The sequence below is a fragment of the Tranquillimonas rosea genome (assembly GCF_900111315.1).
Taxonomy (GTDB): domain Bacteria; phylum Pseudomonadota; class Alphaproteobacteria; order Rhodobacterales; family Rhodobacteraceae; genus Tranquillimonas; species Tranquillimonas rosea.
Genome location: NZ_FOGU01000019.1, coordinates 1 through 44,160, shown reverse-complemented (window position 1 = coordinate 44,160; position 44,160 = coordinate 1). Strand labels below are relative to the sequence as shown.

Sequence of the window (44,160 nt, the reverse complement as noted above, 5' to 3'; positions counted from 1 at the left end):
AACCTCTGCACATCTCGTCAGGCCATCAAGACCCGACGAAGTCATCTGTCTGACACGTGCTTCGGATACCAAAGGTACCGAAACCGCGCTCAAACAGTGAAGCTGACACTCCCATCATCGCCCGAAGGCTAGAGAGCCGACATGCAAAGCGTCGATCCATCGTATGGACCAAACCGCCCGCATATCTCTTCAGTCACCAGCGATGTCAAAAAGCCCGGAGACAATACCAACAGGATGCGCCCTAACTTACTCGGCGCGCCCCGCCTGCATGACCCCGATGTTATCTCCCGCCTCGTCTGCCGCACGAACCGAAAAACGTCAACCGCTTCCCTGTCCGCCGCCCCGTCTGGCGCCCCGCCAGCGCCTCAGCGCCGCCGGTGAAGGGCTATCTACGGATGTCGCCAAACATCCGCAACCCCTTTTCTAAAAGCACCCCAAATTTTTCGCCAAGACAACCACCATCCCACTGATTTTTAAAGGTTTTCTGGCGAAAAATCAGGCAGTCCACGACCCCGAACACCAACACCCCCTGCCCCGCCAAACACGCCGCCACGACATGACCCAACGGCAGTACGCGCGAGTCACCGAACGCAGCACCGAGCCAGAAGGGCAGCAAGGGACGTCCAATGCGACGAGCGCCTACGACTCGCGCGATCACGTAGACGGATGAACCGCCAGGCCGGAGCCTCGGTGCTGCAGTCCGCGCGGCGACTCGACCTTTAAGCAGGCAAGCGAAGCCGGCGCATCCGACTCGGCGCCGGCGACTCGACACCCAAGACAAACGAACGCGCCGCTGCGCGCACGCGCGCGAGGGCCAGATGTTTCGCGCGCGAAACATCATCATCGTCTAATGATTAAGAAAGAGGAAAGTGGCGCGCTGGGGAGGACTCGAACCCCCGACCCCTTGATTCGTAGTCAAGTGCTCTATCCAACTGAGCTACCAGCGCGGGGTGGGCGCGTCCTATAGTGGGGCGCAGGTGAGCGCAAGGGATTCCGGACGGATTTTTTGAATCCGTCCGTTCAGGCCGCGGACTCCTCGAGCATGCCGACCGATTTCGGCAGCTCGATCTGGAACACCGTCCCCTCGGGCCCCGTGCGGTCGAGCTTCAGCGCCCCGCCATGGCCGCGCACCAGTTCCGCCGCGATGGTCAGGCCAAGGCCGGTTCCCCGGCGCGACCCGCTCTGGAACGGGCGGAAAAGGTGCTCCTGCGCCTTGGCGGGCAGCCCCGGCCCGGTGTCGGACACGCGGATATGCCAGGCCTGCTCGTCCTCGGTGGCGACGATCGAGATCTCGCCCGTCCCGGCCGACGCCTCGATCGCCTGCCGGGCATTGCGCACGAGATTCGACAGCACGCGGAACAGCTGCTCGCCGTCGGCGCGGACGGTCATGCCCGCGGGGATATCGTCGGTGAAGGTGATCTCGGCCTCGTCGACCGACAGCCGCTCGCCCTCGAGCACGTCGTCCACCAGCCGCGACAGCGTCACCCGCTCCAGCGCCGGGGGCGGCTCTTCGGCCTTGCCGAAGGCGAGGGTGGATTCGCACAGGCTCATCGCGCGACTCATCGAGTTGATCAGCTTCGGCGCCATGCGCCGCACCGCCGGGTCCTCGCTGCCGTCGATCCGGTCGGCGAAGAGCTGGGCGGTCGTCAGGATGTTGCGCAGGTCGTGGCTGATCTTGGCGACGGCGCCGCCCAGCTGGGCCAGCCTCTCCTTCTGGCGCAGGGCGCCGGTCAGCTGGGTCTGGAGGCTCTGGAGTGCGGTCTCGGCCTCGCGCAGTTCGCGGACGCTGGCGGAGGGTTCGATGATGCGCCGGTTGTCCTCGGGCGCCTCGGCATAGCGGGCCATCGCGCCCACCACGCCCTTGATCGGCTTCACCATCAGCCGCCGCACGGCGAGGAACAGCAGCAGCGCCGTCACCGCCGAGATCACCGCCGACAGCGCGAGGATTCGCAGGCCGTAGTCGATCATCGCCGCGCGCAGCGGTCCGGTGGCCATCGTCACCTCGATCAGCAGGCCGCCCTCGCGGACCGGGTCGCCGATCACGCGGATCATCCGGTTCTCGGCATGCCACAGATCCGTCACCGCGCCCCGTATCAGTTCCACCGGGCCGGCGCTCCGCAGGTCGTAGGTGGCGTAGATCGGCTTGGGCACGGGCGAGGACAGCACCAGCTGGCGCACCTGGTCGCGCACCAGGACAACGTTGTAGACCTCGGCGTTGTCCAGAAGCTCCTGCGCCAGTTCATCCGAGATCATGTCGGTCGCCAGCAGCGTGAGCGAGGCGATCTGCGCGCGTTCGAGGCGCGAGGCCAGGTAATCCTCGCGGAAGCGTGCGACCGAGGGGACGAAGATCAACACCTCGGCCAGCATGACGAAAACGACCGTCAGGATCAGGAAACGGCCCGACAGGGAGTTCAGAAACATGCGCGCCCTCGTACCCGGCCCGATCAGGGGACGAAGCGCTGCACCGCCCCCACGATCCGCTTGACCCAAGCATTATCAAACAGACGCGGCGAGAAATAGGCCCCCGCCGCTCTCTTGTTGAGCTCCATGAGCGTCGGATACGGAAGCACCGCCGTCGAGATCGCCGACATCTTCAGCCCGGCCGAGATCGCCAACGCCCACATTCCGATCAGTTCGCCCGCCTGCGCGCCGACGATGGTGGCACCCACCGGCTTGCCCTTGACCACCATGACCTTGACGAAGCCCTCGGGGCGGCCCTCGGCGATGGCGCGGTCGCTCTCGTCGTAATTCGCGCGTACGACCTCGACGGCGTCGCCCCATCTCTCGCGGGCCTGCGCCTCGGTCGGGCCGACCTGGGCCAGCTCGGGGTCGGTGTAGGTCGTCCAGGGAATGTGGCTCTGCTTGGCGCGGGCGGGCAGGCCGAACAGGAGGGAACGGATCACGACGCCGCCGTGGTATCCCGCGACATGGGTGAACTGCATCCGGCCTGCCGCGTCGCCCACGGCATAGATCCGGCGGTTCGAGGTGCGCAGGCGGTCGTCCACCTCGACGGCGCGGCCATGGGAGACGCCCGCCTTGTCGAGATCCAGCTGCGCAACGTTCACGCTGCGGCCGACGGCGACCAGAAGGTGCGACCCGGTATGGCGCCCCTGCCCGGTCTCCACCGTGATCTCGCCGGGCTGCCCGGAGATGCGCTCGGCCTGCTGGCCCTCGACGATCTCGACACCTTCCGCGCGCACGCGTGCGAGGACGATTTCCCGCGCGTCGGCATCGTCGCGCGACAGGACCTCGGCACCTTCGATCACCGTGACCCTGCTGCCGAGGCGCGCGTGCGCCTGCGCCATCTCGATCCCGATATTCCCGCCGCCGATGATGATCAGGTGTTCGGGCTTTTCCCGCAGGTCGAAGATCGTCTCGTTCGTGTAATAGGGCACGCCGTCGAGCCCCTCGATCGGCGGGACCAGCGGCGACGAGCCCGTCGCGATGACGAAGCGGCGGGCGCGGATGACATGGTCGCCGGCCTGCAACTCGGTCTCGCTGATGAAATGGCCCCATTCGCGCAGGACGCCGACGCCCAGCCCCTCGAACCGCTCCTGGCTGTCGACGGGGGCGATTGTGTCGATGGCGTGGCGGACGTGATCCTTGACCGCGGCATAGTCGATCTCGGGCTCGGCGGGGGCGATGCCAAAGCGCGCCCCGCTGCGCAGCGCGTGGGCCTGTTTCGCGGCGGCGATCAGGGCCTTGGACGGGACGCAGCCGTAGTTCAGGCAATCGCCGCCCATGCGGCCGCCTTCGACCAGCACGACCCGCGCGCCCATCTGCACGGCCCCAGCGGCCACGGACAGCCCGCCCGACCCCGCGCCGATGACGCAGACATCCGTTTCGATCCGCTCCATCTACAATCCTTTCCTGCCGCGCACGGCCTTCAGCACGATCGGCAGCGCCGCCAGGGCGCAGAGCCCCAGGATCGGCAGCAGGATCTGCGGTTCGAAGATGATCCCCAGGTCGGGCGTCTCGCCCTGCGCGAACACCTCGCCCAGCCCCGCGCCGACCGATGTATAGACGACCGCTCCGGGTATGATCCCGAGAAAGGTGGTCACCACGAATCGCCACAGGCTGACCCCGACGAAGGCGGGGACCAGATTCGCCACGAAGAACGGCACCGCAGGCACCAACCGGATCAGGAACAGCATCTCCCACTGGGTCTCGTCGATGCCCGCCTTGATCCGCTTCACCATGCCTTCGCTCGCGTCCATCCGCTGCGACAGCCGCTCGCCCCAGCCCCAGCGCGCCGCCAGGAAGATCGCCGCGGCGCCGATCGTGGCCGCGGTCACGTTGAACAGAGCGCCGGGAAAGGTCGAGAACAGAAAGCCGCCGGTCAGGGTCGCCAGCGTCGCGCCCGGCAGCGAAAACGCGACCACGGCGGCATAGAGCGCGATGAACCCGGCGACCGTCGCCGCGTAGTTGGCATCGCGAAAGTCCAGCAGACGCTCGCGATTCTCGGCCAGCGTCTCGAAGCTGAGCCAGTCACGCAGGGTAAAGGCCCCCACGATCGCCACGAGCGCGATCGCGACAAGCGGCAGGCGGCGCAACCGGCCCGAATTGCCGGATGTCTGCTGAGTGTCGGTCATCGCGCGCCTCACCTCTTCGGTCTGGGCCGCAACATGCGCTGCCCGGCACGGTTCCGATACCGGTCTCACGTCGCGTTGATATACAGTGAGACTTCCGGCACGTCAGGGATGAGTTCTGTAACAATTCCCGCGCGCGTGGCGTGCGGGGGCGCGACGTGTTGCAATCGCCGCCGCATGGTTGACTTGGCGGAGCGATGTCCGTATCTGCCGGGTTTCGAATACCGGGTCGCCCTCGATTCTCCGCATGCGGCGGATGTCGGGTGGCCCCCAGACGGAGAGACGGCGATGAAACGCACCTTTCAACCTTCGAACCTGGTTCGCAAGCGCCGCCACGGCTTCCGTGCCCGCATGGCGACCAAGGCGGGCCGCAAGATCGTGAACGCACGCCGCGCGCGTGGCCGGAAGACCGTCAGCGCGTAAGCGCACGACGGAGGTATCCTGCGATGACACCGCCGGAGGCGTCTCAGGCTGACCGACAGGTCGCGGCCGGGGCCCCTCCGGCGGTGTCATTTCGCATGTCCGTCCTCAAGAAACGCGCGGATTTCCTCCGCGCTTCGCGGGCCCGGCGTCAGGCGATGCCGGGCTTCGTGCTGCAGGCCCGCCGCCGCGCCGACGACGAACCGGCCCAGGGCGTGCGGGTCGGCTTCACCTGCTCCAAGAAGGTCGGCAACGCCGTCGCCCGCAACCGCGCGAAACGCCGGCTGCGGGCCATCGCGCGTGAGCTGTTGCCGCGCGAGGGCCGCGACGGCTGGGACTATGTCCTGATCGGCCGGCGCGAGGTCACGGCCAGCCGGCCCTATGCCACCCTGCGCGCCGACCTGTCGCGCGCCCTGGACAAGGTGCATCGGTGAGCCCCCTCGCCCACGTGCTTGCCCTTCCCGTCCGCGCCTATCGCCTGCTGTTCAGCCCCTGGGTCGGCCATGGTTGCCGGTTCCATCCCACATGCTCGGCCTATGCGCTCGAGGCGCTGCGCCGCCACGGTGCGCTGCGCGGCGGCTGGCTGACGTTGCGGCGGCTGGCGCGCTGCCAGCCCTGGGGCGGAAGCGGCATCGACAACGTGCCCGACTGACACGCCTCGGGCGGGATGCGGCCGAATGTCGCAAAAAAGCTTGGCGGACGGCTCGGCTGCTGTATAAGAGGGCGCACTGGAACACGTCCGACAGAGGGAGGCGCTTCATGACCGACATGACCGTAGCAACGCGCCGACTTCGCGACGTGTCCGGCCTTGCGGCGTGGTGCGCGCGATATTGATCCTCCCTCCCGCCTGAGGCGGGACCGACGATCTTTCCGCGGCGCCGCCTGCGACCTTTTCAGACCCAACCCTTAACGCAACCGCGACCCGACACGCGTGACCCGTGCGCGCCTGCCGTGGTCGTTCCATGTCCCATCACAAGGGGATCCGGCGGATTATCGGCCGGCTGAACAACATGACGAACGTGATTCATTTCCACCGGGGGCGTGCCTCCGACACCCATCTGCGCGACATCATCGCGACGAACGGCCCGTTCCGGGTGCTGCGTCTCGCGGCGATGGCGCTGATCCGGCCGGCGCCGCGCCCGCCGGACGCGCGGCGCCGGCGGACCACGCTGCTGGCCAGCACCGGGATGAGCGACCATCTGCGCCGCGACCTCGGCCTGCCACCTGCAGGGCAACGGCCCGGCCCGCTCGACCGGATGCCGTGGGAGCGTGACCCCTATCACTTCCTCTGACACCGCCTCCTGCGGCCGCCGCGTCGCGGCCGCAGGGACGCGCGTTTCCCTTGCCCGGTCCCGCCAACTTCACTAGTCCATTCGCATGCTCGACGATGCCGACGATATCCATCCGCTGTTCCACGGCGCCCCCGCGACGACGGAATTCCGCAAGTTGCGCAAGCGGATCATCCGCGACGTGCGCGAGGCCGTCGAACACTACGGCATGGTCGAACGCGGCGCGCGGTGGCTGGTCTGCCTGTCGGGCGGCAAGGACAGCTATACCATGCTGGCCGCCCTGACCGAGATGCAGTGGCGCGGCCTGCTGCCGGTGGACATCCTGGCCTGCAACCTGGACCAGGGGCAGCCGGGCTTTCCGCAGACGGTGCTTCCCGAGTTCCTGGAACGGATGGGCGTGCCGCACCGGATCGAGTACCGCGACACCTATTCCATCGTGACCGACAAGGTGCCCGAGGGGCGCACGTTCTGCGCCCTGTGCTCGCGCCTGCGCCGCGGGCACCTCTACCGCATCGCGCGCGAGGAGGGATGCAGTGCCGTGGTGCTGGGTCACCACCGCGACGACATCCTCGAGACGTTCTTCATGAACCTGTTCCACGGCGGACGGCTGGCGACGATGCCGCCGAAGCTTCTGAACGAAGAGGGCGACCTGTTCGTCTATCGTCCGCTGGCCCATGTGGCCGAGGCCGATTGCGAGAAGTTCGCCCGCGCGATGAACTACCCGATCATCCCCTGCGACCTCTGCGGCAGCCAGGACGGCCTGCAGCGCCAGCAGGTGAAGCAGATCCTCGACGGCTGGGAGAAGAACGCGCCCGGACGGCGGCAGGTGATGTTCCGCTCGCTGATGAACGCGCGGCCCTCGCACCTGCTCGACCCCAAGCTGTTCGACTTCGCGGGGCTCACCCGCGAGGGCGCGGAGCCCGAGGCCGGGCCCGGCTCCGAGCCTCCGGCATAGGGCCGCGGCCCCCGTCACGGACGGGGGAAACGGCTTGACCTTTAGGACCGCGACCTATTGAACGCGCCTTGACCCCCCAATGGCAAGGTGACGGTCCGACCATGGACGATCAGAACAAGAACCTCATTCTTGCAACTGCGCTGAGCTTTCTGGTGATCCTGGTCTGGTTTCTTCTCTTCCCGCCGGAAGAGAACACCCAGACCCAGGAACAGACCAGCACGAGCCAGCCCGCCGACACGGCCGTCGCCCCGCCAGCAACCTCGGACGAGGACGCGACGCCGCCGGCCGCGGGCGACGAGACCCCAGCCGGACGCGAGACCGTGGCAGCCGACATGCCGCGCATCGGCATCGACACGCCCAAGCTGGCCGGCTCGATCTCGTTGCTGGGCGGCCGGATCGACGAGTTGTCGCTGAGCGAATACGACGTGACGATCGATCCGGAATCGCCCGATGTCGAGCTTCTGAGCCCCGTCGGCAGCGCGAACCCGTATTACACGCTCTTCGGATGGGCGCCCGGTGGCGCGCTGGACTATGCCCAGGTGCCCGGCGCGAACACCGAGTGGAGCCAGGTCGGCGACGGCAGCCTGGCGCCCGACAGCCCGGTCACGATGGAATGGGACAACGGCAGCGGGCTGGTGTTCCGCCGCGAGATCGCGATCGACGAGAACTACATGTTCACCGTCACCCAGTCGGTCGAGAACACCACCGGCGACCAGGTGCGGCTTGCCCCCTACGGCATCGTCGCCCGTCACGGCGAGCCCGACACCGTCAACTTTTTCATCCTGCACGAGGGCGTCGTGCAGATGGCCGACGGCGAGCTGACCGAGATCGGCTATTCCGACATGCCCGACCTCGACTACGTCAACCGCGAGGGCGCGCAGGCCGAGGTCACCGACGTCGCCGAGGGCGGCTGGATCGGCTTTACCGACAAGTACTGGATGACGACGCTGATCCCCGAGCAGGGCAGCGGCTTCACCGAGGTGGCGAAGTACGTTCCCTCGGCCGACATCTACCAGACCGAGGCGCGGCAGCCGGCGGTCGACGTGGCCCCCGGCGAGACCGTGACGCGGCAGACCCGCGTCTTCGCGGGCGCCAAGGAATGGGCCACCATCCGCAACTATGAGGCCGGTCGCACGCTCGACAATTTCGGCGCCTCGCTGGCCTACGGGCTGGGACTCGCGCCGCAGACCGGGATCGACGGCTTCCTTGATTCGATCGACTGGGGCTGGTTCTTCTTCCTGACCAAGCCGATCTTCTTCGTCCTGCACAACATCGAGGACCTGATCGGCAACATGGGCTGGTCGATCATCATCCTGACGCTGATGATCAAGGCACTGCTCTTCCCGCTGGCCTACAAGTCCTACGTCTCGATGGCGAAGATGAAGGAACTCCAGCCCGAGATGGAGAAGATCAAGGAGAAGGCCGGGGACGACCGCCAGAAGCTCCAACAGGAGATGATGGCGCTCTACAAGGAGAAGAAGGTGAACCCCGCTTCGGGCTGCCTGCCGATCCTGCTGCAGATCCCGATCTTCTTCTCGCTCTACAAGGTGATCTTCGTCACGCTCGAGCTGCGCCACGCGCCCTGGTTCGGCTGGATCCGCGACCTCTCGGCGCCCGATCCGTCGTCGATCCTGAACCTGTTCGGCCTGCTGCCCTTTGCCGTGCCGGACCTCGGGCCGCTCGACCTCATCTCGCTCGGCATCCTGCCGATCCTGCTGGGTGTCTCGATGTGGCTGCAGCAGAAGCTGAACCCGGCGCCGACGGATCAGACCCAGGCGATGATCTTTGCCTGGATGCCGTGGGTGTTCATGTTCATGCTGGGGCAGTTCGCCAGCGGGCTGGTGCTGTACTGGATCGCGAACAACACGATCACGTTCTCGCAGCAGTACCTCATCATGCGCAGCCAGGGCTACAAGCCGAACGTGTTCGGCAACATCCGCCAGAGCTTCTCCCGCAAGAAGGGCGAAGAGGGCGGCGACAAGAAGGCGCGGGACAAGACATGACCGCGACCGTCGCCGCGCTGTGGCGGCACCCGATCAAGGCGGTCGGGGCCGAGCCCCTGACCGAGACACGGATGATCGCCGGGCAGACCCTGCCCGGCGATCGCGTCTGGGCAGTGGCCCACGAGGCGGCGAAGCTGAGCGATGGCTGGTCGCCCTGCGCGAACTTCAACCGCGGCGCCAAGGCACCGGCTCTGATGGCGGTCACGGCGCGGCTCGAGGGCGACGCCGTCCGCCTGAGCCATCCCGACCGCGACGACCTCACCGTCTCACCCGAGACCGAGCCCGAGGCGCTGCTGGACTGGGTGCGCCCGCTGGTTCCCGAGGGGCGCGCCGCGCCCGCAAGGATCGTCCGCGCCGAGGCGCGCGGCATGACCGACAGCGCCTTCCCTTCGATCTCGATCCTGAACCGCGCCTCCCTGTCCGAGCTGAGCCGCGCGGCGGGTCACGCGATGGACGAGCGGCGCTTTCGCGGCAATGTCTGGGTCGAGGGGCTGGAGCCCTGGCAGGAATTCGACCTCGTCGACCGCGAGATCCGGCTGGGCGACGCCACGCTTGCCGTGCGCGAGCGAATCGGCCGTTGCAGGGCGACCCATGCCGATCCGGCGACCGGCAGCGTGGATACCGACACGCTTGGCCTGCTTCGCGAGAACTTCGGCCACACCCAGTTCGGCATCTACGCCGAGGTGATCGAGGGCGGCCCCGTCGCGCTCGGCGATGCGCTGACGGTGCTCTGATGGTCCAGCTTCCCTTTCCCGTCACACAGCCCGACGCGGCCGAGATCGAGACCGGGCGCAAGATGTTCGCCGGCGAGACGCAGTTCCTCAAGGGCGTCGTCGCGATGTCGGGCCTGCCCGACGCGGACCGGCCCGAGGTGTGCTTTGCAGGCCGCTCGAACGTGGGCAAGTCGACGCTGATCAACGCTCTCACCGGTCGCAAGGCAATCGCGCGCGCCTCGAACACGCCGGGGCGGACGCAGGAGATCAACTATTTCACCCTCGCCGACCGCTACCTGGTCGACCTTCCGGGCTACGGCTATGCCAAGGCCCCGGTCGATGTGGTCGCGCGGTGGCAGGCCCTGCTCAAGGCCTACCTGCAAGGTCGCCCCACCCTGCGCCGCGCCTTCGTGCTGATCGACGCGCGCCACGGGGTGAAGGACGTCGACGAAGAGATACTTTCGCTGCTGGATTCGGCGGCCGTGACCTTTCAGGCGGTGCTGACCAAGGCCGACAAGGTCAAGACGGCTGACCGCGAGAAGGCGCTGGACCGCACCCGCGCGGCGCTGTCCAAGCACCCCGCCGCTTTCCCGGAACTCATTGTAACGTCGTCGGAAACCGGCCACGGCATCGACGTGCTGCGCGCGGTGATCGCCTCTCTCTGAGCCGCCGGCGCCCCGCCCTGCGACAAAAAAACCGAACTTGACGTCGGGACCGATCCCGGACCCGTCGCGTTAGGGACGAAGTGCAGCCGGGAGCTTCGTCATGAAATCATACCTTCCCACGCCACGCGTCGCGCTTACTGCCGTTGGTATTCTGGCCGGCCTCGGCATCGTCGGCGGGATCGCAGGCGGCATCGTCATCTCGCTCGGCGGGATGAACGTCTCTGCCCGTCCACAGCATAACGCGCTCGTGACGGAGATGTTGCACTATACTTTCAAACGAAGCGTCGCCGCCCGATCCGGCGACATCGCGGTGCCCGAGGACCTGCACACCGAGGGACGGGTCAAGCTGGGCGCCCAGCACTATGCCAATGTCTGCTCGAAGTGCCACGGTGGACCGGGGCTGGGCCAGAACCCGGTGGCGCTCTCGATGCGGCCGCGGCCGCAGCACCTGCCCTCGGTCGTGGACCAGTTCGACGACGACGAACTCTACTACATCCTCTGGAACGGCGTGAAGTTCAGCGCGATGCCCTCGTGGCCGACGGACGAGCGCGACGACGCCGGCATCTGGGCGACGGTCGCCTTCCTCCGCGCGATGCCCGAGATGAGCGCCGAGCAGTATTCCGAAATGGTCGCCCCCACCCGGCAGCAGATCGAGGACACGCCCGTCCTGCCCTATGGCGAGATCGGCGAATTGGCCGAGGTCTCGATGGAGCCGAAGGCGCCGCCGCTGGACGAGTATCTCTACGCCTCTCCGGCGACCGGTTGGCCCGACCTCGGCATGGACGGCCTGCCCGTCACCCGCTGCGCCGCGTGCCACGGCACCGACGGCGCGGGCGACGCGACGAATGGCGAGGCACCGAACCTGACCACGCTCGAGCCGGACTACATCGCCCACACCCTGCAGGAATACGCCACCGGCAAGAAGCCGAGCGCGATCATGCAGACCGTCGCCGCGAACCTGTCGAACAGCCAGATCGACCGGCTCGCCACCTATTACGATTTGCTTCCCGACGTCGGCTCGGGCGCCACCCTGTCGCAGGACGCCTCGGTCGAGGCCGGGCGCGTGATCGCGCTGAACGGCAAGGAAGGCGCGGTGCCGTCGTGCCTGACCTGCCATGACGGCGGCGAGACCGAGGGCAGCATCTTCGTGCCGCATCTCGCCGGGCAGTCGCCCGTCTACATCAAGCGCAAGCTCGACGCCTACGCGGTGGCCGAGTCCGACGGCCAGATCGGCTATCACCCGATGCCGTTCGTCGCGAGCAACCTCGACGCCGTCGACCGTACCAACCTTGCCGCCTATTTCGGCTCGCTCGAACCCGGCGAAGAACCCGCGCGCCCCGAGCGCGAGGTGGATCTGGCCAATGCCGAGAACCTCGTCGAGACCGTCTGCGTCGAATGTCACGAGGAAGGCGGGCTGGGCACCAACTCGGGCGAGTTCCCGAACCTGACGGTGCACACACCCGCCTATATCGAGCAGCAGCTCTGGGCCTTCCGCGCCCAGGAGCGCATGAATGACCGCATGTTCCAGACGGCCACCCGGCTGGAGGCGCAGGACATCGCGGACCTGGCCGCCTATTTCGGCAACCGTCCCGCGCAGGATTCGCGCATGCCGGAGGGCTACGACCCGCAATCCGAGGGCGTGAGCCGCGGCGCCGAGATCGCGCAGAACGGCGTGCCCGACGCGGGCGTCCCGGCCTGCCTATCCTGCCACGGAGAGGCGACGACGGCCGACATGCCGATCTTCGCGCGGCTGCACGGCCAGAATCCGGTCTACCTCGAACACCGGCTCGAGACCTTCGCCCAGACCGAGAACGACGAGCTCTACGCGCTGAACCCGATGGGCGAGATCTCGAAGGCGCTGAGCCAAGAGCAGCGCGCCGACGTGGCCGCGTGGTTCGCCGCGCAGGATGCGCTGTCCAAGACCGCCGCCGACTGACCCTGCGGAAGCGGGCTCTGGCGTCGGCCCCTTGAGGCCCTCCCCCGGAGGGACTAACAGGGGCCGATGCCCGAGGAAGAGCCCATGAAGAAGCAGACCGTCACCGCCGAAGACTGGATCGCCGCCGCCCGGACCCTGAACGCCGCGCTGCCGAACCTGCAGCGATATGACGGCGCGACCGTCGTCATCAAGCTGGGCGGGCACGCCATGGGCAGCGACGAGGCCATGGAAAGCTTTGCGCGTGACGTCGTGCTGATGCAGCAGGTCGGCGTGAACCCGGTGATCGTCCACGGCGGCGGGCCGCAGATCAACCAGATGCTCGAACGGCTGACGATCAAGAGCGATTTCGTCGGCGGCAAGCGCGTGACCGATCTCGCGACGGTCGAGGTCGTCGAGATGGTGCTGTCGGGGCTGGTGAACAAGCGGATCGTCCAGGCGATCAACGCCGCCGGCGGCAAGGGCGTGGGCCTGTCGGGCAAGGATGCCAACCTGATGGTCTGCGAACAGGCCGACCCCGCGCTCGGCTTCGTGGGCAAGCCGGTCGGCTTCAACCCCGACTTCCTGCGCTCGCTCCACGCGGCCGAGATCATCCCCGTCATCGCCCCGATCGGCGGCGGGTCCGACGGCGCGACCTACAACGTCAACGGCGACACGGCGGCGGGCGCCATCGCCGCGTCGCTCAAGGCCGACCGCCTGCTTCTGCTGACGGACGTGTCTGGCGTGAAGGACAACACCGGCGAGATCGTCAGCGAGATCACCCCCGAGCAGATCCGCCAGATGACGGATGACGGCGTGATCGCGGGAGGCATGATCCCCAAGACCGAGACCGCGCTGGCCGCCATCGACGACGGCGTGCGCGCGGTGGTCATCCTCGACGGGCGGGCGCCCAACGCCTGCCTCCTCGAACTCTATACCGAGCACGGGGCCGGCAGCCTGATCCGGCCGCCGCGGTGACGGTGCCCGACCGGCTCGAGCCGCTGCTCGCGCCCGACGGTCTGACCGTGCTGGGTGGCTTTCACCCGCTGCCGACGGACGATCTGGGGGCCATCCGCACGCTTCTGATGGTCGGGCCCGGCGCGACTTTCTGGCAGGTCTTTGCCGCCTCGGACGAGTACGCCGACGGGCAGCCCGATCCGCTGGACCGCTGGACCCGGCGGGTGCTGGGCCGGATCGCGCACGGGCTGGACGCAATCAGCCTGTTCCCCTTCGGCGGGCCGCCCTTTCACCCCTTTCTCAGCTGGGCGCGGCGCACGGGGCGCGCGTGGCCGTCGCCGGTGGGGCTGACGGTGCATGCCGAGCAGGGGTTGTGGCTATCCTATCGCGGGGCGCTGGGGCTGTACGACGAGGTGCCGGTACCCGAGGCGATGCCCTGCCCCTGCGACACATGCGCCGACCGCCCATGCCTGACCGCCTGCCCGGTCGATGCGCTGAGCGCCGAGAGCTACGATGTCGACCGCTGCCAGGCTCATGTCACGGCACCCGAGGGCGTCGCCTGCCGCACCGCAGGCTGCCGGGTGCGCGCGGCCTGCCCGGTCGGAGACGACATCCCGAACGCGCGCGCCGCGTTCCACATGGAGGCGTTCCTGCGATGACGCGCACCCTGATCCTCACCCGTCACGCCAAGTCGGACTGGGGCACCCCGGCGCTGCCCGACCATGACCGCCCGCTGAACGCACGCGGCCAGGCCGCCGCGCCCGAGATCGGCGCCCAGATCGCCGCGCGGTACATGCCCGACGCGGCGCTCGTGTCCTCGGCGCGCCGGGCGCAGGAGACATGGGCGGGCCTGGGGCTGACCGGCGTCGAGATGACGACAGACCCGTCGCTCTACCTCGCGGCGCCGGACAGGCTGTTGGAGCGGCTGCAGCGGGCCGAGGGAGCCTGCGTGCTGATGATCGGGCACAATCCCGGCTTCGCGTCCTTCGCGCGGCAGGTGCTCGTCACGCCGCCGGTTCATCCGTCCTTCGCCAAGTTCCCCACCTGCGCCACGCTGGTCGCCGCGTTCGACGTGGACGCCTGGAACGAAATACGGCCCGGCACGGGCCGGGCCGTCGACTTCGTGGTCCCCAAGGACCTCTGACCCGCGGCTCAGTGACCGAGGATCTGGCTGAGGAACAGCTTGGTCCGGTCGGATTGCGGGTTGTTGAAGAACTCCTTGGGCTCGTTCTGCTCGACGATCTGGCCCTGGTCCATGAAGATCACCCGGTTCGCCACGGCCTGCGCAAAGCCCATCTCGTGCGTGACGCAGAGCATCGTCATGCCCTCTTCGGCAAGCTCGATCATCGTGTCGAGCACTTCCTTGATCATCTCCGGGTCCAGCGCCGATGTCGGCTCGTCGAACAGCATGATCCGCGGCTTCATGCAGAGCGACCGGGCGATGGCCACGCGCTGCTGCTGACCGCCCGAAAGCTGGCCGGGATACTTGTCGGCCTGCTCGGGGATCTTCACCTTCTCGAGGAAGTGCATCGCCGTTTCCTCGGCCTCCTTCTTGGGCGTCTTGCGCACCCAGAGCGGGGCAAGCGTGCAATTCTCGAGGATGGTGAGGTGCGGGAACAGGTTGAAGTGCTGGAACACCATCCCGACCTCGGAGCGGATCGTGTCGATGTTCTTGAGGTCCGAGCTCAACTCGGTCCCGTCCACGACGATGCGGCCGGCCTGATGCTCTTCGAGCGCGTTCAGGCAGCGGATCAGGGTGGATTTGCCCGACCCGGACGGCCCGCAGATCACGATCCGCTCGCCCCGGTAGACGGTCAGGTTGATGTCGCGCAGCACGTGGAAGCTGCCGAACCACTTGTTCATCTCGGTGATCTGGATCGCGACCTCGTCGGAGACCGTCATCTGGCTCCGGTCGATCTCGCGGCGCTGCTCAACCTCGAGGGCGGCGTCGGTCATGGTCGGTCTCCTTAGCGGTTTTCACGCTGGAGCTTGCGCTCCAGGTAGATCGAATAGCGGGACATGCTGAAGCAGCAGATGAAGAAGAGCACGCCGATGAACACGAAGAGCTCCCAGTAGATGCCGTTCCACTCGGTCGTGGCGCGGATCGAGTTGGACAGCCCGATCGGGTCCAGAAGGCCGATGAAGACCACCAGCGTCGTGTCCTTGAACAGGCCGATGAACGTGTTGACGATGCCGGGGATCGAGATCTTCAGCGCCTGCGGCAGGATGATCAGCCGCATCGACTGCCAGTAATCGAGCCCGAGGCTGTCGGCGCCCTCGTACTGGCCCGACGGCAGCGCCGCGAGCCCGCCGCGCACGACCTCGGCGATGTAGGCCGAGGAGAACAGCGTCGCCATGATGATGACGCGCAGCATCAGGTCGAAGTTCGTGCCCGGCGGCAGGAAGTAGTTCAGCAGCAGCGACGCGGTGAAGAGCCACACGATCAGTGGCACGCCCCGGATGATCTCGATGAAACCGATCGAGACCTTGTTGATGATGAACAGGTGCGACTGCCGCCCCAGCGCCAGGAGGATGCCCAGCGGCAGCGACAGCAGGATCGCCGAAAGGCCGATGATCGTCGACAGCATGAAGCCGCCGAAATCGTCCGAGGGGATGAACGGCAGCCCGATCGGCGCGATCCCGGTCAGCGCCCGCGCGAGCGGCCCGGCCAGGAACAGCCAGTAGAGAATCGGCACCACGATGGCGGCGATGCTGGCGGCCAGCTTGCCCCCCGCGCGGAAGCCCAGGGAATAGGCCCCCGCCCCGATGGCAAAGCCGAGAGCGGTGGCGACCGGCCCCCAGATGCTGCCGCCCCAGAACAGGGCGTAGCAGACGAACGGCGTCGCCGCAGAGGCCCAGAGCAGCTTGCGCGGCAGACTGGTAAACAGCACTGGCGACATGCCGGCCAGGAACACGACGAAGCCCAGGACAGCGCGCCAATAGGCCTCGACCGGGTAGAAGCCGAACAGCAGCTGGTGCCAGCGTTCGCGGATGACCGCGAAGCAGGCCGACGCGGCGTCCGGGCCGTAGCGCTCGTTCCGGATCTCGCGACATTCGCTGAGCGAGCCGGCGTTCCAGACCATCTGCAGGAACCACGGCAGCAGGTGGGACAGGGCGAAATAGATCACCGCCAGGGACACCACCGTCAGAAGGATGTTCAGCCAGCCCGAGAACAGGTTCTCGCGCACCCAGCGGATCACGCCGGTTTCCGAGATCGGCGGCTCCTGCGGTTCGATCATCGAGTCGCGGACGAAGCGGACGGTCTGTGCGTGGGTATCGCTCATCTCACCGCTCCTTCAGCTTGATCGAGGCGTTGTAGATGTTCAGCAGCCCCGAGATCAGCAGGCTGAGCAGAAGATAGAACAGCGCCATCAGCAGCATGCCCTCCAGCTCGCGGCCGGTCTGGTTGATGCTGATGCCGCCCAGGGTCGAGCGGACGTCCATGTAACCCACCGCGATCGCCAGCGACGAGTTCTTGGTGAGGTTCAGGTACTGCGAGATCAGCGGCGGCACGATGACGCGCAGCGCCTGCGGCAGGATCACCAGGTTCATCACCCGGTTCGGGCGCAGGCCCAGGGCGAAGGCGGCCTCGCTCTGGCCCTTGTTGACCGACAGGATGCCGCTGCGGACGATCTCGGCGATGAAGGCGCCGGTATAGAGCGACAGCGCGAGCCACAGGGCGATGAGCGAGTTCCGCAGGTGGATGCCGCCCTCGAAGTTGAAGCCGCCCAGGACGGGGCGCTCGAACTCGACCGGGTTGCCGCGAAGGATCGTGTCGGACAGCACGGCGGGCTGCCCCTCGAAGCCGCCATTGGCGATGTAGGGCCCGGCATCTGCCGACGGCAGGCTGACCACGTTGCAGTCGCCCGACTGGAAGCCGGCAAGCGCGCCCTGCTCGTCGGTGAACGGCACTGCGTTGTAGTTCAGGTCGTCTGCCATCAGCCGCCGCTCGAGGTTGAGCGAGGCAGCCGAGCCGGGGATCAGGCACACGTTCAGCCCGCTCTGGGACTGGGCGAAATCGGCGAGGCTCGACTGCTCGGTCGCGCCCGCCGCGACGATCGCCTGCTCGCGCCCGCCGGTGATGGCGGCGAAGGCGAAATAGACGATCAGCGTGGGAATGAAGAACAGCGCGAGCGAGACCCGCATGACGGGCAGAAGCTGCCCCCGCGATTCAAGCCGTTGCCGTGCGAACCGCCGCCATGCCCAGATCCCCACCAGCGAGGCGACGAACACCGCGATCATCACGCCGGCCCCGTCGCCCCAGTTCGGCGCGGGCACGTAGACGCCCCGGTTCGTGATTGCCACCCAATCGAACAGCAGCGACGCGCCGCCGCCCTCGCGGAAATCTCGCGGCTGGGGCGTCGACTCGGTCATCAGCGCGAAGATGGCGATAATCCACAGCAGCAGGGGCACATTGCGGAAGCCCTCGACGTAGATCGTCATCAGCCGCGCCACGAGCCAGTTCTTTGACAGCCGCAGCACGCCGGCGATCACGCCGATGACCGTGGCGAGGATGCAGCCCATGAAAGCCACGAGGAGCGTGTTCAGGATCCCGACCAGCGCGGCGCGCGCATGGGTGGCGCCGCTGGTGTACGGGATGAGCGTCTGGTTGATGTCGTAGCCGGCGCGCTGGCCCAGGAAACCGAAGTCGAAATCCTTGCCGAGCGCCTCGAGGTTGGCGACCGTGTTCGCGATCAGCCACCAGAAGAACGCCATCAAGAGGATGAAGGCGACCACCTGGATCGTCAGCGAGCGATACCGCGTGTCGTAGAGCAGCTGGCTCAGCCGGAACGACTCCTGCGGCGGCTGGGTGAGCGTCGTCATGTATGGGGGCTCCCTGCTTCGTCATTCCCGGCCGTTCTTTTGCGGCCTTGGTGCGAAGTCGTATTATGGAAAGGCGTGTTTCGGGCCTTCTGCTCCGGGGGCGCCGGCGCCGGCGCCCCCGGAAATGCCGTTACCGGAACGGCGGCGCGTAGAGCAGACCGCCGTTGGTCCATTGCGCGTTCAGGCCACGCGACAGGCCGACCGGGGTGCTCTCGCCGATGTAGCGCTCGAACAGCTCGCCGTAATTGCCGCCCGCTTTGATCGCGTTCACGGCCCAGTCCGATTCAAGACCGATCATCTCGCCCAGGTTGCCCTCGGTGCCGAGGATGCGGTTGATCTCGGGGTTGTTGGTGCCCTGCGCCAGCTCGTCGATGTTGGCCGAGGTGATGCCATACTCTTCGGCGGCAACCAGCGCGTTCAGCGTCCAACGGACGATGTCGCCCCACTCGTTGTCGCCGTGGCGGACCAGCGGGCCGAGCGGCTCTTTCGAGATGATCTCGGGCAGGATGACGTGCTCTTGCGGGTTCTCGAATGTCGCGCGCGTGGCGGCCAGGCCCGAGGCGTCCGTCGTGTAGACGTCGCAGGCGCCGGCAAGGTACTGCTGCTGCGCTTCGGCGTTGGTCTCGATCGGGACGGGTTCGTAGCTGATGTTGTTGACGCGGAAGAAGTCCGCGAGGTTCAGCTCGGTCGTCGTACCGGTCTGGATGCAGACGGTGGCGCCGTCGAGATCCTTCGCCGAGGTCACGCCCAGCTCTTTCGGGATCATGAAGCCCTGACCGTCATAATAGTTCACGCCGGTGAACTCGAACTTGAGGTCGTTGTCGCGGGTGAAGGTCCAGGTCGTGTTCCGCGCCAGCATGTCGACTTCGCCCGAGGCGAGCGCCGTGAAACGAGTCTGACCCGTGGTGGTGACGAATTCCACCGCCATCGGATCGCCCAGCACCGCGGCGGCAACCGCGCGGCAGACGCCGACGTCGAAGCCTTCCCAGGTACCATTGCTGTCCGGCGCGGCGAAACCGACGAGACCGGTGTTCACACCGCAGTTCAGGTGCCCACGCGCCTGAACGTCGTCGAGTGTCGCGGCGCCAGCGGCACCGGCCGTCAGGCCAACCGCCGTGAGAGCGCCGAGAAATAGGGATTTCGTCATGTGTACCTCTTCCTGAGTTCCCGCCTGTCAAAGCGGTTTGAGTCGGCCCTCCCTGGACCGTTGCCTGCGCATTAGGCAGATGCCTTCGCGCGGTCGCAAGTGTGGTCGCAATCTCAAACACAGGTCAAGAGCGGGTTCCGCCGTGGGACCCTAGGTCACGGAGCAGCACACCGGGCATTTGCCCATTTATTGGGCGGCGTGAAATGTTTCCCGCACAAGCGCGAAATGCCGCGCCGCCGCCACGAAGGCGTGCTGTTTTTTCGCCGCAGCCTCCTCGGCTTCGGCGTCGACGCCCCATTGCTCGGCCTGCCACAGCTCGTCGAGCCGCGACAGCGTCCAGAGCCGGTCCGGCTCGGCCGCGCCGTCGGCCGCGGCGAGGCCGAGAACCAGCGACCCGGTCAGACTGACGAGGTCGTGAAATGCCGCGAGCTCGAACGCGGTCATGTCGCGGACGGGCGCGCCCAGCGTGTCCACGGCGCCGGGCTTCTGCGCCTGGGGCATGACGCCCTCGGCCGCGATCAGCCGGGCACCGAACCGCTCTCCCGCCCAGTCGAGCCAGGGGTCCCAGGCCTCGGCCTGGCGGGCCACCAGTTCCTTCGGCTGCGCCGCGCGGTAACACAACAGGTCGGTCTCGCCGTAGGAGACCAGCATCTCGGCCACCTCGTCCTGCTGGTGGGCGACCTTGTCGATGGCCGCGTTCGCCCACCGCGTCGCGGGCATGTTCGCGGGGCTCAGGACCTCTTCCTGCGCGTCCCACTCGTCGGCGACGGCCTGCGCCGCCGCGTGGTTGGGCAGGGTCAGCGGAACCTTCGCCGGCGTGCGTACAGGGCGTCCATCGAGATGCACCGCGTAGCCGTCATCGGTCGGGGCGGGCTCGGCCTTTGTCCAGAACCGTTTGACCGTCCATTCGCTCATGCCGGGGCCTTTCCTGCCGTCTCGAGCGCGAGGCGCAGCGCCTCGGCGTCGTCGGCGACCGACAGGGCCCCTGCCTGCGTCAGCGCCGCGCCCGGGTGATACCCCCAGCCGACGCCAAGCGCGGCGACCCCGGCCGATCGCGCCATTTCCATGTCGAAGCTCGTGTCGCCGATCATCACCGTCGCCGTCGCGTCGATCCCCGTCTCGGCCATCGCCGTGCGCACCATCGAGGGGTGCGGCTTCGACGGGTGGTCGTCGGCCACCTGGACCGTCAGGAACAGCGGCGCCAGAGCGTGCGCCTCGAACAGGTGATCGAGGCCACGCCGCGACTTGCCGGTCGCGACGCCCAGCACCGCCTCGGGCATGGCGGCCAGCGTGTCGAGCAGGTCCATCATGCCGGGAAAGAGCGGCGGCGCGCCCTCCAGCCCGGCCGCGCGACGCGACGACGAGAACGAGTCCTTGTACGCCTCCACCAGCCGCGCAAGGTCGTCGGGGCCGGCCTGCGGCGCGAGCCGCGCCATCGCCTGCGGCAGCGACAGGCCGACGATCGACAGGATCTCCGCGCGCGCGGGCGGAGGCATCTCGCAGGCAGCGAAGGCCGTGCTCATGGCGGCGACGATATGCGCCTGGCTGTCCACCAGCGTGCCGTCGACGTCGAACAGGATGAGGCGCGGTGTCATGTATCCTCGAGAAACGGGTCGTCGGGTACGTCGGCGGCACGCCATTCCAGCGCGTCCCAGGTGCGGACCATGTGCTCGGGCAGCGGCGCGGTCAGGGCAAGGCGGGCCTGCGTGAACGGATGCGTGATCGTCAGGAAGCGCGCGTGGAGGTGCAGCTTGCGGCTCATCTCGCCGCCCAGCTGCGCCCCCCAGCCGTCGCCCAGGTTCTCCTGCCCCGAGCCGCCGTACTTGCCGTCACCGACCACGGGATGGCCCAGCTCGGCCATGTGCGCACGCAGCTGGTGCGTGCGCCCCGTCACCGGCACCAGCGCCACCCAGGCCGCCCGCGTCGCCAGAGCGGACAGGACGGCATAGTCGGTGGTCGCGTGCTTGGCGTCCGGCGTGCCGTCGACCTCGTCGGGATGGAGGCAGAGCATCTTCTCGCCCTCGCCCTTCTTGCCGTGGCCCGGCGCCTTGACGAGGCCGAACTTGATCGTCCCCATGCGCGGCGTCGGTACCCCCGCGACGGCGGCCCAGTAGATCTTGCGCGTGTGCCGGGCGCGGAACGCCGCGGTCAGGCTGCTTGCCGCCGCCTGGTGCCGCGCCAGAAGAAGGATGCCCGACGTGTCCTTGTCGAGCCGGTGCACCAGCCGGGGCTTGTCGGACAGCCCGAACTTCAGCGCCTCGGCCAGCCCGTCGACATGGCGGGTCTGCTTGCTGCCGCCCTGGCTGGGCAGGCCCGGCGGCTTGTTGATCGCGATGAGATGGTCGTCGCGGTAGATCACCGTGCTGCGGATCATCTCGGCATCGGCGTCCGAGATGCGCGAGCGGACCTGCGCCGGCGCCTTGGCCCCGGCATCGGGCAGCGGCGGCACGCGGACTTCCTGCCCCGGCCCGATCCTGGTGTTCGCCTTGACCCGGCCCCCGTCGACGCGGATGTCGCCCTTGCGGCACATCTTCTCGATCTGGCCCTGCGTCACCTGCGGAAAGTGACGGCGGAACCAGCGGTCGAGCCGCTGCTCGGCCTCTTCGGCGGCGACGACGCGCAGTTGCACCCCGCTCATGCGATCACCGCCCGCGTCGCCCAGAGCCCGACGGACAGCGCGGCCACGGACCCACCCACCGACAGCGCGACGTAGAGCGCGGCCTGCGCCGGCTGCCCGCGCTCGAACAGCATCACCGTTTCGAGCGAGAAGGAGGAGAAGGTCGTGAAACCGCCCAGCACGCCGGTCATCACCAGAGGCGAGAGATGGGTCAGCCCGCGTTCCGCCGCGACGACGACGAAGACGCCCATCAGGAACGAGCCGATGATGTTCACAGCGAGGATCGGCACGGGAAATCCGCCCGGCGTGACCAGGCGCGAGATCGCCAGCCCCGCGCCCCACCGGGCGGAGGCGCCGAGCGCCCCGCCGAGAGCCACCTGAAGAAGCGTCGAAATCATGCGCGCGTCAATCGGCCCGGGGCCGCCCCTTGTCAACCGTCCTGCCGCCTTGCCCTGAGCTTGGCGAACCAGTCGAGCCGCTTTTTCAGCTCGCGTTCATAACCCCGTTCGACCGGGTGGTAGTAGATCCCGCGCTTGATCCCGTCGGGAAAGTAGTTCTGCCCCGAGAACGCGTCCTCGGCATCGTGATCGTATTCGTAGCCGGCGCCATAGCCCTCGTCCTTCATCAGCTGGGTCGGGGCGTTGCGGATGATCTTGGGCGGCGGCTCGGACCCGGTCTGCTTCGCGGCGGCGCGGGCGGCCTTGTAAGCGGCGTAACCCGCGTTCGACTTGGGGGCGAGGGAGAGGTAGATCACCGCCTGCCCCAACGCCAGCTCACCCTCGGGCGAGCCCAGCCGCTCGTAGGTCTCCCACGCGTGCAGGCAGTGGGTCTGCGCCTGCGGATCGGCGAGGCCGATGTCCTCGATCGCCATGCGCGTGATCCGCCGGGCAAGATAGCGGGGGTCCTCGCCCCCCTCGAGCATCCGCGACAGCCAGTAGAGCGCGGCGTCGGGGTCGGAGCCGCGCACCGACTTGTGCAGCGCCGAGATCAGGTTGTAATGTGCGTCGCCCGACTTGTCGTACTGCGCCGCACGCCGGGTCAGCCGCCCCGTCAGCCCCGCGATGTCGAGCGGCAGGTCGAGCCGCCACGCCGCCAACTGCTCGATCAGGTTCAGCGCGGCGCGACCGTCGCCGTCGGCCATCTCGAGCAGGGCATCGCGCGCCTCGCCGGTGAGCGGCAGCTTGTGGCCCAGCTCGGACTCGGCCCGCTGTGCCAAGAGCTCGAGGTCGGACAGCTCCAGCCGGTTCAGCACCAGCACCTGCGCGCGGCTCATCAACGCGGCGTTGAGTTCGAAGGAAGGGTTCTCGGTCGTCGCACCCACCAGCAGGATGGTGCCGTCTTCCATGTGCGGCAGGAAGCTGTCCTGCTGCGCCTTGTTGAACCGGTGGATCTCGTCGACGAACAGCAGCGTCCCCTGCCCGTTCCCGCGCCGCACCTTTGCCGCGTCGAACACCTTCCGCAGTTCGGGGACGCCGGTGAAGATGGCGCTGATCTGGACGAAGTGCAGATCGGTTTCGTCCGCGAGCAGCCGCGCGATCGTCGTCTTGCCAACGCCCGGCGGCCCCCAGAAGACCAGCGACGACAACGTGCCCGCGGCCAGCATCGCACCCAGCGGCGCCTCGGGGCCGAGGACGTGCTGCTGGCCGATCACGTCGGTCAGGGCACGCGGGCGCAGCCGGTCGGCCAGCGGCCGCGGGGCGCCGGTCGTCTCGGCCGGGGGCGATTCCGGCTCGGATGAAGAGAACAGGTCAGCCACGCCCGTTATCTAGGAGCGGCCGAGGCGCTTGGGAAGCCGCGTTCAGAGCAGGTTTCGCTGCCGCGCGCGCTGGATCGCCTCGGCAGTGGTGCGAGCCTGCAGCGCCTCTCGCGCCTTGCGCAGCCGCGCCTTGAAGCCCGACAGCGAAATGTCGAGCAATTGCGCTGCCTCGGCATGACGACACCCATTCGCGACGAGCCGCAAGGCGTGCCGCTGCCGATCATTCAGCGTATCCGGCGGCGTCGCGGCACGATGCAGATTCTCGACGATATCCGTTATTTCGGCGATTTCGACCGCGGTGAATTCCCGGTCGCTACGGGCGAACCCGCCGATCGAACGCGACGAGACGGGCCCGAAGGAAATCGCGACGCCGTAGCGCAGACCGTATTCCGCGGCCTGTTCCAGAATGTCGTGCGGATCGGGAATCGGAAGCTCGCTCCACCGGCACGCGCCCTCGGAGCTGAACGCCCACGAAATAAGGGGATCGCACAGCATGTACCCGCGCGTGGAATAGAGATGTATCCACGCGCTCGGATATGTCTTGAAAGATGCGTGGGCCAATCCGAACCGGAAATGCAGACCCAGGGCATAGCCGGCGGGCGCCAGAACCCCGAGCCGTGCCAGACCAGGCCTGAGCCCGTCCGAGGTGGAAAGATCCGTCGTCATTTGAGACGCTCCGAACTTGCGTCGGTCCAAGGCCGCGCCTTACATTACACTGCTGCCGGCGCGTCAAGCTACACGATGCACTCGTCCGTGGAAGGTGTGTCCATGAAAAAGCATGAATGTAAATCGATCGTCGATATCGACGACATCGCCGAGGGCGACCTGGAGCACGTCCTGGCCGTCTTCGATGTGCGCACCCGCAGTGAGGACGATCAGAACCGACGGTACCAGGACCTACTGAACTCGCTCGAGCTCAAACGGAGCATGGCCACCAGGTCCGGGCGCGCGAACTGACCCGAGAGGGCCGGAGCAGAACCGGCCCTCCCAGCGGCAACGATTGTTCAGTGCATGGTCGAGGTGAAGTTCATGCCCACCACCTGATTGTTTATTCCGTCGATTTCCATGACAGGGCCCATTTCGGACATGTCGATCCCGACCCGCTTGGCCCACAGCGGCCAGTTCGCGTTCAGCAGCGTGAGACATTGGGTCGCGCCGAGTTTCCGGACCGCGCTGCCAAGCTCGAACACCAGCTTGGCGTAGATCGGGCGCCGCAGGTGCACCGGGACTTCCTGGCTCACGAACAGGCGCGAGCTTTCCCAGATCGTCTCACCGACCGGGGCCTCGTCGTGGAGCAGGTTCGACGGAATCGTCTCGAGCAGCCCCCGCTGTGCGTCGCGAATCATGTAGGAATAGATTCCGCATTTCGCGGTTGTCGGAGTCAGGCGATTTCCGGCCAGAACCTGCCCGAGTTCGTCATGCACGACGACCCAACGGCTCGCAGGCGTGTCGTATTGGTCAAATTCCATGCCCAATGCTTCCGGCAGGTCCCATTTGTTCTGTTCAATGAACAATTGACGCCGGGCGCGCATCATGTTGGCAAAAAGCTCACCGTGAGCGTGGATATTCGCGAACGACAGAGTGGTGGTCTGCATCTTTTTTCTCCTGAGATAGCAACCGGGGATGTTCCCCCTGGTGACTATCTAAGGGCGAAATTGTGGCAGAGCACATGACTATTACAGCAGTTTCAGATCCTTGGCCCTTTGAACGGCCTCCGCAGTGGTCCGCGCGAGCAGGCGTTCACGGGCGGCCGAAAGCCGCAATTTAAGAGCGCTTTCGGAAATATTGAGCTTTGCGGCAGCCGCGGCGTGGCGGTGTCCGTCTGCGATGCATTTCAGCGCATCCCGTTGAGCTGCCGTGAGTCTTCGGCCCGGTTCGCTCATCTCGTGGAGCCGATGCAGTATTTCCGTGCAATCCTCGATTTCGGCATCCGTGAGTTCGCGATCGCTACGGGCGACGCTTGCCACACTCCGCGACGAAATCGGCCCATGCGAAATGGTCGCGCCATATTTTAGCCCGAATCTCGCCGCCTGGTCGAAAATGCGAAAAGGGTCCGGAATGCGCTTGTTGCTCCACCGCGTCGAGCCGGTCGTGCTGAACGACCACGCCGTCATCGGGTCCCGCAGAACATAGCCATTGTCGTTGTAATGCTTGGCCCAGGCCTCGTTATAGGTCTGGAACGCCAGAAGCGGCGATGTGAACCGGATGTGCAGGCCCACGAAATAGCCGGCTTCGGCATGAGCGTCGAGCTTACGCAACTCGTGGTCGAATTCAGAGCGTTCGAACATGCACTCTAATTGCGCGGCACAGGAGAACTAATCAACAAAAAACCAAGTCACGAGGCAACTTCGCGACGGGTGGCCGCACGCGTGGGACACGCGTGCGGCGGGAATGTCAGTCTTCGGCCTCTTCGGCTTCGAGCCGCTCGCGGTCGGCCTTGCCCTTGGCTTCGGGATCGCGGTCGACGAACTCGATGATAGCCATGGGCGCCATGTCGCCATAGCGGAAGCCGGCCTTCAGGACGCGGATGTAACCGCCCTGACGCTCGGCGTAGCGGGGGCCGATCACCTCGAACAGCTTAGCGACGTGCGCGTCCTGCTTGAGCTGCGCGGCGGCCTGGCGGCGGGCGTGAAGATCGCCGCGTTTTGCGAGGGTTACGAGCTTTTCGACCACCCGGCGAAGTTCCTTCGCCTTGGGCAGGGTGGTCTTGATCTGCTCGTGCTCGATCAGCGAGCCGGCCATGTTCGCCCACAGCGCCTTGCGGTGCTCGTGGGTGCGGTTGAGACGGCGGTAGCCTTGTCCGTGACGCATTTTCTATCTCCTATCGCGTTTTGCTTTGTCCGGCCGGCGATGCGTGTCACCGGCTCTCCTTGGGGCCTTGTTGCCCGTCACAGACTGTGCACCGGGCGTGCACAACACGTGCACAACCCGGCATACAGAATGTTCTCAGAACTGGTCCTCGAACTTCTTGGCCAGATCCTCGATGTTCTCCGGCGGCCATTCCTCGACATCCATGCCGAGATGCAGGCCCATGCCCGAGAGCACTTCCTTGATCTCGTTCAGCGACTTGCGGCCGAAGTTCGGGGTGCGGAGCATCTCGGCTTCGGTCTTCTGGATCAGGTCGCCGATATAGACGATGTTGTCGTTCTTCAGGCAGTTCGCCGAACGGACCGAGAGTTCCAGCTCGTCCACCTTCTTGAGGAGGAGCGGGTTGAACTCGAGCCCGTCGTCGTCGCTGTCGCGCGAGGCCGATTCCGGCTCGTCGAAGTTGACGAAGATCGACAGCTGGTCCTGGATGATGCGCGCGGCATAGGCCACGGCATCGTCGGGGCTGACGGAGCCGTCGGTCTCGAGCTTGAGGGTCAACTTGTCATAGTCGAGCACCTGGCCCTCACGGGTCGGCGTGACGTCGTAGCTGACCTTCTTGACCGGCGAATAGATCGCGTCGATCGGAATCAGGCCGATCGGCGCGTCCTCGGGCCGGTTCTTGTCGGACGCGACATAGCCCTTGCCGGTGTTCACGGTGAGCTCCATGAACAGGTCGGCGCCGTCGTCGAGGTGGCAGATGACGTGGTCCTTGTTCAGGACCTCGATGCCGTTCGATTCCGAGATGTCGCCCGCGGTGACGACCTGCGGACCCTTGGCCGAGATCGAGACGCGCTTCGGCCCCTCGACCTCCATCTTGATCGAGACGCCCTTGAGGTTCAGGACGATATCCGTCACATCTTCGCGCACACCGGCGACCGACGAGAACTCGTGCAGGACGTTGTCGATCTGGACGCTGGTGATTGCGGCGCCCTGGAGGGAGCTCATGAGGACGCGGCGCAGGGCGTTGCCGAGGGTCAGGCCGAAGCCGCGCTCGAGCGGCTCTGCAACGACGGTCGCCTGGCGATAGCGGTCGTTGCCCGGCTTGACGTCAAGCTGTGTCGGCTTGATCAGTTCCTGCCAGTTCTTGTGGATCATGCGTGTCTCCTCAATCCAAGGCCAGCGCCCATGTCCGAAGCGTTGGCCACCCGAGGTTCAAATGACAGCGCACGGGCCATGGCGCGTGGCCACGGCCCGTGCGTAGGATCGGATCCGGATCAGACGCGGCGGCGCTTGGGCGGGCGGCAGCCGTTGTGGGCGATCGGCGTCACGTCGCGGATGGACGTGATGTTGAAGCCGACGGCGGCCAGAGCGCGCAGCGCGCTCTCACGGCCCGAGCCGGGGCCCTGCACCTCGACCTCGAGGGTGCGCATGCCATGCTCCTGGGCCTTGCGGCCGGCATCCTCTGCCGCCATCTGCGCGGCATAGGGGGTGGACTTGCGCGAGCCCTTGAAGCCCATCGTGCCGGCGGACGACCAAGAGATCGCGTTGCCCTGCACGTCGGAGATCAGGATTTTCGTATTGTTGAAGGACGAGTTCACGTGAGCAACGCCAGCGGCGATGTTCTTGGAGACCTTCTTCTTCGGTGCGCGACGGTCGCGTGCCATATCTGATGCCCTCCCTTACTTCTTCTTGCCGGCGATCGGCTTCGCGGGGCCCTTGCGAGTCCGCGCGTTGGTGTGCGTGCGCTGACCGCGCACGGGGAGGTTGCGGCGATGGCGCAGGCCGCGGTAGCAGCCGAGGTCCATCAGGCGCTTGATGTTCATCTGGGTCTCGCGGCGCAGGTCGCCCTCGACCGTGTAGTTCGCATCGACATGCTCGCGGATCGCCAGCACTTCGCTGTCCGACAGCTCGTTGATGCGGCGGGCCTGGTCGATTCCGACCGCATCGCAGATGTCCTTGGCCGCGCTCGGGCCGATGCCGGTGATGTAGGTGAGTGCGATGGGCACCCGTTTTGCAGTGGGGATGTTGACCCCGGCGATACGTGCCAAGTCGTCTGTCCTTTCGTTGCGGTTCCGTAGTCCCGGAACCTTTTTTCACAACGCCAAGCCCGAGGCTGGTCAGGCCACGGGCTGATGCTGAATTCAGGTGGTCGGGTCCGGACGGACGCCCGGACCGCTTACGATTCTCATGCGAGAAGCCGCCAATTACGAAGGAATGAGCGCCACGTCAAGGGGCGCTCATCAAATCTTAGCGTTTGTCAAGTATGGCGTCGATCTCGGCGGCGACAGCGTCGATATCGGCCATCCCATCGACGCCCACCAGATCGCCCTTGGCGTGGTAGTAGCCGGTCAGTGGCGAGGTCTTCTTGTAGTATTCAAGAAGCCGCTGCTTGAGGCTTTCCTCGTTGTCGTCGGCGCGACGCTTGAACTCGGTGCCGCCGCAATTGCTGCACTTGCCGTCCTCGGGGATCGGCTTGGTCACGTCGTGGTAGACCTCGCCGCACTCGGCACAGGTGGAGCGGCCGGCGATCCGGGTGACAAGCGCCTCGTCATCGACGCGCATCTCGATCACGGCGTCGAGCTTTTGCCCGTGCCGCTCGAGCAGGTTCCCCAGCGCGTCGGCCTGGGCCAGCGTGCGCGGGAAGCCGTCGAAGATGGCGCCGCCGCCGGTGCCGGATTCCAGCTTTTCCTCGATCAGGCCGATGACGATCTCGTCGGTCACGAGGTCGCCGCGGTCCATCACCTCGGCGACGATCTTGCCCATTTCGGTGCCGCTGGTGCGCGCCTCGCGCAGCATGTCCCCGGTCGAGAGCTGGGTCATGCCGCGGGTTTCCTCGAGGCGGCGGGCTTGGGTTCCCTTGCCCGCGCCGGGCGGTCCCAGAAGAATGATATTCATCGTCTCGCTGTCCCCTTCTTGCCGCGCTTCTTGCCGCGCAGCTGAGATTTTTCAATGAGCCCTTCGTACTGGTGCGCCAAGAGGTGCGACTGCACCTGCTGGATCGTGTCCATGGTCACGCTGACCACGATGAGCACCGAGGTGCCGCCGAAGTAGAACGGGATCGCCAGCTGGGCCCGCAGGATTTCCGGCAGAAGGCAGACCGCCGCGAGATAAGCCGAGCCGAGGACCAGCACGCGCGCGACGACGTAGTCGAGATACTGCGCGGTGCGCTGGCCGGGACGGATTCCGGGAATGAAGCCGTTCTGGTTCTTCAGGTTCTCGGCCACGTCCTCGGATTTGAAGGCCACGTTGGCGGTGTAGAAGTAGGTGAAGAAGACGATCATGCCGCCGAAGAACAGCAGGTAGAGCGGCTGACCGGGGCCGAAATATGCCAGGATCGTCGACATCACGGGCCCCGTCTGACCGCCCGAGAAGGTGGCCAGCGTGGTCGGCAGAAGCAGCAGCGACGAGGCGAAGATCGCCGGGATGACGCCCGCCGGGTTGACCTTGATCGGCAGGTGCGACGAGCCGCCGTCATACATCTTCATGCCGACCTGGCGGCGGGGGTACTGGATGTGGATCTTGCGCAGCGAGCGCTCCATGAACACCACGAAGGCGATCACCGCGATGATCATCACCAGCACGCCCAGGATCACCGCGGGGCTGATGGCGCCCGACCGGCCCTGGCTGAAGAACTGCGCCAGTGCTGCCGGAACCTCGGCGATGATGCCGACGAAGATGATCAGCGAGATGCCGTTGCCGATGCCGCGCTGGGTGATCTGCTCGCCCAGCCACATCAGGAACATGGTGCCGCCGACCAGGGTGATGACGCAGGACGCCTCGAAGAAGAGACCGGGATTGGTCACCAGATCGCCGGCCTCGAGGCTCTTGGCGAGACCGAAGGCCTGGAACGTCGCCAGCAGCACCGTGCCGTAGCGGGTGTACTGGTTGATCTTCTTGCGCCCCTGCTCGCCCTCTTTCTTGAGCTGCTCGAGCTGCGGGACCATCGCGGTCAGCAGCTGAACGATGATCGAGGCCGAGATGTAGGGCATGATCCCGAGCGCGAAGATCCCCATCCGGGAGATCGCGCCACCGGTGAACATGTTGAGAATGCCGCCGAGCCCCGCCGAGGCCTGGTCCATGAAGTCCTGGAGCGCGCCGCCGTCGATGCCGGGCACCGGGATGTAGGTGCCGACGCGGTAGACGCACAGGAGGCCGAGGGTGAACAGGATCCGCGACCTGAGCTCGGTCGCCTTGCCCAAGGCGCCCCAGCTCATGTTCGCGGCCATTTGCTCTGCTGCAGATGCCATTGGCGGGTCTCTTTCATGAAAACGCCGCGTTGTCCGTTTTCCGGATCACGCGGCGTTCAGGGAAAACTCGGGGTCAGGTGTAAGCGGCGGGGAGGCCGCTCACAACCTGATATTAGGACGCCGCGCCGTTGGTCGGGTTGGTCAGGGTGACGCTGCCACCCTTGGCCTCGATCGCCTCGACGGCGGATTTCGAGGCGCCCGAGACGGTGATCGCGACCTTCGACGTGAGATCGCCCTTGGCGAGCACGCGAACGCCGTCCTTCTTGCGGCGCACGAGGCCGGAATCGACCAGCTCGGTCTCGGTGATCTCTTCGCCCAGCTTGCCGGCGTCGATGAACTTCTGGATCAGGCCCAGGTTCACGATCGCGTAGGACTTGCGGTTGATGTTGTTGAAGCCGCGCTTCGGCAGGCGCTGGTAGAGCGGCATCTGGCCGCCTTCATACCCCTTGATCGCCACGCCCGAACGGGACTTCTGGCCCTTGATGCCGCGACCGGCGGTCTTGCCCTTGCCCGAGCCGGGGCCGCGGCCGACGCGCATCTTCTTGGTGACAGCGCCGGGATTGTCGCGCAGTTCGTTGAGCTTCATGTCGCTTCTCCTTTGGCCGGACACAGGCCCCCAGCGACGGGAGCGGCCTGGACACGGCATGCAAATTACAGAGTCGGGCCCGGAGTCCGGGCCACCGGCGGCCTATAGACCCCGATCGGGCGCGGATCAAGGGGCCGATCGCCGCGGGGTGCACTGGACGCGCTGCGCGGCGCGGATACATGGCGCTCCGGAACAGTTCGCGCGGCGGGGCAGGACCTGGGCCGCGCGGCGAGAAATACCATGAAAGGGCACGCAGATGAAGGCGATCAGGCTGGAAAAACCCGGTGGGCTGGACAAGTTGGGCGCGGTGGACATGGACGCGCCGGCCGCGCCTGGCCCCGGTGAGATCACCGTGCGGCTGAAGGCGAGTTCACTGAACTTTCACGATTACGGCGTCGTCTCGGGCGCGATGCCCAGCGAGGACGGCCGCATCCCCATGTCCGACGGCGCCGGCGTGGTCGAGGCGGTGGGCCGTGACGTGACCGAGTTCCGCGAGGGCGATTCGGTGGTCTCGACCTTCTTTCCGAAATGGCTCGACGGGCCGGCCCCGGTGGCCGACTTCAAGGGCACGCCGGGCGACGGCATCGACGGCTATGCCAGAGAGGCCGTGACGCGGCCCGCCACGGCCTTTACCCGCGCGCCCGAGGGGTGGGCCCACGAAGAGGCCGCGACCATCACGACAGCCGGGCTGACGGCGTGGCGGGCGCTTGTCGTCGATGGCGGCCTGAAGGCCGGCGACGACGTGCTGGTGCTGGGCACGGGCGGCGTGTCGATCTACGCGCTCCAGATCGCGCGGGCGATGGGCGCGCGGGTCTTCGCGACCTCGTCCTCGGACGACAAGCTGAAGCGCCTGACCGAGATGGGCGCGGCGGGCACCGTCAACTACAAGAGCGATGCAGCGTGGGGTGAGACGATCGCCGGGATGACCGGCGGCCGCGGCGTGGATCACGTGGTCGAGGTCGGCGGGCCGGCGACGCTGGACCAGTCGATCTCGGCCTGCCGGATCGGCGGCCACATGGCGCTGATCGGCGTTCTGACGGGCCGCGCCGGCGAGGTGCCGACGGCCAAGATGATGGCCAAGCAGCAGAAGCTGCAGGGCCTGATCGTGGGCAGCCGCGCGCACCAGATCGACATGGTCCGCGCGATGGAGACGACGGGCATCCGCCCCGTGCTCGACCGCAGCTTCCCGCTGGACCAGATCGCCGACGCGTTCCGCCACGAGGAATCCGGCGCCCATTTCGGCAAGATCACCCTGTCGATCTGAGCGCCCTGCCCCGAACGAAAAAAGCCCCGGCCGAGGCCGGGGCTTTTCTGTCTTCGGGACGAGAGCGTCGGCTCAGCCGCGCTCTTCCACGATCTCGACCAGATGCGGGATCTTCGAGATCATGCCGCGGACCGAGGGGGTGTCCTCGAGCTCGCGGGTCTTGTGCATCTTGTTCAGCCCGAGGCCGATCAGCGTGCGGCGCTGACGCTCGGGGCGGCGGATCGGCGAGCCGATCTGCTTGACGACAATGGTCTTGGCCATGGCTTATGCCTCCTCGGAGACTTGCGACGACGAGTTGGGCGCATCGTCCCGCTTGGGCAGGATGTCGGCGACCTTCTTGCCGCGGCGCTGCGCAACCGAGCGCGGCGAGTTCTCGTTCTGCAGGCCGTTCAGGGTGGCGCGGATCATGTTGTAGGGGTTCTGCGACCCCAGCGACTTGGCGACCACGTCCTGCACGCCCAGCATCTCGAACACGGCACGCATCGGGCCGCCGGCGATGATGCCGGTACCCTGCGTCGCGGTCCGCATCGTCACCTTGCCGGCGCCGTGGCGGCCGTAGATGTCGTGATGCAGGGTCCGGCCGTCCTTGAGCGGGACGCGGATCATGCCGCGCTTGGCGCTTTCAGTGGCCTTGCGGATGGCCTCGGGGACCTCTTTGGCCTTGCCCTTGCCGAAGCCGACACGGCCCTTCTGGTCGCCCACGACCACGAGCGCGGCAAAGCCGAAGCGCTTACCACCCTTGACGGTCTTGGACACGCGGTTGATCGCCACGAGGCGATCGGCGAATTCGGGTGTCTCGTCGCGGTCGCGACGGTTGCCCCTGGGTTCTCTGGCCATGCGGCCTCCTTCGTGCTGACGCGCCCGGCGCGCCGTTTGTCCAATCGCGGTGGGCGCGCGGCCCCCGGATCATCGAGGCGGTCTGCCCCGCCTACACTGGCGAACGGGGCCCGAGGGCCCCGACGCGTCATTCAGAACTTCAGGCCGCCTTCGCGTGCGGCATCGGCCAACGCTTTGATGGTGCCGTGATAGAGGAAACCGCCACGGTCGAAGTAGCAGGTCTCGATCCCGGCCTTCTTGGCGCGCTCGGCGATGGTGCTGCCAACCTTGGCGGCGGCGTCGGTGTTGTTCTTGCCGACGAAGCCCAGTTCGCTTTCCATCGTCGATGCCTGGGCCAGCGTGTGACCCTGCACGTCGTCGATCAGCTGGACGTGAATGTTCTTGTTCGAGCGGTGCACCGACAGGCGCGCGCGCCCGCTGGATTCCTTGCGAAGCTTGTTCCGAACGCGCAGGCGGCGTTTCAGGAACATATCCCTTTTGCTGTATGCCATTGTCGCGTTCCTTACTTCTTCTTGCCTTCCTTCTGGAAGATATACTCGCCTTTGTACTTGATACCCTTGCCCTTGTAGGGTTCGGGCAGGCGCCATTCGCGGATATTGGCCGCGACTTGGCCGACGAGCTGCTGATCGATGCCTTCGACGATGACATCCGTGGGCTTCGGGACGGACACGGTCACGCCCTCCGGCACCTCGAAGTCGACGTCGTGGCTGAGGCCGAGGTTCAGCTTCAGGACGTTGCCCTGCATCTGGGCGCGGTAACCGACACCCGAGATTTCAAGCTCTTTCTTGAAGCCGTCGCTCACGCCCTGCACCAGGTTCGCGACCATGGTGCGGGTCATGCCCCACTGCTGCCGCGCGCGCTTGGAATTGCCGCGCGGCGTCACGGTGAGGGCGTTCTCCTCGAGCGCGACGGTGACATCGTCGTTGGCGTGGAAGCTGCGGGTCCCCTTGGGGCCTTTCACTTCCACGAAATTTCCCTGCACCTTGGCTTCGACACCGGAGGGCAGCTCGATGGGACGTTTTCCGATACGAGACATCCGTGGACCTCCTTAGAATACCGTGCAGAGAACCTCACCGCCGACATTGGCGGTGCGGGCTGCGGCGTCAGACATCACGCCGCGCGAGGTCGACACGATCGAGACGCCCAGGCCCTGACGGACCTGCGGGATCTCTTGCGAGCCGGAATATACGCGACGGCCAGGCGTCGAGACGCGCTGGATGTTCTGGATGACCGGGCTGCCCTCGAAGTACTTGAGCGAGATCTCAAGCTCGGGGTGGCCGTTGCGGCCGGTGACGCGCTCGTAGCTGCGGATGTAGCCTTCGTCGACCAGCACATCCAGAACCCAGGCGCGCAGCTTGGAGGCCGGGGTGCGGACGGTCGACTTGTGGCGCATCTGAGCGTTGCGGATGCGGGTGAGCATATCGCCGAGAGGATCGTTCATCTCTTGTCCTCCTTACCAGCTCGACTTGACGAGACCGGGGATGTGGCCCTGGTAGCCAAGCTCCCGAAGGGCGATCCGGCTCATCTTCAGCTTACGGTGATAGGCGTGGGGACGCCCGGTGAGCTGGCAGCGGTTGTGCAGGCGGGTCGCCGAGCTGTTGCGCGGCAGGTCCGCCAGCTTGAGCTGCGCCTTGAACCGCTCTTCCCGCGGCCGGTTCTCGTCTTCCGCGATTTCCTTGAGAGCGGCGCGCTTGGCAGCATACTGCTTGACCATGCGCTGGCGCTTCTTCTCGCGTTCGATCATTGCTTTCTTGGCCATAAATCTTTCTCCTCCCGCGATCAGCTCGTGAAGGGCATGTTGAATTGCTTCAACATCGCCTTGGCTTCCGCGTCTGTCTTCGCGGTGGTGCAGATGATGATGTCCATACCCCAGACCTCGTCGACCTGGTCGAAGTTGATCTCGGGGAAGACGATATGTTCCTTGATGCCCATGGCATAGTTGCCGCCGCCATCGAACGCCTTGCCGGACACGCCGCGGAAGTCGCGGATGCGCGGCATCGCGATGGTGATCATGCGGTCGAGGAATTCGTACATCCGGTCGCCGCGCAGCGTCACCTTGGCGCCGAGGGGCATGCCCTCGCGGACGCGGAAGCCGGCGATCGACTTCTTCGCCTTGGTCACCACGGCCTTCTGGCCGGCGATCTTGGTCAGGTCATCCGCAGCCGATTTGGCCTTCTTGGAGTCTTTCACGGCTTCGGTGCCGGCCCCGATGTTCAGCACGATCTTGTCGAGCCGCGGGATCTGCATGGCATTCTTGTAGCCGAATTCCTGGTGCAGCGCCTCGCGAACGGTGTCGCGGTAGAAGCTGCGCAGGCGCGGGGTGTAGTCGGTGGTATCGAGCATCAGAGCGCGTCCCCCGTGGTCTTGGCGAAGCGGACCTTCTTGCCGTCTTCCGTGCGGAAGCCGACCCGGCTGGGCTTGCCGTTTGCATCGACGATCGCGAGGTTCGACAGGTCAACCGGCATCGGCTTGGGGATGCGGCCGCCCTGGCTGGTCTGCGACTGGCGGGTGTGGCGGGTGGCGATGTTGATGCCATCGACCACGGCCTTGCCGTCCTTCGGCATCACCGCGGTGATCTCGCCCTGCTTGCCCTTGTCCTTGCCGGCGAGCACGACGACCTTGTCGCCCTTCTTCAGCTTCGCAGCCATCAGAGCACCTCCGGAGCGAGCGAAATGATCTTCATGAAGTTCTTCGAGCGCAGTTCGCGCACCACGGGTCCGAAGATACGGGTGCCGACGGGCTCGTTGTTGTTGTTGAGGATGACGGCGGCGTTCCGGTCGAAACGGATCGCGGTGCCGTCCTCGCGGCGGACTTCCTTGGCGGTGCGCACGACGACAGCCTTGCGGACGTCGCCCTTCTTCACGCGGCCGCGCGGAATGGCTTCCTTTACCGAGACGACGATGATGTCGCCCACGGACGCATACTTGCGCTTGGAGCCGCCGAGGACCTTGATGCACTGAACCCGGCGTGCGCCGGAGTTGTCAGCGACATCCAGATTGGTCTGCATCTGGATCATGGGGTTACTCCCGACCTTTGGGGGGCTCTTTCAGGCCTTCTCCCCAGGGTTTCGATCAAACCGGAATGTGGTTCGCGTCAGTCGCGCGCGACCACCTCCCAGCGCTTCGTCTTCGAGCGGGGCGGGCATTCCTGAATGCGGATCGACTCGCCCTTCTTGAACTCGTTCTTGGGATCGTGAGCCCGGTACTTCTTGGACTTACGGATCGTCTTCTTCAGAACGGGATGCGTGAAACGACGCTCCACCGAAACGGTGACGGTCTGGTCGTTGGAATCGCTGGTCACGGTGCCTTGGAGGATTCTCTTGGGCATGGTCAGGCCTCCGACGCGGCCGTCGCCGCTTTCTCGTTCAGAACGGTCTTGATGCGGGCGACGTCACGACGAACGCTGCGCATGCGCGCGGTGTTCTCGATCTGGTTGGTCGCCTGCTGGAAGCGCAGGTTGAACGCTTCCTTCTTGAGCTGTTCCAGCTGATCGCGCAGCTGGTCCGGCGTCTTGTCTCTCAGTTCCGTGGCATCGAGTGCCATAACTCTGTTCCTTTCAACATCACTGGAGGGCCCCGTCCGACTGTGCGTCTGGGTCACCCTGATTCCCGGTGGAGCTGGATGAGCGCGCCGTATACGTCCGTTACGGCGCTCAGACAACCCCCTGAATCGTCCCGCGGGGCGTTCAGGCCCAGGCGTAGTTGAAGCTGACGCTGATCCGGTCCTCTTCGGACATGTTCATCGGCACCTCGTGGCGCAGCCAGCTTTCCCACAGCATGACATCCCCCACCTGCGGCGCGACGTAGACGAAGTTGCGCTGATCCTCGCGCGCGTCCTTCCGGCGCGGCGGGGCGGCCATCATCATGGCAAAGCGCGGATCCTCGAACTTGATGGCCGACGTGCCCTCGGGCATCGCCACGTAGGTCGTCCCCGAGATCACCGAATGGGGATGCAGGTGCGCGGTGTGAATGCCGCCCTCGGGGAGGATGTTGATCCAGATGTCCTCGAGCTTCAGCCGTCCCTCGCCCAGGTCGAACTCGAGATCCTCGGCGAAGGCGGCGACATGTTTGTCGAGCACCTTGATCAGGTCGTCGAAGATCGGGAAGCGCCACCCCAGATCGGTCAGCGAGGCATAGCTGGTGTAGCCGGGGAAATCGTTCTCCTCGCACCAGTCCTGCCCGGCCTCGTCGTCCTCGGCGATGGAGAGGCACGACGCCTCGAGCTCTTTCGGGTCGATCGGCTTCGTCCCGAGAGAGGACAGTTGCGCGCGGTAGAGGCGCGTGACGAAAAGCGAAGAGATATTGGCCATGATACCCTCGTCAGAGACGCGAAAGGCGGGCCGAGGCCCGCCTTTGCTGTGTGCGTCAGGTCGCGGTGCGCGGGTCCGGGGACCGACTCACCAATCGTCCCGGATGATGGTGCGCGTCTTGATCGGCAGCTTCATCGCGGCAAGGCGCAGGGCCTCGATCGCGGTTTCCTCGTTGACGCCGTCGATCTCGAACATGACACGGCCGGGCTTGACCTTGGCGGCCCAGCGGTCGACCGAGCCCTTGCCCTTACCCATACGGACTTCGATGGGCTTGGCGGTGATCGGCAGATCGGGGAAGATCCGGATCCAGACGCGGCCCTGACGACGCATGTGGCGGGTCATGGCACGACGGGCGGCCTCGATCTGGCGCGCGGTGATGCGCTCGGGCTCGATCGCCTTCAGGCCGTAGGTGCCGAAGTTCAGCTCTGTGCCGCCCTTCGCATCACCGTGGATACGGCCCTTGTGCTGTTTGCGGAATTTCGTGCGCTTGGGTTGCAGCATCGTGTCTACTCCTTAGCGGCGGCCGCCGGCGCCACGGGGCGCGGGACCTTCCTGGAGCTCCTGCTGGCGACGATCACGAGCCGCGGGATCGTGCTCGAGAATCTCGCCTTTGAAGATCCAGACCTTGATGCCGATAATGCCGTAGGGCGTCTGCGCCTCGACATTGGCGAAATCGATATCGGCGCGCAGCGTGTGCAGCGGCACCCGCCCTTCGCGATACCACTCGGTCCGCGCGATCTCGGCACCGCCGAGACGGCCGGCCACGTTCACGCGGATGCCCTGGGCACCCATGCGCATCGCGTTCTGCACGGCCCGCTTCATCGCACGGCGGAAGCTGACGCGGCGCTCCAGCTGCTGGGCGATGCTCTCACCCACGAGCTGAGCGTCGACCTCGGGCTTGCGCACCTCGACGATGTTGAGGTGCAGCTCGCTGTCGGTCATCTTCGACAGCTTGCGGCGCAGCGCCTCGATGTCCGCGCCCTTCTTGCCGATGATGACACCGGGACGGGCGGCGTGAATCGTCACGCGGCACTTCTTGTGCGGCCGCTCGATGATCACGCGCGACACGCCGGCCTGCTTGGCCTCTTTCTTGATGAACTCGCGGATCTTGATGTCTTCGAGCAGAAGATCACCGTAATCCTTCGTGTCGGCGAACCAGCGGCTGTCCCAGGTCCGGTTGACCTGAAGCCGCATGCCGACGGGGTTAACCTTGTGACCCATTAGGCTTGCTCCTCGACTTGGCGGACCTTGATGGTGATCTCCGAGAACGGCTTGTTGATCCGGCCGAACCGGCCGCGGGCGCGGGGCTTGCCGCGCTTCATCACCAGGTTCTTGCCAACATACGCCTCGGCGACGACCAGTTCGTCGACGTCGAGGTTGTGGTTGTTCTCGGCGTTGGCGATCGCCGACTGCAGACACTTCCGCACGTCGAGCGCGATCCGCTTCTTCGAGAATGTCAGCTCGCTCAGCGCGCGCTCAACCTTCTTGCCGCGGATCAGCGCCGCAACGAGGTTCAGCTTCTGCGGGCTGGTGCGCAGCATGCGAGTCTTCGCCATGGCCTCGTTTTCGGCCACGCGGCGTGGATTCTTTACCTGGCCCATGACTTACTTCCGCTTCGCTTTCTTGTCGGCGGCGTGGCCGGTATAGGTCCGGCTCGGCGCGTATTCACCGAACTTCTGGCCGATCATCTCCTCAGACACATTGACTGGGATGTGCTTGTGGCCATTGTAGACGCCGAAGGTGAGGCCCACGAACTGGGGCAGGATGGTCGAGCGGCGCGACCAGATCTTGATGACCTCGTTGCGGCCCGACTCGCGGGATTTTTCGGCCTTCTTGAGGACGTACGAGTCCACAAAAGGCCCTTTCCAGACAGCGCGTGCCATGTATTAGCGCCCTTTCTTCCTGGCGTGACGCGAGCGAATGATGAGCTTCTGCGACGCCTTGTTGGTATCACGGGTGCGCATGCCCTTCGTGGGCTGGCCCCAGGGCGTAACCGGGTGACGGCCACCCGAGGTGCGGCCTTCGCCGCCGCCGTGGGGGTGGTCGATCGGGTTCATCACGACACCGCGGACGGTCGGACGCTTGCCCATGTGACGGCTGCGGCCGGCCTTGCCGAAGTTCTGGTTGCTGTTGTCGGGGTTCGACACGGCGCCGACGGTGGCGAAGCATTCCTGCCGGACCATCCGCAGTTCGCCCGAGGACAGGCGGATCTGCGCATAGCCGCCGTCGCGGCCGACGAACTGGGCGTAGGTGCCGGCGGCGCGCGCCATCTGGCCGCCCTTGCCCGGCTTCAGCTCGATGTTGTGGACGATCGTGCCGATCGGCATGCCCGAGAACGGCATCGCGTTGCCCGGCTTCACGTCGACCTTCTGGCCGGCGATGATCTTGTCGCCCACGCCCAGGCGCTGCGGCGCGAGGATGTAGGATTGTTCGCCGTCGGTGTACTGGATCAGCGCGATGAATGCGGTGCGGTTGGGGTCGTATTCGACCCGCACGACGACGGCTTCGACGTCACGCTTGGACCGCTTGAAATCGACGACGCGATAGAGCCGCTTTGCCCCGCCGCCCTTGCGGCGCATGGTGATCCGTCCGGTGTTGTTCCGGCCGCCGTTCTTGGTCAGACCCTCGGTGAGGTTCTTGACCGGGCGCCCTTTCCAAAGCTCCGAACGGTCGATCAGCACCAGCCCGCGCTGGCCGGCAGTCGTCGGCTTGTACGACTTGAGTGCCATGGTTCCTGTCTTCCGTTTGCTTGGCCCCAGGGCGCGCGGCCCCGGGAGGGTTCGTCTTCAAAAGCGCCGGCCCCCGATATTCGGGGGCCGCCGCGGATCGTGGTCCGGTATCAGAGACCGGTGGTCACGTCTATGGTGTTTCCCTCCTCGAGGGTCACGTACGCCTTCTTGAAGTCCTTCCGGCGGCCACGGACGCCGCGGAAACGCTTCTGCTTGCCCTTGGTGATGGTGGTGTTCACCGCCTTCACCTTCACGCCGAACAGGCCTTCGACCGCTTCCTTGATCTGCGGCTTGTTCGCATCGATCGCCACTTCGAAGACGACGGCGCCCGATTCGGAGGCCAGCGTCGCCTTCTCGGTGATGACCGGCCGGCGGATGACGTCGTAATGTTCGGTCTTCACGCTCATTTCAGCCGAGCCTCCAGTGCTTCGACGCCCGCCTTCGTGATGACCAGCGTGTCGCGGCGCAGGATGTCGTAGACATTCGCGCCCTGGCTGGGCAGCACGTCGAGGCCTTCGATGTTGGCCGCGGCGCGGGCGAAGTTTTCGTTGACCTCGGAGCCGTCGATGACGAGCGCGCGCTTCCAGCCCAGGTCCTTGACCTTCTTGGCCAGGGCACCCGTCTTGGGCTGCTCGAGCGCGGTGTCGTCGATCACCACGAGGTTGCCGGTCTGGGCCTTCGAGCTCAGCGCGTGACGCAGGCCCAGCTTCCGGAACTTCTTGGGCAGATCATGCGCATGGCTGCGCGGGACCGGGCCCTTGTAGATACCGCCCTTGCGGAAAATCGGGGCATTGCGGTCGCCGTGACGCGCGCCGCCCGTGCCCTTCTGGCGATAGATCTTTTTGGTCGAGTAGCTGGTCTCGGTCCGGGTCTTGGCCTTGTGCGTCCCCTGCTGGGCCGCCGCGCGCTGCCAGCGCACGACGCGGTGCAGGATGTCCGCGCGGGGTTCGAGGCCGAAGATCTCGTCGCCGAGATCGACCGAACCGGCGCTGCCGCCGTCCAGCGTGATCACGTCGAGTTTCATTCGTCACCATCCTTCTTCTCGGTGGCGTTGCCGTCCGCGTTGCTGTCGTCCGACTGGCCCGACTGCAGATCGGCTTCGGCTTCCTTCAGCGCGGCTTCTTCCTGGGCGGCCTGCTCGGCGGCCAGGCGCTCGGCCTCGGCAGCCTCTTCGGCAGCGGCCTGTTCGGCGGCTTCCTGTGCCAGACGCTCCGCCTCTTTCGCGGCCGATTTCAGCGCGGCGGGATAGATCAGGCCGTCAGGGACCGGCTTCTTCACCGCGTCCTTGATGGTGACCCAGCCGCCCTTGCCGCCTGGAACCGCACCCTTGACCATGATCAGGCCACGGTCGGCGTCGGTACGGACGACCTGCAGGTTCTGCGTGGTCACGCGGGCGGCGCCCATGTGGCCGGCCATCTTCTTGCCCTTGAACACCTTGCCGGGGTCCTGGCACTGGCCGGTCGACCCGTGCGAGCGGTGCGCGATCGAGACGCCGTGCGTGGCCTCGAGGCCGCGGAAGTTGTGCCGCTTCATGGCACCCGCGAAGCCCTTACCGATCGACGTGCCGCACACGTCGACGAACTGGCCGGCGAAGTAGTGGTTCGCGGTGATCTCCTCGCCGACCTCGATGAGGTTCTCGGGGGCGACGCGGAACTCCGCGATCTTCCGCTTCGGTTCGACCTTGGCGACGGCGAAGTGACCGCGCAGGGCCTTCGTCGTGTTCTTGGCCTTCGCTGTGCCACAGCCGAGCTGGACGGCCGAATAACCGTCACGGTCGGCCGTGCGCTGCGCCACGACCTGCAGATTGTCGAGTTGAAGAACGGTCACGGGAACCTGCTTCCCGTCCTCCATGAAGAGCCGGGTCATCCCGACCTTCTTTGCGATTACACCAGAGCGCAACATGACTACTGCCCTCCCTTACACCTTGATCTCGACATCCACGCCGGCGGCGAGGTCGAGCTTCATGAGCGCATCCACGGTCTGCGGCGTCGGGTCGACGATATCCAGCAGGCGCTTGTGGGTGCGGATCTCGAACTGGTCGCGCGACTTCTTGTCGACGTGGGGGCCACGCAGGACGGTGAAGCGCTCGATCTTGTTCGGCATCGGGATGGGCCCGCGCACCTGGGCGCCGGTCCGCTTGGCGGTATTCACGATCTCCTGCGTGCTGGTGTCCAGCACGCGGTAATCGAACGCCTTGAGGCGAATACGAATGGTTTGGGTGGCGACAGCCATGGTTTTGCCTCTCGTAGGCTCGTTCGAATTGAGAGGTGGAGCCGGCCGTATTGCCGCCCCCACGTCGAATCCTTGTTCTTGTCTCGGCAGGCCGGACGCCTTGCGCCCGGCCCGGTGGCAGTCCGCTTATTCGATGATCTTCGAGACGACGCCGGCGCCGACGGTGCGGCCGCCTTCACGGATGGCGAAGCGCAGGCCGTCTTCCATGGCGATCGGCGCGATCAGCTCGACCGTGAAGCCGACGTTGTCGCCCGGCATCACCATCTCGGTGCCCTCGGCCAGCTGAACCGTGCCCGTCACGTCCGTCGTGCGGAAGTAGAACTGCGGGCGGTAGTTCGCGAAGAACGGCGTGTGGCGGCCGCCCTCTTCCTTCGTCAGGATGTAGGCCTCGGCCTCGAACTTGGTGTGCGGCTTGACCGAGCCCGGCTTCGCCAGGACCTGGCCACGCTCGACGCCCTCACGGTCGATGCCGCGCAGCAGCGCGCCGATGTTGTCGCCCGCCTCGCCGCGGTCCAGCAGCTTGCGGAACATCTCGACGCCCGTGCAGGTCGTCTTGCGCGTGTCGCGGATGCCGACGATCTCGATCTCGTCGCCGACGTTGATCACGCCACGCTCGACACGGCCGGTCACGACGGTGCCGCGGCCCGAAATCGAGAACACGTCCTCGATCGGCATCAGGAACGGCTGGTCCACCGCACGCTCCGGGGTCGGAACGTAGTCGTCGACCGCGGCCATCAGCTCGCGGATCTTCTCTTCGCCGATCTCGGGGTTGTTGCCTTCCATCGCGGCCAGCGCCGAGCCCGAGACGATCGGGATGTCGTCGCCCGGGAAGTCGTAGTCCGACAGAAGCTCGCGCACTTCCATCTCGACCAGCTCCAGAAGCTCGGGGTCGTCCACCTGGTCGACCTTGTTCAGGAACACCACGATCGCCGGGATGCCGACCTGGCGGCCCAGCAGGATGTGCTCACGCGTCTGCGGCATCGGGCCGTCGGCCGCGTTCACAACCAGGATCGCGCCGTCCATCTGCGCCGCGCCCGTGATCATGTTCTTCACGTAGTCCGCGTGGCCCGGGCAATCGACGTGGGCATAGTGACGGTTCTCCGTCTCGTACTCCACGTGCGCGGTCGAGATCGTGATCCCGCGCGCCTTCTCTTCCGGCGCACCGTCGATCTGGTCGTACGCACGGAAGTCACCGAAGTACTTCGTGATCGCAGCCGTCAGCGTCGTCTTGCCGTGGTCAACGTGACCGATCGTGCCGATGTTCACGTGCGGTTTCGTGCGTTCGTACTTTGCCTTTGCCAT

59 protein-coding genes and 1 tRNA gene are annotated in these 44,160 nt (G+C 66.2%); 14 read left to right on the top strand and 46 right to left on the bottom strand.

Annotated features, from left to right (window positions below; translation table 11 throughout):
* Positions 1 to 385: 385 nt before the first annotated feature.
* The 5 genes from BMZ25_RS20615 to BMZ25_RS19680 all read right to left on the bottom strand — a co-directional run bounded on the left by BMZ25_RS20615 (position 386) and on the right by BMZ25_RS19680 (position 4,592).
* The gene (locus BMZ25_RS20615) at positions 386 to 616 is read right to left on the bottom strand and encodes a hypothetical protein (protein WP_143071582.1); all 231 of its coding nucleotides are present in this window, start codon (positions 614 to 616) and stop codon (positions 386 to 388) included.
* A gap of 254 nt (positions 617 to 870) precedes the next feature.
* Positions 871 to 947 (bottom strand) — tRNA-Arg (locus BMZ25_RS19695).
* Positions 948 to 1,020: 73 nt separating this feature from the next.
* A complete protein-coding gene (locus BMZ25_RS19690) occupies positions 1,021 to 2,421 on the bottom strand; it encodes a sensor histidine kinase (protein ID WP_092696358.1) in 1,401 nt (466 codons plus the stop codon).
* A gap of 23 nt (positions 2,422 to 2,444) precedes the next feature.
* A complete protein-coding gene (locus BMZ25_RS19685; RefSeq protein ID WP_092696357.1) occupies positions 2,445 to 3,857 on the bottom strand; it encodes a dihydrolipoyl dehydrogenase family protein in 1,413 nt (470 codons plus the stop codon).
* Positions 3,858 to 4,592, bottom strand: a complete 735-nt coding sequence (locus BMZ25_RS19680) for a TVP38/TMEM64 family protein (protein WP_092696356.1) — start codon at positions 4,590 to 4,592, stop codon at positions 3,858 to 3,860.
* Between the two features lie 285 nt (positions 4,593 to 4,877).
* On the opposite strand from BMZ25_RS19680, the gene rpmH reads away from it, so the two are divergent.
* The 12 genes from rpmH to BMZ25_RS19620 all read left to right on the top strand — a co-directional run bounded on the left by rpmH (position 4,878) and on the right by BMZ25_RS19620 (position 14,647).
* Positions 4,878 to 5,012 (top strand): 50S ribosomal protein L34, encoded by a 135-nt coding sequence (gene rpmH / locus BMZ25_RS19675; RefSeq protein WP_092696355.1) that lies wholly within the window; start codon positions 4,878 to 4,880, stop codon positions 5,010 to 5,012.
* A gap of 23 nt (positions 5,013 to 5,035) precedes the next feature.
* On the top strand, positions 5,036 to 5,443 hold the full coding sequence (gene rnpA, locus BMZ25_RS19670) for a ribonuclease P protein component (protein ID WP_092696354.1): 408 nt from the start codon (positions 5,036 to 5,038) through the stop codon (positions 5,441 to 5,443).
* On the top strand, positions 5,440 to 5,661 hold the full coding sequence (gene yidD / locus BMZ25_RS19665) for a membrane protein insertion efficiency factor YidD (RefSeq protein ID WP_092696353.1): 222 nt from the start codon (positions 5,440 to 5,442) through the stop codon (positions 5,659 to 5,661). The genes rnpA and yidD overlap by 4 nt, the downstream gene beginning before the upstream one ends.
* Positions 5,662 to 5,971: 310 nt before the next feature.
* Positions 5,972 to 6,301 (top strand): hypothetical protein, encoded by a 330-nt coding sequence (locus BMZ25_RS19660; protein ID WP_092696352.1) that lies wholly within the window; start codon positions 5,972 to 5,974, stop codon positions 6,299 to 6,301.
* 85 nt (positions 6,302 to 6,386) lie between these two features.
* Positions 6,387 to 7,253, top strand: coding sequence for a tRNA 2-thiocytidine(32) synthetase TtcA (ttcA, locus tag BMZ25_RS19655; RefSeq protein ID WP_092696351.1), 867 nt, complete (start codon positions 6,387 to 6,389; stop codon positions 7,251 to 7,253).
* Between the two features lie 101 nt (positions 7,254 to 7,354).
* Positions 7,355 to 9,256 carry a membrane protein insertase YidC gene (gene yidC, locus BMZ25_RS19650; RefSeq protein WP_092696350.1) on the top strand — a complete coding sequence of 634 codons (1,902 nt, stop codon included), beginning with the start codon at positions 7,355 to 7,357 and terminating at the stop codon, positions 9,254 to 9,256.
* Positions 9,253 to 9,990 (top strand): MOSC domain-containing protein, encoded by a 738-nt coding sequence (locus BMZ25_RS19645; RefSeq protein WP_092696349.1) that lies wholly within the window; start codon positions 9,253 to 9,255, stop codon positions 9,988 to 9,990. The genes yidC and BMZ25_RS19645 overlap by 4 nt, the downstream gene beginning before the upstream one ends.
* Positions 9,990 to 10,634: a ribosome biogenesis GTP-binding protein YihA/YsxC gene (gene yihA / locus BMZ25_RS19640; protein ID WP_092696348.1), complete on the top strand. Its 645-nt coding sequence runs from the start codon at positions 9,990 to 9,992 to the stop codon at positions 10,632 to 10,634. Before BMZ25_RS19645 ends, yihA begins: the two co-directional genes overlap by 1 nt.
* 100 nt (positions 10,635 to 10,734) lie before the next feature.
* Entirely contained in the window at positions 10,735 to 12,570 is a 1,836-nt protein-coding gene (locus BMZ25_RS19635; protein ID WP_092696347.1) for a c-type cytochrome, read from the top strand.
* Positions 12,571 to 12,654: 84 nt separating this feature from the next.
* The gene (gene argB, locus BMZ25_RS19630) at positions 12,655 to 13,524 is read left to right on the top strand and encodes an acetylglutamate kinase (RefSeq protein ID WP_092696360.1); all 870 of its coding nucleotides are present in this window, start codon (positions 12,655 to 12,657) and stop codon (positions 13,522 to 13,524) included.
* On the top strand, positions 13,521 to 14,162 hold the full coding sequence (locus BMZ25_RS19625; protein WP_235859949.1) for a ferredoxin: 642 nt from the start codon (positions 13,521 to 13,523) through the stop codon (positions 14,160 to 14,162). Before argB ends, BMZ25_RS19625 begins: the two co-directional genes overlap by 4 nt.
* Positions 14,159 to 14,647: a SixA phosphatase family protein gene (locus BMZ25_RS19620; protein WP_092696346.1), complete on the top strand. Its 489-nt coding sequence runs from the start codon at positions 14,159 to 14,161 to the stop codon at positions 14,645 to 14,647. The genes BMZ25_RS19625 and BMZ25_RS19620 overlap by 4 nt, the downstream gene beginning before the upstream one ends.
* A gap of 8 nt (positions 14,648 to 14,655) precedes the next feature.
* Here the strand turns inward: BMZ25_RS19620 and BMZ25_RS19615 are convergent, their stop codons facing one another.
* The 10 genes from BMZ25_RS19615 to BMZ25_RS19570 all read right to left on the bottom strand — a co-directional run bounded on the left by BMZ25_RS19615 (position 14,656) and on the right by BMZ25_RS19570 (position 24,513).
* Positions 14,656 to 15,459: an amino acid ABC transporter ATP-binding protein gene (locus BMZ25_RS19615; protein ID WP_092696345.1), complete on the bottom strand. Its 804-nt coding sequence runs from the start codon at positions 15,457 to 15,459 to the stop codon at positions 14,656 to 14,658.
* Positions 15,460 to 15,470: 11 nt separating this feature from the next.
* Positions 15,471 to 16,787 (bottom strand): amino acid ABC transporter permease, encoded by a 1,317-nt coding sequence (locus BMZ25_RS19610; RefSeq protein ID WP_092696344.1) that lies wholly within the window; start codon positions 16,785 to 16,787, stop codon positions 15,471 to 15,473.
* A gap of 1 nt (position 16,788) precedes the next feature.
* Complete coding sequence (locus BMZ25_RS19605; RefSeq protein ID WP_092696343.1) at positions 16,789 to 18,327, bottom strand: ABC transporter permease subunit; 1,539 nt, start codon at positions 18,325 to 18,327, stop codon at positions 16,789 to 16,791.
* A 130-nt stretch (positions 18,328 to 18,457) separates the two neighbouring features.
* Positions 18,458 to 19,474, bottom strand: a complete 1,017-nt coding sequence (locus BMZ25_RS19600; RefSeq protein WP_092696342.1) for an amino acid ABC transporter substrate-binding protein — start codon at positions 19,472 to 19,474, stop codon at positions 18,458 to 18,460.
* Positions 19,475 to 19,660: 186 nt separating this feature from the next.
* Entirely contained in the window at positions 19,661 to 20,389 is a 729-nt protein-coding gene (locus BMZ25_RS19595) for an ATP12 family chaperone protein (RefSeq protein WP_092696341.1), read from the bottom strand.
* Positions 20,386 to 21,069: an HAD-IA family hydrolase gene (locus BMZ25_RS19590; RefSeq protein ID WP_092696340.1), complete on the bottom strand. Its 684-nt coding sequence runs from the start codon at positions 21,067 to 21,069 to the stop codon at positions 20,386 to 20,388. Before BMZ25_RS19590 ends, BMZ25_RS19595 begins: the two co-directional genes overlap by 4 nt.
* Positions 21,066 to 22,112: an RluA family pseudouridine synthase gene (locus BMZ25_RS19585; protein ID WP_092696339.1), complete on the bottom strand. Its 1,047-nt coding sequence runs from the start codon at positions 22,110 to 22,112 to the stop codon at positions 21,066 to 21,068. The genes BMZ25_RS19590 and BMZ25_RS19585 overlap by 4 nt, the downstream gene beginning before the upstream one ends.
* A complete protein-coding gene (crcB, locus tag BMZ25_RS19580; protein WP_092696338.1) occupies positions 22,109 to 22,489 on the bottom strand; it encodes a fluoride efflux transporter CrcB in 381 nt (126 codons plus the stop codon). Before crcB ends, BMZ25_RS19585 begins: the two co-directional genes overlap by 4 nt.
* A 32-nt stretch (positions 22,490 to 22,521) precedes the next feature.
* Positions 22,522 to 23,847 (bottom strand): replication-associated recombination protein A, encoded by a 1,326-nt coding sequence (locus tag BMZ25_RS19575; RefSeq protein ID WP_092696337.1) that lies wholly within the window; start codon positions 23,845 to 23,847, stop codon positions 22,522 to 22,524.
* Between the two features lie 42 nt (positions 23,848 to 23,889).
* Positions 23,890 to 24,513, bottom strand: coding sequence for an autoinducer binding domain-containing protein (locus BMZ25_RS19570; protein ID WP_092696336.1), 624 nt, complete (start codon positions 24,511 to 24,513; stop codon positions 23,890 to 23,892).
* Positions 24,514 to 24,615: 102 nt separating this feature from the next.
* Between BMZ25_RS19570 and BMZ25_RS19565 the strand changes: the two genes are divergently transcribed.
* Complete coding sequence (locus BMZ25_RS19565) at positions 24,616 to 24,804, top strand: hypothetical protein (protein WP_092696335.1); 189 nt, start codon at positions 24,616 to 24,618, stop codon at positions 24,802 to 24,804.
* 47 nt (positions 24,805 to 24,851) lie between these two features.
* Here the strand turns inward: BMZ25_RS19565 and BMZ25_RS19560 are convergent, their stop codons facing one another.
* The 9 genes from BMZ25_RS19560 to rplO form a co-directional block, all read right to left on the bottom strand.
* Positions 24,852 to 25,442 carry an acyl-homoserine-lactone synthase gene (locus BMZ25_RS19560; protein ID WP_092696334.1) on the bottom strand — a complete coding sequence of 197 codons (591 nt, stop codon included), beginning with the start codon at positions 25,440 to 25,442 and terminating at the stop codon, positions 24,852 to 24,854.
* A gap of 81 nt (positions 25,443 to 25,523) precedes the next feature.
* Positions 25,524 to 26,135: an autoinducer binding domain-containing protein gene (locus tag BMZ25_RS19555; RefSeq protein WP_092696333.1), complete on the bottom strand. Its 612-nt coding sequence runs from the start codon at positions 26,133 to 26,135 to the stop codon at positions 25,524 to 25,526.
* Between the two features lie 106 nt (positions 26,136 to 26,241).
* On the bottom strand, positions 26,242 to 26,658 hold the full coding sequence (gene rplQ, locus BMZ25_RS19550; RefSeq protein ID WP_092696332.1) for a 50S ribosomal protein L17: 417 nt from the start codon (positions 26,656 to 26,658) through the stop codon (positions 26,242 to 26,244).
* Between the two features lie 135 nt (positions 26,659 to 26,793).
* Positions 26,794 to 27,810: a DNA-directed RNA polymerase subunit alpha gene (locus BMZ25_RS19545; protein WP_092696331.1), complete on the bottom strand. Its 1,017-nt coding sequence runs from the start codon at positions 27,808 to 27,810 to the stop codon at positions 26,794 to 26,796.
* A gap of 119 nt (positions 27,811 to 27,929) precedes the next feature.
* Positions 27,930 to 28,319 (bottom strand): 30S ribosomal protein S11, encoded by a 390-nt coding sequence (rpsK, locus tag BMZ25_RS19540; protein ID WP_092696330.1) that lies wholly within the window; start codon positions 28,317 to 28,319, stop codon positions 27,930 to 27,932.
* A 15-nt stretch (positions 28,320 to 28,334) separates the two neighbouring features.
* Entirely contained in the window at positions 28,335 to 28,703 is a 369-nt protein-coding gene (gene rpsM / locus BMZ25_RS19535) for a 30S ribosomal protein S13 (RefSeq protein ID WP_092696329.1), read from the bottom strand.
* Between the two features lie 199 nt (positions 28,704 to 28,902).
* Positions 28,903 to 29,550 carry an adenylate kinase gene (locus BMZ25_RS19530; protein WP_092696328.1) on the bottom strand — a complete coding sequence of 216 codons (648 nt, stop codon included), beginning with the start codon at positions 29,548 to 29,550 and terminating at the stop codon, positions 28,903 to 28,905.
* Positions 29,547 to 30,902: a preprotein translocase subunit SecY gene (gene secY / locus BMZ25_RS19525; protein WP_092696327.1), complete on the bottom strand. Its 1,356-nt coding sequence runs from the start codon at positions 30,900 to 30,902 to the stop codon at positions 29,547 to 29,549. The genes BMZ25_RS19530 and secY overlap by 4 nt, the downstream gene beginning before the upstream one ends.
* 112 nt (positions 30,903 to 31,014) lie before the next feature.
* Positions 31,015 to 31,488, bottom strand: coding sequence for a 50S ribosomal protein L15 (gene rplO / locus BMZ25_RS19520; protein ID WP_092696326.1), 474 nt, complete (start codon positions 31,486 to 31,488; stop codon positions 31,015 to 31,017).
* 256 nt (positions 31,489 to 31,744) lie between these two features.
* Here rplO and BMZ25_RS19515 point away from each other — a divergent pair, with 256 nt between their 5' ends.
* Positions 31,745 to 32,752: a zinc-dependent alcohol dehydrogenase family protein gene (locus tag BMZ25_RS19515; protein WP_092696325.1), complete on the top strand. Its 1,008-nt coding sequence runs from the start codon at positions 31,745 to 31,747 to the stop codon at positions 32,750 to 32,752.
* Positions 32,753 to 32,824: 72 nt separating this feature from the next.
* Here BMZ25_RS19515 and rpmD read toward each other — a convergent pair whose 3' ends face one another.
* The 22 genes from rpmD to tuf form a co-directional block, all read right to left on the bottom strand.
* Positions 32,825 to 33,013 (bottom strand): 50S ribosomal protein L30, encoded by a 189-nt coding sequence (rpmD, locus tag BMZ25_RS19510; protein WP_092696324.1) that lies wholly within the window; start codon positions 33,011 to 33,013, stop codon positions 32,825 to 32,827.
* Positions 33,014 to 33,016: 3 nt separating this feature from the next.
* Positions 33,017 to 33,589, bottom strand: a complete 573-nt coding sequence (gene rpsE / locus BMZ25_RS19505) for a 30S ribosomal protein S5 (protein ID WP_092696323.1) — start codon at positions 33,587 to 33,589, stop codon at positions 33,017 to 33,019.
* Between the two features lie 131 nt (positions 33,590 to 33,720).
* Positions 33,721 to 34,080, bottom strand: coding sequence for a 50S ribosomal protein L18 (gene rplR, locus BMZ25_RS19500; protein ID WP_092696322.1), 360 nt, complete (start codon positions 34,078 to 34,080; stop codon positions 33,721 to 33,723).
* An 11-nt stretch (positions 34,081 to 34,091) separates the two neighbouring features.
* Positions 34,092 to 34,625: a 50S ribosomal protein L6 gene (rplF, locus tag BMZ25_RS19495; RefSeq protein ID WP_092696321.1), complete on the bottom strand. Its 534-nt coding sequence runs from the start codon at positions 34,623 to 34,625 to the stop codon at positions 34,092 to 34,094.
* Positions 34,626 to 34,637: 12 nt separating this feature from the next.
* Positions 34,638 to 35,030: a 30S ribosomal protein S8 gene (gene rpsH / locus BMZ25_RS19490; protein WP_092696320.1), complete on the bottom strand. Its 393-nt coding sequence runs from the start codon at positions 35,028 to 35,030 to the stop codon at positions 34,638 to 34,640.
* A gap of 12 nt (positions 35,031 to 35,042) precedes the next feature.
* Entirely contained in the window at positions 35,043 to 35,348 is a 306-nt protein-coding gene (gene rpsN, locus BMZ25_RS19485) for a 30S ribosomal protein S14 (RefSeq protein WP_092696319.1), read from the bottom strand.
* 20 nt (positions 35,349 to 35,368) lie between these two features.
* Positions 35,369 to 35,932, bottom strand: a complete 564-nt coding sequence (gene rplE / locus BMZ25_RS19480; RefSeq protein WP_092696318.1) for a 50S ribosomal protein L5 — start codon at positions 35,930 to 35,932, stop codon at positions 35,369 to 35,371.
* Complete coding sequence (rplX, locus tag BMZ25_RS19475; RefSeq protein WP_092696317.1) at positions 35,932 to 36,237, bottom strand: 50S ribosomal protein L24; 306 nt, start codon at positions 36,235 to 36,237, stop codon at positions 35,932 to 35,934. Before rplX ends, rplE begins: the two co-directional genes overlap by 1 nt.
* Positions 36,237 to 36,605 carry a 50S ribosomal protein L14 gene (gene rplN / locus BMZ25_RS19470; protein WP_074257809.1) on the bottom strand — a complete coding sequence of 123 codons (369 nt, stop codon included), beginning with the start codon at positions 36,603 to 36,605 and terminating at the stop codon, positions 36,237 to 36,239. Before rplN ends, rplX begins: the two co-directional genes overlap by 1 nt.
* A 77-nt stretch (positions 36,606 to 36,682) precedes the next feature.
* Entirely contained in the window at positions 36,683 to 36,916 is a 234-nt protein-coding gene (rpsQ, locus tag BMZ25_RS19465) for a 30S ribosomal protein S17 (RefSeq protein ID WP_092696316.1), read from the bottom strand.
* Between the two features lie 2 nt (positions 36,917 to 36,918).
* Positions 36,919 to 37,131, bottom strand: a complete 213-nt coding sequence (rpmC, locus tag BMZ25_RS19460) for a 50S ribosomal protein L29 (RefSeq protein ID WP_092696315.1) — start codon at positions 37,129 to 37,131, stop codon at positions 36,919 to 36,921.
* Between the two features lie 142 nt (positions 37,132 to 37,273).
* Positions 37,274 to 37,897, bottom strand: a complete 624-nt coding sequence (locus BMZ25_RS19455; protein ID WP_092696314.1) for a 2OG-Fe(II) oxygenase family protein — start codon at positions 37,895 to 37,897, stop codon at positions 37,274 to 37,276.
* An 87-nt stretch (positions 37,898 to 37,984) separates the two neighbouring features.
* Positions 37,985 to 38,398 carry a 50S ribosomal protein L16 gene (rplP, locus tag BMZ25_RS19450; RefSeq protein WP_092696313.1) on the bottom strand — a complete coding sequence of 138 codons (414 nt, stop codon included), beginning with the start codon at positions 38,396 to 38,398 and terminating at the stop codon, positions 37,985 to 37,987.
* 12 nt (positions 38,399 to 38,410) lie between these two features.
* Complete coding sequence (gene rpsC, locus BMZ25_RS19445) at positions 38,411 to 39,118, bottom strand: 30S ribosomal protein S3 (RefSeq protein ID WP_092696312.1); 708 nt, start codon at positions 39,116 to 39,118, stop codon at positions 38,411 to 38,413.
* Positions 39,118 to 39,498, bottom strand: coding sequence for a 50S ribosomal protein L22 (gene rplV, locus BMZ25_RS19440; RefSeq protein ID WP_092696311.1), 381 nt, complete (start codon positions 39,496 to 39,498; stop codon positions 39,118 to 39,120). Before rplV ends, rpsC begins: the two co-directional genes overlap by 1 nt.
* A 3-nt stretch (positions 39,499 to 39,501) precedes the next feature.
* Positions 39,502 to 39,780: a 30S ribosomal protein S19 gene (gene rpsS / locus BMZ25_RS19435; protein ID WP_092696310.1), complete on the bottom strand. Its 279-nt coding sequence runs from the start codon at positions 39,778 to 39,780 to the stop codon at positions 39,502 to 39,504.
* Between the two features lie 3 nt (positions 39,781 to 39,783).
* Positions 39,784 to 40,626 (bottom strand): 50S ribosomal protein L2, encoded by an 843-nt coding sequence (gene rplB, locus BMZ25_RS19430; RefSeq protein WP_092696309.1) that lies wholly within the window; start codon positions 40,624 to 40,626, stop codon positions 39,784 to 39,786.
* Between the two features lie 110 nt (positions 40,627 to 40,736).
* Positions 40,737 to 41,033, bottom strand: coding sequence for a 50S ribosomal protein L23 (locus tag BMZ25_RS19425; RefSeq protein WP_092696308.1), 297 nt, complete (start codon positions 41,031 to 41,033; stop codon positions 40,737 to 40,739).
* A complete protein-coding gene (gene rplD / locus BMZ25_RS19420) occupies positions 41,030 to 41,650 on the bottom strand; it encodes a 50S ribosomal protein L4 (RefSeq protein ID WP_092696307.1) in 621 nt (206 codons plus the stop codon). The genes BMZ25_RS19425 and rplD overlap by 4 nt, the downstream gene beginning before the upstream one ends.
* A complete protein-coding gene (gene rplC, locus BMZ25_RS19415) occupies positions 41,647 to 42,528 on the bottom strand; it encodes a 50S ribosomal protein L3 (RefSeq protein WP_092696306.1) in 882 nt (293 codons plus the stop codon). The genes rplD and rplC overlap by 4 nt, the downstream gene beginning before the upstream one ends.
* Positions 42,529 to 42,543: 15 nt before the next feature.
* On the bottom strand, positions 42,544 to 42,858 hold the full coding sequence (gene rpsJ, locus BMZ25_RS19410; RefSeq protein ID WP_092696305.1) for a 30S ribosomal protein S10: 315 nt from the start codon (positions 42,856 to 42,858) through the stop codon (positions 42,544 to 42,546).
* 126 nt (positions 42,859 to 42,984) lie between these two features.
* On the bottom strand, positions 42,985 to 44,160 hold a 1,176-nt coding region (gene tuf / locus BMZ25_RS19405; protein ID WP_092696304.1), incomplete at its 5' end, for an elongation factor Tu.

Bases quoted from the DNA above. Each gene is read 5' to 3' on its own strand.
- yihA (WP_092696348.1), top strand. From the start codon at position 9,990: ATGGTCCAGCTTCCCTTTCCCGTCACACAGCCCGACGCGGCCGAGATC.
- rpsE (WP_092696323.1), bottom strand. From the start codon at position 33,589: ATGGCCAGAGAACCCAGGGGCAACCGTCGCGACCGCGACGAGACACCC.
- BMZ25_RS19600 (WP_092696342.1), bottom strand. From the start codon at position 19,474: ATGACGAAATCCCTATTTCTCGGCGCTCTCACGGCGGTTGGCCTGACG.
- BMZ25_RS19660 (WP_092696352.1), top strand. From the start codon at position 5,972: ATGTCCCATCACAAGGGGATCCGGCGGATTATCGGCCGGCTGAACAAC.
- rplP (WP_092696313.1), bottom strand. From the start codon at position 38,398: ATGCTGCAACCCAAGCGCACGAAATTCCGCAAACAGCACAAGGGCCGT.
- rplV (WP_092696311.1), bottom strand. From the start codon at position 39,498: ATGGGCCAGGTAAAGAATCCACGCCGCGTGGCCGAAAACGAGGCCATG.
- argB (WP_092696360.1), top strand. From the start codon at position 12,655: ATGAAGAAGCAGACCGTCACCGCCGAAGACTGGATCGCCGCCGCCCGG.
- BMZ25_RS19560 (WP_092696334.1), bottom strand. From the start codon at position 25,442: ATGCAGACCACCACTCTGTCGTTCGCGAATATCCACGCTCACGGTGAG.
- rplE (WP_092696318.1), bottom strand. From the start codon at position 35,932: ATGCTCGATACCACCGACTACACCCCGCGCCTGCGCAGCTTCTACCGC.
- rnpA (WP_092696354.1), top strand. From the start codon at position 5,036: ATGACACCGCCGGAGGCGTCTCAGGCTGACCGACAGGTCGCGGCCGGG.
- BMZ25_RS19615 (WP_092696345.1), bottom strand. From the start codon at position 15,459: ATGACCGACGCCGCCCTCGAGGTTGAGCAGCGCCGCGAGATCGACCGG.
- rplD (WP_092696307.1), bottom strand. From the start codon at position 41,650: ATGAAACTCGACGTGATCACGCTGGACGGCGGCAGCGCCGGTTCGGTC.
- BMZ25_RS19425 (WP_092696308.1), bottom strand. From the start codon at position 41,033: ATGAGCGTGAAGACCGAACATTACGACGTCATCCGCCGGCCGGTCATC.
- BMZ25_RS19585 (WP_092696339.1), bottom strand. From the start codon at position 22,112: ATGAGCGGGGTGCAACTGCGCGTCGTCGCCGCCGAAGAGGCCGAGCAG.
- rpsK (WP_092696330.1), bottom strand. From the start codon at position 28,319: ATGGCACGCGACCGTCGCGCACCGAAGAAGAAGGTCTCCAAGAACATC.
- rplQ (WP_092696332.1), bottom strand. From the start codon at position 26,658: ATGCGTCACGGACAAGGCTACCGCCGTCTCAACCGCACCCACGAGCAC.
- rplX (WP_092696317.1), bottom strand. From the start codon at position 36,237: ATGGCTGCGAAGCTGAAGAAGGGCGACAAGGTCGTCGTGCTCGCCGGC.
- BMZ25_RS19545 (WP_092696331.1), bottom strand. From the start codon at position 27,810: ATGATCCACAAGAACTGGCAGGAACTGATCAAGCCGACACAGCTTGAC.
- rpsC (WP_092696312.1), bottom strand. From the start codon at position 39,118: ATGGGTCACAAGGTTAACCCCGTCGGCATGCGGCTTCAGGTCAACCGG.
- rplC (WP_092696306.1), bottom strand. From the start codon at position 42,528: ATGTTGCGCTCTGGTGTAATCGCAAAGAAGGTCGGGATGACCCGGCTC.
- BMZ25_RS19595 (WP_092696341.1), bottom strand. From the start codon at position 20,389: ATGAGCGAATGGACGGTCAAACGGTTCTGGACAAAGGCCGAGCCCGCC.
- rpsS (WP_092696310.1), bottom strand. From the start codon at position 39,780: ATGGCACGCGCTGTCTGGAAAGGGCCTTTTGTGGACTCGTACGTCCTC.
- BMZ25_RS19620 (WP_092696346.1), top strand. From the start codon at position 14,159: ATGACGCGCACCCTGATCCTCACCCGTCACGCCAAGTCGGACTGGGGC.
- BMZ25_RS19685 (WP_092696357.1), bottom strand. From the start codon at position 3,857: ATGGAGCGGATCGAAACGGATGTCTGCGTCATCGGCGCGGGGTCGGGC.
- ttcA (WP_092696351.1), top strand. From the start codon at position 6,387: ATGCTCGACGATGCCGACGATATCCATCCGCTGTTCCACGGCGCCCCC.
- BMZ25_RS19610 (WP_092696344.1), bottom strand. From the start codon at position 16,787: ATGAGCGATACCCACGCACAGACCGTCCGCTTCGTCCGCGACTCGATG.
- rpsQ (WP_092696316.1), bottom strand. From the start codon at position 36,916: ATGCCCAAGAGAATCCTCCAAGGCACCGTGACCAGCGATTCCAACGAC.
- rpmC (WP_092696315.1), bottom strand. From the start codon at position 37,131: ATGGCACTCGATGCCACGGAACTGAGAGACAAGACGCCGGACCAGCTG.
- yidC (WP_092696350.1), top strand. From the start codon at position 7,355: ATGGACGATCAGAACAAGAACCTCATTCTTGCAACTGCGCTGAGCTTT.
- rpmH (WP_092696355.1), top strand. From the start codon at position 4,878: ATGAAACGCACCTTTCAACCTTCGAACCTGGTTCGCAAGCGCCGCCAC.
- BMZ25_RS19455 (WP_092696314.1), bottom strand. From the start codon at position 37,897: ATGGCCAATATCTCTTCGCTTTTCGTCACGCGCCTCTACCGCGCGCAA.
- rplB (WP_092696309.1), bottom strand. From the start codon at position 40,626: ATGGCACTCAAGTCGTACAAGCCGACGACTGCCGGCCAGCGCGGGCTG.
- rpsH (WP_092696320.1), bottom strand. From the start codon at position 35,030: ATGAACGATCCTCTCGGCGATATGCTCACCCGCATCCGCAACGCTCAG.
- crcB (WP_092696338.1), bottom strand. From the start codon at position 22,489: ATGATTTCGACGCTTCTTCAGGTGGCTCTCGGCGGGGCGCTCGGCGCC.
- rpsN (WP_092696319.1), bottom strand. From the start codon at position 35,348: ATGGCCAAGAAAGCAATGATCGAACGCGAGAAGAAGCGCCAGCGCATG.
- BMZ25_RS19555 (WP_092696333.1), bottom strand. From the start codon at position 26,135: ATGTTCGAACGCTCTGAATTCGACCACGAGTTGCGTAAGCTCGACGCT.
- rplN (WP_074257809.1), bottom strand. From the start codon at position 36,605: ATGATCCAGATGCAGACCAATCTGGATGTCGCTGACAACTCCGGCGCA.
- BMZ25_RS19530 (WP_092696328.1), bottom strand. From the start codon at position 29,550: ATGAATATCATTCTTCTGGGACCGCCCGGCGCGGGCAAGGGAACCCAA.
- BMZ25_RS19680 (WP_092696356.1), bottom strand. From the start codon at position 4,592: ATGACCGACACTCAGCAGACATCCGGCAATTCGGGCCGGTTGCGCCGC.
- secY (WP_092696327.1), bottom strand. From the start codon at position 30,902: ATGGCATCTGCAGCAGAGCAAATGGCCGCGAACATGAGCTGGGGCGCC.
- BMZ25_RS19635 (WP_092696347.1), top strand. From the start codon at position 10,735: ATGAAATCATACCTTCCCACGCCACGCGTCGCGCTTACTGCCGTTGGT.
- BMZ25_RS19570 (WP_092696336.1), bottom strand. From the start codon at position 24,513: ATGACGACGGATCTTTCCACCTCGGACGGGCTCAGGCCTGGTCTGGCA.
- rpsJ (WP_092696305.1), bottom strand. From the start codon at position 42,858: ATGGCTGTCGCCACCCAAACCATTCGTATTCGCCTCAAGGCGTTCGAT.
- BMZ25_RS19690 (WP_092696358.1), bottom strand. From the start codon at position 2,421: ATGTTTCTGAACTCCCTGTCGGGCCGTTTCCTGATCCTGACGGTCGTT.
- rplO (WP_092696326.1), bottom strand. From the start codon at position 31,488: ATGAAGCTCAACGAACTGCGCGACAATCCCGGCGCTGTCACCAAGAAG.
- BMZ25_RS19645 (WP_092696349.1), top strand. From the start codon at position 9,253: ATGACCGCGACCGTCGCCGCGCTGTGGCGGCACCCGATCAAGGCGGTC.
- BMZ25_RS19515 (WP_092696325.1), top strand. From the start codon at position 31,745: ATGAAGGCGATCAGGCTGGAAAAACCCGGTGGGCTGGACAAGTTGGGC.
- rplR (WP_092696322.1), bottom strand. From the start codon at position 34,080: ATGGCATACAGCAAAAGGGATATGTTCCTGAAACGCCGCCTGCGCGTT.
- rpmD (WP_092696324.1), bottom strand. From the start codon at position 33,013: ATGGCCAAGACCATTGTCGTCAAGCAGATCGGCTCGCCGATCCGCCGC.
- BMZ25_RS19605 (WP_092696343.1), bottom strand. From the start codon at position 18,327: ATGACGACGCTCACCCAGCCGCCGCAGGAGTCGTTCCGGCTGAGCCAG.
- BMZ25_RS19590 (WP_092696340.1), bottom strand. From the start codon at position 21,069: ATGACACCGCGCCTCATCCTGTTCGACGTCGACGGCACGCTGGTGGAC.
- rplF (WP_092696321.1), bottom strand. From the start codon at position 34,625: ATGTCTCGTATCGGAAAACGTCCCATCGAGCTGCCCTCCGGTGTCGAA.
- BMZ25_RS19565 (WP_092696335.1), top strand. From the start codon at position 24,616: ATGAAAAAGCATGAATGTAAATCGATCGTCGATATCGACGACATCGCC.